Here is a 50,573-nt window from a genome sequence, read left to right as displayed (position 1 = left end):
TATTATATTCTGCCTGACCCGTTGATGCATGTGTCTGCCCAATTGCAGCAACCATGCATAAACTCATCCATAGACGTTTTTTCATGGCTCAATCATCCTCAAACTATAACCAAAAACTTAGAAAATCATTTCTCTTCATAGTATGCTTAGATGGTGAAAAAAAGTGCTTTTTTTGGTAACAATCAAACCCACTTTGGTCATGTTTTTGTGGTGTAAATTTTGTATTGCTCATTTGAATCCACACATGGATCACTATGATTTACCAATTTTATCAACGTCGCGTATTTCCGCATTTACTGAACCAAGTCATGCAAACTGCCAGTTTGATGGATCGACGGCGCGAACTCCTGCTGCCGATTGAAGGCGACGTACTCGAGATCGGCTTTGGGACAGGTCTGAATATTGCTTTTTATGGTAATGTTGATACGCTTTATGCGGTGGAACCTAATCCTGATATTTATCATCTGGCACTTGAACGGGTTCAACATGCCCCATTCTTCGTAAAGCATGTGCAAGCCAGTGCCGAGAAGCTTCCTTTTGCCGATGCCTCGCTCGATCATGTCGTTTCAACATGGACACTGTGTAGTATTGAACAACTGGATCAAGCGTTGGCTGAAATTTATCGGGTATTAAAGCCGACTGGCAGTTTTCATTTGGTTGAGCATGTCAAACATCCAAACTCAGCCAAAATACAATCTTTACAAACACTCTTGACGCCAATTCAAAAACGTATTGCCGACGGCTGCCACCTGAATCGGGATATGGAGCGCCATCTCCTACAGGCCAAATTCAGATTTATCGAAAAAGAATATTTTGATGCTGCAGGAATTCCAGTGCTGGCCCAAAAAATGTTACTGGCCCGAGTACAAAAATTACAACTTGTAGCTTAATCTTCAAAATCAATTCGAAGCGTTTCAAATCGAATACGTCCTTCATTAACGGCTTGGGCAATGGCCTGCTGCCCTTTGCTTAAGCGCGCGCCACCACTTTTAATATCCAGTAAAATCACTTCTATGTCTTCTGCGCTACCATCGCCATCGCGGAAGTCGGTATAACCATCAAAAACAACATAGTCGACGGGATCTCCCAAGAATTTGGCATCACTGGGTAAATACTGGAATTGAGGCAGGATTGGTGCAAACTGCTCCGCCATTTTACCTTTTAATACTGCGCGACTGGTATTGACGCTGCGCTTCTGGGCATCAAGCAAGGCTTGTTTATGCTCAAGTTCAAGTTCGGCGATATATTTTTCATATTCAGCCTGAATCCGCCCATTACGGGTGCTGGATAAAATAATTGTGGTGATCACGACACCTATACAACCACCAATCAGCATCGCCAACCAAACCGACATATCGACCTTCCTGTTCTTCCGTGCTGCTATTTAACTGCAACATTAAACTTTTGTCATGTGTAACACACTTGTTCTAAAAAGATGCTAAGGTATAGATGAATACGAGAGCCTGCTAAATAAATCTAAGTACATGAAGACAATATTAATCGCAAATCAAAAAGGTGGCTGTGGCAAGACTATGACCGCTATTACACTCGCTACCGCTTTATCCCAAAAAGGATATAAAGTTGCGCTGGCAGATGCTGACAACCAAAAATCATCTTTGCAATGGTTAAAGCAACGTCCTGAAACAGTTACAGGTATTCAGAGCCTGGATTGGCGACATGAAAAATCCATTGGTGAAGCACCCAAAAATTTAGATTATTTAATTATCGATGCGCCAGGTGCACTCTCAGGTGAACATGCCGAGCAATTGGTCAGTGAAGCGCACGCCATTGTGACACCACTACAACCCTCGTTTTTCGATATCGACAGTACTCGCCGCTTCCTGAAGCATTTACAAGACATCAAACGTATTCGTAAAGGTAAAGTACAAATTCTGTTGATTGCCAATCGGGTCAAGCCGAATAGTGCCAGTTCCAAAGACATTCAAGACTTCTTTAGCAAAATTGAGCAAGATCCTGTGGCGTGGATTTCCGAACGCAGTGCTTATGGCTCTTTAGCCATGCAAGGTCTCAGCATATTTGATAAAACCCAGAAAAACTTTGTCAGCATTCAGAGTCAATGGCAGCCCATTTTAAACCAGTTGGTTGATGATCCAAGCGAGTGGTTTTAGGCTTTGCAAAGAAACGTAATATTTTGATCACAAATCTTAAAATCGGGAAATGAAAATTTCCCTCAATTGCTTTTTCAGTTAAGATGGTTTCATTCAATTTCCAGCACTAGAGACATACTATGGTGCAACAATACGCTCCCATATTACAACGCGTTTTGCTGTTTGGACTATTCTTTGTCCTGCTCTTTTTGGGATTTAGTATTCTCAAATATTTTATTGTTCCCGTCCTTTGGGCTGCCATTATTGCCTATATGACCTGGCCCGCTTACTTATGGGTACAACGTCGTTTTTTTGGAGAAAACCGTCCAACACTGAATGCCAGCATCATGATCAGTCTGGTGATTTTAGTGATTGGAATTCCTTTTGTTTGTGCCATTTTCATGCTGCAACTAGAAGGTCGTAACTTATATCTTAATTTACAAAGACAATTATTTTCAGGGCACATTCAAGTACCTGAGTTTATCAAAAACCTGCCGATTATTGGTCAAGACATCAGTCGTACAGTCAATGAACTGAGTAATGATCCTAATAGTATTACTAAAAATATCGGCGAATGGATACAAAGCCATTTGAGTTATGGCCGTTTTGTACTGAGTGAAATTAGCCGTAATCTGGTCAAACTCACTTTTGCCATCATGACGCTGTTCTTTTTTTATCGTGACGGGCAAATGATTTTATCGCAGGTCAGTCGAGCGATGGAAATGGTGATTGGTCCGCGTGTACATCATTATCTAGATACCATTTCTGAAACAACCCGTGCCGTCGTTTATGGTGTTGGCTTAACTGCAGTTGCCCAAGCAATTTTGGCGGGCCTCAGCTACTTTGTCGCGGGTGTTCCGAATCCGATGCTCTTGACCATCGTGACCTTTATCTTAGCGCTGATTCCATTTGGAACCCCGGTATCCTATTTAGGAGTGGGCTTATGGCTATTTGCTCAAGGCCAAACCGTAGAAGCCATTGGTGTTATTGTATGGGGCATCTGTATTGTAAGTACCTCAGATAATGTGATTCGCCCATTGGTGATTTCTGGCGCAACTCAAATCCCGTTCCTACTGATTATGTTTGGCGTACTGGGTGGGATTGCCAGTTTTGGCTTGGTCGGTTTATTCGTTGGCCCTGTCATTCTAGCCATTTTATTGGCCATCTGGCGGGAATGGCTGCATGAAAATGTCGAGGAAGCTGTTGCCGTCTTGGAAGCACCACCAGACAGCAAGTAAGTTTATTTTGTTTAATCTTTTGTCATCAATTGATTAACTTGGCTTGTGGGATATCCTGGACTTTGTTTGAATCGTCCGATAAAGATAATTTATAAGGATATCTTCGCCATGACTTCAATGCTTCAAAAAATTTCTCTACTGGGCTGTCTCAGCTTAAGTGTCGCAGCCTGCTCGTCAGTTACTTTAGATGATAACGCAGCTAAAATTCAGACCAAAACGCATACGAGCGATCAGAAACAATTAATCCAAGTCTATCAAGTCGATGCCAATGGTGTAGGTGCTTCAATTGGAACGGTTGCATTTCAACAAACACCGAAAGGTTTATTGATCACCCCTGCACTTTGGAAACTTTCACCAGGCGAACACGGTTTTCACATCCATGAAAATCCATCCTGTGAAGCTGCGTTAAAAGATGGCAAAATGGGAGCCGCCTTGGCAGCAGGCAGCCACTTAAATCCTGAAAAAGTGGCGCATCATGGCACACCTGAAAATGGGCACTTAGGCGATTTACCTGTATTGGTCGTGAATGAAAAAGGCTTTGCAACCACACCTGTGATTGCACCCCGTTTAAAACTAGCGGATATTCAGAACCGTGCCATTATGATCCATGTCGGTGGAGATAATTATTCAGATACACCCAAACCTTTAGGTGGCGGCGGTGACCGCATTGCCTGCGGTGTGATTAAGTAATTTCAATACTGTGGGTATCTTCCGAGTTATCCACAGTTACTCTGTTTTTAGCCAGTTTTAGTTCTTTGCTCATCTCACAACAACAAAATATAACTGAGCATGAATTTTGCATCTTATCTCTTATTTGAAAGATCATGCCCATATTGATGCTAAAAATAGTGCCTGTTGCGGGGGAACAATGCTTTCCTTTGGGAAATTTATTCGTATGATGAAACCAGAACATTTCAAAGAATAACAATCGTGAAAAATTTTTCTGTCCTCTTCAATCGCTTTCGCTCCAATTCGATTCTGCTTTATTGCGTACAGATTTTTATAGTCCTGTCTGGTACAACACTCGGTTTACATCATTTCGGATTTGGGTCGTTAATTGTGCCTGTGACCTTAGGTGCAATTGCGGCCGCACTGACCGATTTTGATGATCGTCTCAGCATTCGTTTACGTAACCTGATCTATGTCTGCGTACTGTTTTTTACGGTCAGTACCATTTTAGAGTTTCTCGCCCCGTATAAATTCTGGTTTATTGTCTATCTCAGCCTCTCCAGTGCAGCCTTGATTTTGATGGGTGCACTAGGACAGCGCTATGCCACGATTTCCTTTGGCACAATTCTATTGTCGATCTATACCATGTTTGGCTTGGGGGAGTATCCACATTGGTATCAGCAACCGAGTTATTTTGTTTTGGGTGCTTTATGGTATGGATTCAGCTCCATTTTATTTTTTTTGATTCGTCCCACCTTGCCCCTGCAAGAGAAGATTGCAACGATTTTTCAGGAGCTTGCTGAATTACTACACACCAAAGCACGTTTATTCGACCCTGATAATCTTGATAATGTCGAAACGTTGCTGTTCGAGCTTTCGCAGAAAAATAGCCAAGTGGTCAGCAGCCTGAATCAAGCGAAAACCTCCTTACTGACCCGTTTAAAAGCCTCTCGGGTTAATAGCACCAGCATTTATTGGCTGAATTTATATTATTTTGCTCAAGACATGCATGAACAGGTCACCTCCAGCTATCTGCATTATGAAAAAATTCACCAGAACTTTAGCCGCAGTGATCTGATTTTTCGCATTCAAAAAAATATGCAGTTGCAAGCCTTGGCCTGCCACGATTTAAGCCAAGCAATTTTACAGCATCAGAGCTATCAGCCGCGTGAGTCTGCCCGTAAAGCGTTGCACCATTTAGAATTGTCGATGCGTGACTGGGTGCAACAACATCCCCACAATCTCGAAGTTAAAAATCTGGAACTGATCTTCAACAATTTAAACAGTGTGCATGAGCAGTTTGCCCAGCTACAACTTAATCAAAATATGGAACAACGCTCTCCACAGCAACATCACGACCATCTCAATTTACTTGATGATGATATTCAGGGTGCGCAGGATCTGCTTTTAAAAATCAAACAGCAACTCAGTCCGCAATCCGCCCTGTTCCGCCATGCGGTCCGTTTAGCAGTGATCTTTGCAATTGGTTATGCCATTTCCTTATTACCTTTTGCCCAGAATGGCTACTGGATTTTACTCACCAGCTTATTTGTCTGCCAGATTACCTACTTTGCCACCAAAAGCCGTCTTAAACTAAGAACTATCGGTACCTTACTCGGAGTACTATTGGGGATTCCAATTCTTTATTTTGTACCGAGTATTGAAGGTCAGTTAGTCCTGACCGTGCTGTGTGGGGTCTCCTTTTTCTATTTAAGACAGAAGAAATATGCACTCGCCACCGTCATGGCCACCTTGATGGTGTTATTGATTTTTAATTTAAAAGGGGCTGGTTTTAGTATTATCCTGCCACGTATTATCGATACCTTGATTGGCTGCGCCATTGCATGGCTCGCCGTTAATTTTATCTGGCCAGACTGGAATTTCCGCAATATCTCCAGCAACATCAAGAAAAATAATCAAACCACACTCGATTATCTGCATGTGGTAGTACAACAATATCACCAAGGACGCCAACTCGATCTGGAATACCGAAGCACGCGGCGTGCCGCACATAATGCGCAAATCGAACTCTCCAATATGATCTCCAGTCTAAGTACCGAACCTCAGCCCAATCAAGAACTCATTCAACATGCATTTCGCTATTTGGTCTATAGCCATAGCCAACTCAGCTATGTTTCTGCCTTGGGACATCAACGGGAAAAAATCGAAGATCAGAAACTGCTCCAATTGCTAGATAAAATTGAGGAACTACTCAAGCAAAGCTTGATCGAACAAGCGCCCGTTCCACAGCATCAGGTGGAACACTTGCTGAAAGAAATTGAAGTGTTGAATCTGCAAGAGCAGATCTCTAAACAGCACCCCTTGTTGTTAAAACAAATGAGCCTTTTACTCGAAACTCTGCCTGAATTCGTGCTATTAAAAAATAAACTGCTCAGCTTAGAAATTAAGTGAGCGTAGTGAGTGCAAGTAAAACTGAAATCAGCTAAAAATATGATACTCGGAAGTGTCATCTGCAATCTGCGGAATATCTATAATATACTGTTTTTTCAATACTATTCTTCAGGTGAAAGAAGTGAATAGGTTTTGCAGATGAGCAGCGCTAAAGCTGCGCAAGATGGTTACCCTTGCGCAGCTACGCTCCTCATCCCGAAAGAAAAGCAGGTCGAACCTGAACGAGGTTGAAATATATTTCAGCTGAAGAGCAAGACGCAGTGGTTTATCCTAAACTAAGGTGAGAGCTCGGGACGACACCGTTAGGATTACTCTCATCGCAAATGTTGGAAATGAATTTCATTAAACTCAAGCTAAATAAACCCTATAAATCTAAGCTTAATTCAGCCCGTCTTGCTGACGTGCCAGCATATGCTGTTTCAAGGCATGGCGTGGCGAGCTAAACCAGAATACGATCAAAACCAGACTGGCTAAAGCAAACGCCCAGATATGGAAATGGGTATACAGCACCCGAACCAATTCAATCACGACAAAATAACTGACCATCATCAACATCGAGACTGCCGCTGCGACTGTTCCTTTGGACACTTCAGAAGACATCAAGGCAAAGCGATACATCACCGAGAAACTAATCCCCTCGCCCAAGCTCACTAAAGTCATACCAATCAACAGACAAGGTACCAGATAAGCTTGCCAGATCACGCCCAACACCAAGAAGACCGTACCCAATAACATAATCGGCAAACCAAGCAGAATGGTTTTACCAAGAGGGAAACGATCAATGATCTTGATCAGGATGATATTGCCGGCAATCAGGCCAAAGAACACAGGGAACTGCGCCAAGCCATATTGCACGCTGCTGAGCTTTAGCTCATCGACCAAAATGATCGGTGATAAGGCAATCCATAACATCAATGGCATCCCCACCAAAGGTAAAGCAATACTTAAACCCAAGAAACGGCTATTGCTAAATACCTTTTTAAAGTCATCAAAAATATGACTAAAAGGCTGTTTGGGTTGCTTTCGGCTTTCCTGCATTGACGGCATAAATTTCTTTAAACCAAACCAACTGATAAAGGATACGGCAGCAATGGCAACAAAGCCCCAATGCCATGACACATAATCAATCAGAAATGCACCCAATACAGGGCCAAGTAAAGGTGCCAACAAGGAAATATTTGCCATCAGTGCCATAACCTTAATGGCATCACGTTCTTCAAAGCTTTCTTGAATTGCGGCATAACCCACCGCAGAAATAACGCTCAGCCCCATCCCTTGCAAGAAACGCAGTGTCAGGAACTGTTCAATATTATGGGTCAGTAAAATCAGTAGGCAGCAAAGGGTAAAAAATGCCACACCGGCCAAGAGTACTTTTTTACGCCCAAGACGATCTGAAAGCGGTCCAAGTAGCCATGCCACGCTGGCACCACCTAATAAATAAAATGACATTGACGAGGGTGCCCAGGTTGCACTTACAGAAAATTGTTCTGTAATCGACAACATCGCAGGCTGAATCAAGTCATTACCGATATAAACTGAAAATTCGAATAGCACCAAAGCTAAAGGAAACATGAGCGTTATACGGTTTAACGTCATGTTCTGATTATTCGTCATCATGTTTTATTCACAAAAATAACCAACTCAGGTTCGTCCCATGTTTCAACAAGAAAAATAGGCCCATCACCACAAGATGTTATGGTTTAGATTTAAATTAAATTTTGATTCCATGCTGTGAGCCAGCATGTGATAAATGTGAAAACACCGTATTCACTGGGTGTATATAAGGAAAAACAATTTATTTACGTGAGATTGGTAAATATTTTACCGTTTGGCTAAATTGCCACGCGCAACTGTAGCACTTTTTCAAAATGACTGCAATTTAAACAACCCATCACGCCAATTCAGCAATGTGTATAACCGAAAAGTTATCCACAATTTTGCTGAACTTTTATCCACTGTTTAATCATGCACAAAATTATGGGCATAACTCAAATTGGAAAGTTTGAGTATTCTGCCCTCTGGCACATTGATAACTCTGCTTCTTATTTACCACTTTCCAGCTATCTTGATCGCGTTTTAGCTGATATTCAGTCCGTATTGCTCTAACAGAATCGTCGAGCTGTGTTTGCTCAATCATAATTTGTGCATTGGTTGGATTTTCTGCACGATTAAACTGTTGATCAATTTTTAAATTGCTGTCTTGATGAAACAGATTGGGCTGATCCAATAACACGGCATGCATGGCTGTACTTTTTTGTAGCTCCGCTTGTTGCTGGGACTGTACCGCAGGTTGATTACATGCAGCCAAAAATAAGCTGCAACCTAAAACCATGCAAACTTTATACATTTTGTACCCATCCAATCCATTTAGCTCATTTATGCTACTATGCAAAACAGACTTGCCACGCAACAAAATGTATATGGCGTGCATTAAATTTGTTGTCATTATCAAAGATAATGATCATAACAAATGATTAGAAAAACACAGTTTATAACATCAAAATCACCTTAGTTTGGACATGCCGATATGTCAGATTTAGCAAAGAAATTAACGATTATTTTAATCCTCGGGAGCACCGCCTTAGGTTGCTCGAAAAAACCTGAAGGCCCTGCTAGTGAAGCCGCGATGACAACTGAAACTGCCGCGGCAGACAGTCAAGCCGTTCACGACAATGCCGTTCAAAATCCAGAGCAACTCGCCAGTAACCAACAAAGTGCTCTGGAACAGAACCGCCAATTGGTCAAAAGCGCACAATTGCAATTTGAAGTGAAGGATGTGCTAAAAACCACATCGGCACTGGAACAGCAGTTATTGCAATACAATGGTTATATCGAAGAGAAGCAGATTAATTATCAAGTCAGTGACCGATCTGAACGTGATCGTATTGATGGCAGTGTCGATATTTATGAAAAGATCACCCCCACCGTACAACTGACAGTCCGTATTCCCAATGCAGACGTAACAGCATTCTTAAATAACTTATTGCCACTCATGCTGAACTTTAATACCCAAAGCTATGAAGCCAAGCGTTATGAATTAAAATTGCTCGAAGAAAAACTTAATACCGCCAATCAAAGTAATAGCGGATCCAATGCGGTGAACAATCAGCTGCAGCAACTGACCAATTTAGAAGTCAAAGACCGTTTAGCCTATAGCACCATTCGACTGGAATTCTTCCAGCAATCACAAGTGCGTAAATCCCATGATCTAAATATCAATCGCATTGCCACCTTGGACAGTGATCCGTTATTCAGCCGAATTTGGGAAGCGATTAAAGTGGGTTTATATGGCTTCAGAGAAACCCTCATTTGGCTCGTGATGTTATGGCCACTGTATCTTGCGATTGCAATTTTATGGGGCATTCGTCGTTGGTATAAAGCTAAAAAATCCAAAGCTGAATAATTCAATTATTGATTTTTGATCAAGAGTCTTTTGCTCATTTATGCATTTTTACTCATGAATAGATTTCCTAAAATGCGTTCCAGTTTTTAGAGATTTATTTTTGAGTAATCGCATGAGCAATATTTTAATTATTAATGGTGCCAAACAGTTTGCACATTCGAATGGTGAATTGAATGACACCCTGACCGAGTTTTCTCAAGCCCATTTAACTGCCTTAGGCCATCAGGTACAAGTGACACGTACCGACAGTGACTATGACATCCAAGCCGAAATAGGCAAATACTTGTGGGCAGATGTGGTGATTTACCAAATGCCAGGTTGGTGGATGGGCGCACCATGGACCATGAAAAAATACATCGATGATATTTTCACCATTGGTCATGGTTCATTGTATGCCAGCGATGGCCGTAGTCGTTCAGATGCATCGAAAAAGTATGGTTCGGGTGGTTTAATCCAAGGTAAAAAATACATGTTGTCTTTAACTTGGAATGCACCGATGGAAGCCTTTACCGATCCAGACCAATTCTTCCACGGCGTTGGTGTGGATGGCGTTTATTTACCTTTCCATAAAGCTAATCAATTCTTGGGTATGGACTCACTGCCGACCTTTATCGTCAATGATGTGATCAAGGCGCCCAATGTGCCAAGTTATATCGAAGCGTACAAAGCACATTTAGATCAGTTGTTTGCCACAAGCCATTAAGTGAGAAAATATCATGCTAACCATTATTGCTGAAATTCATACCCATGCAGGTGCTGAACATCGCCAAGCCGTTTTAGATGCCTTTGAAAAGATTATTCCAACGGTGCTTGCAGAAGACGGCTGTCATGGCTATGAGCCATTGATTGATCATCTTCCTGCGATTGAGATGCAGACCACTGATGAGAATACGATTATCATGTTAGAGAAATGGCAGAGTACCGCTCATTTAGCCGCCCATATGCAAACAGCCCATATGCAGCAGCATTTTGAAGCAACCAAAGACCATGTTGCCGATGTGAAAATTCGTATTCTAAATAGCAGCATCTAAACCAAAGACGATCAGTAAAGGAATGCTTACTGATCGTACTTTATTCATAATATCATTGGCATAGAGAAATCTCTTAAACAATAGTTCATAGTAGCATTTGCTCAAATGTCCAATATATTAAAAAGCTATCATCCAAATGCAAGAGACAAATAGAAATAGATCAACCCCAACCAAAACATGATCAGGGTATGGGCTGTAGGATATAATTAGCTAATTTAAAACAATCTTTTTACTTTTTATATTATAGATAAAAGTAGTAGTAAATTTATTGGAGTCGATACCTACTCCTATATCACCATTATCCTTAATAAAAAAACTAGATATATCTGAATAAGTAACCCTTTTTTTATTCGCAATTAGACTTTGCAATGTCATATCGGCACAGTAATCAGGGAGATATTTTTTTACGGAAAGACAAGGTGAAATGAAACTATTTATACTCTTCAATACATCATACTTAGAAATTTTTTTATCTTTAAGATACTCTGAAAGACTTAGCTCCTTTTTATTGAAGAGACCCAGTGTGTAATATTTATTAAAGTATCTTTCTGTTGAGTTACTGATATTATAGTTAATTGAAAAACTTAATACCTCCTCATTCTGAAATATTTTTTCAAAACTAATTTCTGTAGGGTATTGCTCATCCTCTCTATCAAAACTGGTTGAAATAAATTTAAAAATAGAATTATTAATCTCTTTAAATTGATTTCCTTTTATTGATGGATATGAACCACTTAGCTGAAGATTATGGCTTGGTATAATATGATTGCTAATTAACTCATTATTTGTTTTTGCATGCCCTATAGTTATGTATGAAAAACACATAAATATTAAACTGAGTACTTTAAACTTCATGCTGCTTTCCAAAAGATAGTATGGCCTGCTGTTACTTTGGCAGTGAGTGATTTACTAACGTTGCTACCCGTGTTGTATTCAAAATTACCAGTCGTCCAGTTTATATTATCTTTAAAAACTTTTGCAGGAATTTCATAGAAAATACCACTATATTTAACTCGCCCTTTAGGATATTCCTTCAATGAGCCGACTAGGAATTCATCATATATTGCTTTAGGGATTGTGATTTTCTTATATTCTCTAAATTTAGCATGTGGCTTATTTGTATTATCTTTATATTTATACGGACTTTCTAGCCCCCATGCTAAGGAATCTGTTCCATCCCAATGTGTTGCACCATCTGTAGGATCTTCCTCTCCTAGACAAACTTTTAAAACACCCTTACGAGCAAGTCCATACTTAGGATCTTCTACTTTCCCATTGTTGGGTTTATCTGGTAAAGGGGTCTTTGTTCCAGCCGGCATCGTAGAATAGCCTGACATTAATAATGAATGTAAATCCTTTTTTACTTGTTTTGCGTAATTGTTAGCAGTGAAAGCAATAAATATACATTCTAAGGTCGCTGTTCCAGATTCATGTGAAACAACCCTTGAGCATTCTTGGAATTTTTTATGAGTAATGTTTGCATATTGAGGGGAGATAAAATCGCTATCTGATTTCTTTCCATTACAGGCATATACATTTTCAAGATTACCTTTTCCATTGGAAATTTTTCCTTCATATAACCCAGTATTTATATTGTAGTAATAACCATTCAAAAGCTCATTTTTGCTATCAGTTAAATTGTTATTGAAACTTTGTTGAGTGCTAGTAGGTTGAAAAAGAGGGGAAGCTGAACCTAAACTAGAACTGCCACTTTCCCCCACAACATGAGACTGTTTTGGTAAAATTCTTGCCCCACAAGTAAGCTGATCACCGACATAAGCAACGGCTTTATCATCAAAGAGAATATGATCATGACTTTTGATAATAGTCGACCAACATTGGCATCTCGGACAATAATGCCCATCACCCGCAACCAAGAATAAGTTACCCATTTGAGAAGAACGCATTTGAGTAGCGGGAATGATGCCACCATGATTTGTCATCGAGTTATGAATTGCAAAGCCTATAGCCATGATTGTCTCCTAAGAAATTTAGTCATGACAGAGAAAACCTTGAGGGATTTCTTGATCAGCATACAAACGATACTCAAATACAGATTGTAGACTTTCAATGATTTCATCACCATTTTCTAAACGGCTACCAACAAGTGCAATGTCATATCCTTCAATTGATCCTGCGTCGCCAGTACCCGAAATAATTTTAGAGGTTGTTCCATCCTCATAAATGGCTTCATCACCAACAACAGCAATAAGATGACCTTGTGCCTTAATTTTTTGGTTAATCGTCGCTCTGATTAATCCACCATTTTTTGTTTTAGAACCATCTGTCGCAGCAAAGAACTTTTTATGCTTCTGTTTATTCATAAACTCTTGTTCAGCAGCAATACGTTTGTGAATTTCCTCTACAGATAAATTGGACACTTCATCTTGGGATAAATTTTTTTTAGGATTCACTTCTACACCCTCATTCTTATTTAATTGAATAGTTAATATCAAATACATTATTTTTATTTATTTAGCTAACAAAAACTTATATAGACCTTTAATTGGCATATAATGTCAACAAATAATGATAAATAAGTTTATATATTTATATTTCGTATTATAAAAATAAATTTTCATTATTAACTTTGATTTATGAACAATAAAAAAGCGTATCTTACGATACGCTTTTAACAGAACTTCTTTTATTTAATCAAGTATTAAAGATCAAATAATTTTCCTGGGTTCATAATCCCATTCGGGTCAAATGCCAACTTCAATGCTTTCATATATTCAATTTCTTCAGGCGAGCGAGAGTAGCCTAAATACGGTTTTTTAGTCATGCCCACACCATGCTCGGCAGAGATCGAACCATCATATTTTTTCACGGTTTCAAACACATATTTATTCACCACCTGACACTTGGCAAAGAATTCATCTTTGGTCAGATTTTCAGGTTTGAGAATATTTAAGTGCAAGTTACCGTCACCAATATGACCAAACCAACAGATTTCAAAGTCAGGATAATTATCTTGAACAATGGCATCAATCTCACGGATAAATGCAGGCACATGGGTAATTAATACTGAAATGTCGTTTTTATATGGAATAAACGGCGCGATTGATTCAGAAATATCTTCGCGTAAACGCCATAAGCTTTCCACTTGATCAAGGCTCTGGCTCATGACACCATCAAGCACCCAACCTTGTTCCATACAATGCTCAAAAATCTGCATTGCCTTGTCGACAATCGGCTCATACGGTGCTTCAAACTCAAGCAACACATAGAATGGGCATTGCGTTTCGAATGGGCGTTGTACATGACCACGATCGAGTACTTTTTGCATTGCAAGCTCACCAAAGAACTCAAATGCAGTTAAGTCGATATCTTTCTGGAACGCATGCAGTACAGGCATCACCGCATCAAAATCAGGCACCCCTAGAACCAGAACCTGTAGGTTCTGCGGCTGACGCTCAAGCTTGATTTCAGCTTCAGTCACGAGACCCAATGTACCTTCACCACCAATAAACAAGTGCTGAAGCGAATAACCAGTCGCATTCTTGATCATGCCTTTGTTTAAACGCAGTACGTCACCTTTGCCTGTCACCACGGTTAAACCAAGTACCCAGTTACGGGTCATACCATACTTGATGACTTTAATCCCGCCCGCATTGGTACCGATGTTACCGCCAATCTGGCTTGAGCCTGCTGAAGCAAAATCGACTGGATAATACATGCCCTGTTGTTCGGCATAATTCTGTAATTGCTCAGTCACCACACCCGCTTGCACACGTACCATACGATCTGCGGGGAAGAACTCAAGAATCTGGTTCATCTTGTCAAAGCTAATTACGATCTCACCATTGGCGGCTACTGCACCCGCTGAAAGACCAGTACGACCGCCCGATGGGGTAATCGCGACATGAAATTGATTGGCAAGTTTAACAATGGCCTGCACTTGTTCAGTGCTTGAAGGGAAAACGATGACTGATGGGTTCGGATCAAAATGTTTAGTATGATCTCGTCCCCAATTTTCTAAACTATCGGCATCGGTTTTAATTCGGTTTTCACCCACAATTGCCGTTAATTGGGTCAATAACTCAGGTGTTAAAGCGACTGAAGCATTCATCGTTTACAGGCCTAGCAAGAAGTAAAGATAGAGCATTTGAATAACAACATAATATTTTTCAATATCTTAAAATGCTGTATTCAACATATAGAAACTCGGCAGAACAGCGCAAACCTGATGTTTTCAGATTTGACTATCAGATCTCTGCATTTTACATAGAAGCAGGCATGGGATAAAGCTTAGGATAAAGATACTGTAATAACAAAATGTGTTTAACCAGTAAAATTCAGTGCTCACTGAAAAATTCTCAGCAATTCTGCTGCGGGAATTTTAAACCAAATATTTATATCTCAAAGCTCTATGCTATAGTACTGCAACTAAATTTTGGCCTTTGTAGCGGAGCCGTAATGAGCCAACATCTATCACTACCTAAAGACAAAATCCGTTTCCTTCTGTTAGAAGGTGTGCATCAAAATGCCATCGATACCTTAAATGCAGCGGGTTATACCAACATCGACTACCACAAAACTGCGCTTGAAGGCGACGCTTTAAAAGAAGCGGTTAAAGACGCGCACTTCATCGGTATTCGTTCCCGTACTCAATTGACTGAAGAAATCTTTGCAGCTGCGAACAAATTGATCGCGGTTGGCTGTTTCTGTATTGGTACCAACCAAGTCGATTTAAAAGCGGCGATGTCTCGTGGTATCCCTGTTTTCAACGCACCGTATTCAAATACACGTTCGGTTGCAGAATTGGTTCTTGCTGAAACCATTTTGTTACTTCGTCGTGTGCCTGAAAAATCGAAAGATACTCATGCGGGCGGTTGGAATAAAGCTGCGGTGGGTTCGTTTGAAACTCGTGGTAAGACTTTAGGTATCGTCGGTTACGGCTCGATCGGTTCACAACTTTCTGTATTGGCAGAAAGCTTGGGTATGAAAGTCATCTATTTTGATGCTGTGACTAAATTGCCATTGGGTAATGCACGTCAAGTGGGCTCTTTAGATGAACTATTAGAAACTGCGGATGTGGTGACTCTACACGTTCCAGACGTACCATCTACGCGCAACTTCTTCAAGAAAGAACAATTCGCGAAAATGAAAAAAGGCTCAATCTTCTTGAACGCAGCACGTGGTACTTGTGTGGTGATCGAAGATTTAGCTGATGCGATCAAATCTGGTCACATCGCAGGTGCCGCAGTTGACGTATTCCCGAAAGAACCAAAAGCCAATGGTGAAGAATTCTTGTCTCCACTTCGTGGTTTAGACAACGTGATCTTAACCCCGCACGTGGGTGGTTCGACCATGGAAGCGCAAGCGAACATCGGTTTGGAAGTGGCTGAAAAATTCGTTGCGTATTCAGACAAAGGGATGACCCTTTCTGCGGTGAACTTCCCAGAAATCGCATTACCACTTTCTGATGGTCAGCATCGTTTACTTCACATCCACAAAAACGTGCCAGGTGTATTATCGAAAATCAACACCTTGTTCGCTGAACAAGGCATCAATATCTCTGGTCAGTCGTTAATGACTAAAGGTGATATCGGTTACTTGGTAATGGATGTTGACGCATCTGCTTCTCAAGAAGCGCTGGATACCTTGAACCACGTTGAAGGCACGATCCGCGTTCGCGTATTGTTCTAAACAACATTTAGAACAATGCTAAAAAAGCCACAGCATTCGCTGTGGCTTTTTTATAGGCGTTTGACTTATTATGTGAATATTATACTGAATGTTAAAAAAATAAGATGTCTAGCCCTGTACTAAAAACACCACTCCATGCTTTATTGCTGTTGATGATTGCCATGTTGTGTGTGCAAGGCAGTGGTTCTTTGGCCAAAATTCTGTTCCAAAGCTTTCCCGTCCTAACAGTCTCGGCCATGCGCCTGTTTTTTGGTGCACTGATTCTGGCTGTGATTTTTAAAATCTGGACCATCAACTTCAAAGTGGTACGCTGGAAAGCCATTCTGACTTATGGGGTTGCCCTTGCAGGGATGAATGCTCTGTTCTATTTATCACTTGAGCGTTTACCACTAGGCCTTGCCGTTGCCTTTGAATTTATCGGCCCTTTAAGTGTCGCGCTATATCATGCTCGGCAGAAATACGACTTTATTTGGGTCGGCTGTGCCATTTTAGGCTTAATCCTGCTGTTTCCTTTGCAACAGGCACAACAAGGCCTAGATTTAGTCGGTGTAATGTTTGCGGTGAGTGCAGGTGCATGTTGGGCGCTGTATATTATTGCAGGGCAAAAACCTTCGGGTATCTCTGGCAATCATACCGTTTGCTTAGGTATGTCAATTGGTATGCTCTGCTTGCTGCCTTTCGCACTCTTTTCAGGGGCGATTGATCGGGTCTTTGAACTACCTAATTTATATTATTTTATCGGTCTTGCGATATTAGCCAGCGCCTTACCCTTTACTCTAGAAATGATTGCGCTACGGAGTTTAACCCCACTGAGTTTTGGTACCTTGATGAGTCTAGAACCCGCAGTGGCGGCTCTCTCAGGCTTTATCTTTCTGGGAGAAATGTTACTTTGGAATCAGTGGCTTGCCTTAGGTACGATTATCATTGCTTCGATTGGTTGTACCTTTACCACGCAACAAGCGCGACAGCAAAAAGAGGCTGGATAATCAGAGTATTCATTAAATGCATATGGAAGAATATTTAGAACTCACGTTGATGACCTTAAACACCTTGTCTGAGCAAGCAGGTAAACCCATCAACCGATCAGCTTATCTGGCCTCTTTAATGCAGGCCTCAACTCAAGGCTATCTATTCGAATATCGAAACCATCAGCAATTACTGGGTTACTTCACTGTTGAACACATGCAACAGCAGAGATGGTTTATTCCAATTTTAGTGGTTCACCCAAAGCACCGAACACGGAAGGTATTTGCTTCATTACTTGCGCAATTTATTGAAGCTAAACAGGCTACAACGATCGTCAGCCACGCATTCAAAAGTAATACCTTATCTATAAAATTCCATAAACGGTTAGGTTTTAAAGTCATTCGAGAAAATCAAATTGCTTTTGAATTTCAACTCGATATCACTGAAGCCATCAAAAAGACCTGGTGTTGTTTTTATTCACAAGGAATACATTCTCATGGCTAAACACCTTATCGTCATTCTATGTATGGAGTGGCTATACACATGAAAAATATTCAGTTGGTCGCAGTACTGTACATGGTTTTATCCATGCTGTCTTATCAAATCAGTGCGTCCTTTGCCAAGCAGTTAATTGCGACACTGGATCCGCTCACTGTAACGATTTTAAGACTGTGTTTTGCTACCCTTCTGGTCGCAATCATGTTCCGCTCATGGAAAATCATTTCCAAATTGAAGGAACTAAAATGGCGAGATTTACTTTGCTATAGTGCTGCACTGGGCTGTATGAACATCTTGTTTTACACCTCTTTAGGCAAGTTACCTCAAGGCATTGCGGTGGGTTTAGAGTTTATTGGCCCACTGGGTTTGGCTCTACTCTCAATTAAACAGCGCAGCGACTATATTTGGGTGGCCTTTGCGATTTTGGGCATTGCCTTAATGGTGCCGTGGCACGATGCTCAAGCACAGCATTTTTCCTATATCGGTGCAGCATGCGCATTAGGTGCAGGGTTCTTTTGGGCCTTATATATCTATTACGGGCATCGCGTAGTGCAACAGAATATTGGCATGCATGCACTGACCATTGCCATCGGTTTATCCGCACTAACCTTATTTCCTTTTGGTCTATGGAATAATGCGCCTGTACTGCTAGATACTCAATATTGGGGCAAAGCGCTGGTGATTGCCCTACTCGCAACTGCGATTCCTTATGCCTTGGATTTAATGGCACTGAAACGCTTAAGTAAATTGAGTTATGGAACGCTGTCCAGTCTTGCGCCGGCATTAGCGGCATTAGCAGGTTTGGTGCTGCTACATGAGCGCATTAGCTTGATTCAATGGGTGGCATTGGCCTGTATTATGGTGGCTTCAATTGGTGTTACTTTACGCGGTGGAAAAGCTTAGTCCATGTCTAAGCTTCTAACCAGTAATGATTTGATAAGCCAATCGACAAATCAAGATACTGACCAAAATCAGGAATAAAATACGGATAAAGCCACTGCCGTATTTTAAAGCCAAACGCACACCCAATAATGAGCCCGCAATATTGGCAACCGCCATCATCAAGCCCAGTGCAAATAGCACATGTCCTGTCGGAATAAAGAAACTCAATGCCGCCAGATTGGTCATGAAATTGCCAATTTTCGACAAGGCTGAAGCATGTAGAAAATCCACCTGTAAAAAGCGGATAAAAAAGAAAATAAAGAAACTGCCTGTCCCTGGGCCAAAAATACCATCATAGAAACCAATCGCTAAGCTACCCATCGCAGCCAGTAGCAGTAACTTAGGTGTGACCTGTTGATCGACATGGACTTGCCCGAATTGCTTTTTCATAAAGGTATAAATCGCAATCACAATCAGCATGATCAAGACAATCGGTCTTAAAATATGCGTCGGCACCAATGATACACAGGCCGCCCCAATAAAAGCGCTAATAAAGGCGAATAGTGCAATCACACCTAGTAATGACCATTGCAATTTGACCCGACGTACAAATGAAAATGCAGCCGAACCTGTGCCGCAAATGGAGGCTAACTTATTGGTACCAAATAAGGTCGCAGGTGCAGTTTGTGGTAAAGCTCCCATCAATGCAGGAATCTGAATCAACCCGCCACCACCGACGGCCGCATCAATGGTTCCCGCACAAAACGCAAAGAACACCAGTGTTAGAATCAGTTCCCATTCCATTGAAGATACTCTTATAAATTTAACAAGCGTTTTGGCACCAAACGTTTTTTATCAGTAATTTCAGCCAGTCCTAGACAACGTTCGCCGTCAAACACCAGCACTTCCGCCGCAGCTTCATGCTCGATATTACTTTCCTGACCATTGCCGAAATATTTTTCACGCCCTTCAGGCAATTGCACACGTGGAAAATGCTCAATAGGTGCATAGACTGGCAGCAATAACGCATCGCGTTCTTCCAGTGAAAGATCCTCTAAATATTCAATGGTATAGCTTGGATTAATTTCAAAATGGCCTGTTTGAGTACGGTGTAATTTGGTTAAATGCCCACCACAGCCCAAAGCCTCGCCAATGTCTTCTCCTAAAACACGAATATAGGTCCCTTTTGAGCACGTCACATCCAGCGTTAAGCTATCTTCTGTAAAATCAACCAAGCTTAAATCATAGATGGTGACTGGACGTGCTTCGCGCTCAATCTCAATGCCTTTACGCGCCAATTCATAGAGTGGACGACCATCACGTTTTAACGCTGAATACATCGGCGGTACTTGCTGAATATCACCACGGAATTGCTCAAGTATTTGTTCAATCCGTTCTTGCGTCAATGCGGGCACTTCTCTCTGTTGCAGAATTTCACCTTCAACATCACCGGTTGCTGTGGTTTGTCCCAATTTCACCGTAGTTTGATAACGTTTGGTTGAATCCAGTAAATAATGTGAGAACTTGGTGGCTTCGCCCAAACAGATTGGCAATAACCCTGTTGCCAACGGATCCAAGGCACCCGTATGCCCTGCTTTTTGTGCATTAAACAGACGACGGACTTTTTGAAGTGCAGAATTAGAGCTCAAACCTAAAGGTTTATTTAATAGGAAAACACCGCTCAAATGGCGATAAGAACTTTTTTTCATAAAAGAAAAGTCAACGTATAAAGACCTATTTTAGCAAAATCAGGTCTGAGATGATTAAAAAGAAAGTGCTTGTCGACGCAAACAGGCATAAAAAAATGCGCCAAAGGCGCATTTTTTCGCTTTAAAACAAAGTTAAAATTAACCTTGTTTACGAGCTGGTAACTTTTCACGAATACGTGCAGCTTTACCAGACAACTCGCGTAGGTAGTAAAGTTTAGCACGACGAACGTCACCACGACGTTTCACTTCGATCTTAGCAACGATTGGAGAGTGAGTTTGGAAAACACGCTCAACACCAACACCGCTAGAGATTTTACGAACTGTGAAAGCAGAGTTTAAACCACGGTTTTTCTTCGCGATTACAACACCTTCAAATGCTTGAAGACGCTCACGGTCACCCTCTTTTACTTTAACTTGAACGATAACTGTATCGCCCGGTGCAAAAGCAGGGATGTCTGATTTTAACTGTGCATTTTCAACAGCTTGAACTAAAGGATGTTTACCACTCATGTGGAATCTCCAATATGTGCGGGAGAGAAGAGGTCTCTGACACCGCTGGGAATAGAGGCTAAAGCGCATATCTCCCGTTTAACTTTCCCCTTAAGACAAAGATCTTAAAGAGCCTATTTTTAACTTAAACCAGGTTTAAGTAGAACTCGAAGCAAAGCTTCTCGTTGGATACAAAAGAAAAACTGATAGCAGTTTAACCTTTAGAATTTTTTAACCATTTAATTTGCTGTTTGGTCAACTCTACTTTTTCCACCAGTTCTGGTCGACGCTCTAAAGTTCGTTGATAACGCTGCAAAAAACGCCATTTCTCAATATTGGCATGATGTCCTGATTTAAGTACCTCAGGCACATCCAGCCCTTCAAAATGATCAGGCTTGGTATATTGTGGACAGTCCAGTAAACCATCTACAAAAGAATCTTGTATCGCAGATTGCTCGTCAGACATGACATTTGGCAATCGACGAATAATACTATCCAGCAACACCATCGCTGGCAGTTCACCACCCGATAAGACGTAATCCCCAATTGACCATTCTTGATCAACATAATGCTGGATTAAACGCTCATCGACCCCTTCATAACGCCCACACAATACAATCAAACCATCATAATCAACGAATTGCTGTACTGCCTGTTCATTTAAGGTTTTGCCTTGCGGTGACATATACACCACTGGGGCATGAACACAGCCTGCTTGCATTGCAAGTTGTTTGGCATGGCCAATTGCTTGTGCCAAAGGCTCAGCCATCATCACCATACCAGGGCCACCACCGAAAGGACGTTCATCCACTCGTTTGTAATTGCCCTCAGCAAAATCTCGTGGGTTAATGCAAGTCACTTGCACGATGTCACGCTTTGCCGCACGTCCGCTAATCCCGTACGCTGTAATCGCTTCAAACATTTCAGGAAACAATGTGATGACTGCAAAAAACACCGCAGACTCCTCTATTTTCCTGCTGCGCTACTGTCCCCGAAAGGATTAGTAGTCTACGCCCCAATTGACGTAAATACGACCAGCTTCAAGATCAACACGCTGTACCACATCTTTATGCCAAGGAATCATTCGCTCTTCAGCATCAATACTGTCAGGCGTCGCTTTTACGACCATGACATCATTGGCACCTGTTTCAAACAGCTCGTAGATTTGACCAAGATTGACTTCCTGCTCATCCTCTCCAAGACCTAACACGGTCAAGCCTTTAAGATCAGACCAGTAATACTCGTCTACATCTGCTTTTGGAAGCTGTGATTTGGCAATCCAGATATTTGCGCCAACCAAGTTCTCTGCACCAGTGCGATCATTCACGCCTTTTAATGCAACAACCAAGCCTTTGCCATGTGGTTTCCAACGTTTCACATCAATTGTTTGCCAACCTGCCTTGGTCTCAATGTACCAAGGAAGGTAGTCAAACATATTGCTCATAGGTTCTGTATTAGAGTAAACCCAGAGCCACCCATTCAATCCATAAGCTGAACGTAACTGTCCAATCTGAATACGATCTTCTGGCACATTCTGTGTCGATGTCATGGGCTACCTACTACTATTACGCAGCAGTTGCAGCTTTCTTAGCTTGAGCAGCTAAAGAAGCAACACGTTCTGAAGGTTGAGCACCTTGAGCAACCCAGTGTGCAAAACGGTCAGCGTCTAAACGAACTTTTTCAGCTTTACCTTGTGCAGTTGGGTTAAAGAAACCAATACGCTCGATGAAACGACCGTCACGTGCGTTACGGCTATCAGTCACAACGATTTGATAGAATGGACGTTTTTTTGCACCACCGCGCGCTAAACGAATAACAACCATGAGAACAACCTTATAATTTTTACGGATTATCCCTGCGCCGACCATCGGCGACACTTCAAACCCCTTTCATAGAGGGCGATATTCTACGTTAAATTGACTTTGAAATAAAGATTATTTTTCGAGTTATCCACAGTTATGAATTTAATCTATAAAATCTGATAAGTTACCAGTCTTCAGCAGCATTGCCACAACTTGATGTTGTCATATTGGCTGCCGTTTTCGTCTTACATTTGAATCCTGTACTGGTCATCAGTAAGGAATAATTTCTCGGACTTTGACTGATTGCATTTAAAGACCATGCCTGAGCATTTGCTGTTAAGGTTAATGTAAATTTCTGATCACCTAGACTCGCACTCAAAGGTACAAGCAAGCTGGTGTTCGTTGCATTTGGAACAGTGTAATACGCCCCCTGATTCGCGGCCGTGCCTTTAAGCACAAAACCATCATAGCTAAAATTGCGAGCCCGATGTTTTTCCAATAGCGCCGCAATTTTAAGCATTTCTTGCTGTGCTGTGGCTAAATCTGCACGGCGAATATAGACGTCATAACTGGGAATCGCGATCGCTGCAATAATTGCCACGATCGCCATCGTAATCATCAGCTCAATCAAGGTGAAACCTGAACTACGCACAATAAAACAAACATTCATTCTGAGCGTAAATTGCCGGCTCAACTTATTGTTATTCATTACGTTCATACCATGTCAGTGGAACTAATTGACGACGCATGGTATTTACCGACAGTTTGCTATTGCCAATTTTGTCTTTTGCATTTGGATTGAGCAGTTGACGCGTCAAACCATTTTTATCACCTAGACCAATGCCCGCACCGACCATCGAATCAACGATACCATGTCCAGCACCAAAGCTCATGGTCACATCCTTAACGTCTTGCTCACAGACACCAAATGGCAAACAGAACCGCTGAACAGTGGTTGCCCCATTGGCCTGAATTTTACATCCATTTCCAGCACTGGTATTTGGATTATAAACACTGGCGTAAAGACTCTTATTCATGACCACCATTTCGTTCAACACTTTGCTGCCGACCTGATTCGTCAAGCTAATTTCATTGCCTTGTGCATCCAGCTCTTTTCCAACCACTGTATTTGCCAGCACATACCAGCCGTTTGGCATCATCGCTTTGGCTTGGACCAAATTTTTCCCTTTTACATCGCCCGCAGTCAGCATGGCTTTAAGATCTGTCACCAATAGTTTTGGTGTGCTGCTATTGACATTGCCTGTGGTGACAAAATTAGGACTGACCACCTCCTGATCAAACAGATTATAGATCGTACTGCTTGAATTTTTATCGCTATAAGGCAGGCTACGATTGCCTGAGGCAATGCTCAGCACAGCCAATGGTTGTTCATAGCCATAGACACTAAAATTAGGGGCTTCATAAAAACGGCTATTGCTGTCTTTAAATAGCATGCTATAACGACCACATCCTCCACCTTTTAAGCCAAGATCCTTACCTAAATCGATGCGCCAAACCTGCCCCCCTAAATCGCCAAAATATAGATGATCTGTGATGCCATCGCCATCACGGTCCACAGCATTGATACGACTCACCACGCTATATAAGTCTTTCATTCTTAAGCCGAGATTACTATCTCCCTGATCACATGAAGTGCTTGCACTATCTCCGCCGGCGTACCAGAGCAAATCTCCATTATCCGCATCAAACATATAAATCATGCGGCCTCTGGTGGTATTGCTAATGCTTGGCGTGACTTTTTCATATTCCATATCATAGCCTCCCCCTACTAGCATCACGCGTTTCGCAGCACCTTTATACATTACCGTCGTAATGGTTGGCTTAGACCAACTCTGCCCCATGCTAGCTAAAACCGTATTGGTGGTGGTTTTATAGCTCCCATCTGCTTGTAGACTAATAATGCGATTATTATCCGGATCGATATGGAACTTCAATTTTGGACGAGTCAGATCACTCAGATCCAAGGCATAATAACTACGCCCCCCCATACGCAAACCACCGTAGGCAATTTGCTTTCCTTTGGCGAGGACCTGATCACCTTGTTTAATTTCGCCAACGGTTGCAACCACTGCACTACTGCTACTGCCGCTGCTCAGCGCCTTCATTCCATAGACGTATTCGCTATAGATTGTCCATGCGCCATCAATCCCGTAAGCCATATTTGCTTTAACGCCTGTCGCTTTATCCAAGAATGCCTTGCTCTGTTGAGTATTTTCCAACATTTCATTGGGTACAAAAGCAAAACTTTCTTCACCCGTTTTGGCATCAACGACATGCAATAAACCTTGCGTTGTACCAAACAGCATATAATCTTTGCGCTCTTTGATACTATTATCCGCATTAAAAGTTGCTTCTTGGGTAAGTTTGACTGGAATTGAATGCAAGTTCATGCCTACCTGCCAGTTGGTTCGATTCGTTTCAGTCAGATCTGCCGTGCTAGCCGCATTTCCGACGTTATAACCCAACAAATTCATTAACAAATAGCCTTTAGCATCTGTAACAGCAGAAGTCCCTGAACCACATTTCACATCCAGATATTTATTATTCACGGTTTTTAATGCGCCAACCTCCGTAAATTGATAAGTAGAGGTATTGGCAATTTGCTGGCAATCCCTATTCGTCAGAACCAGACGTTCTGTAATGATCGGTTTGTTCGGATCAGAATTATCCGTTTTATTTTTTAAATTTTTAAGCTTGGCTAGTACGCCACCTTTATTCCAATCTTGCACATCGTAGCTTGTTGACGTTGCATCCCAGGCATCTTTCAGTTTATTAATCGAATTATCGGTTTCGACATAGTATTTTTTAAAGTTACCAAACCAACTGGCTTTTTCTGTTGGTTCAAACATACTTTTATACACTTCGTTGCTCATACGATATGGTGTTAACGGGTCTTCAGGTAGTGTTTGCAAACCAATAGGATCACCATCCGTCACCCCCAAATTATCGTGAAAATCCCGAATACTTTGTGCAATATTCTGGCTGTTGGCAGCGTTATACCAACCACCGCCACCAATGACCCCCCAACGTGCCATATTTTTGATGTCCTCTGGATTACGAGGTAATAATCGATCCAATAGACTGGTAATTCCTGTGGTTAAGCCACTCCCGATCAAGCTATTTGGCAACAGGCCATCCAGCAGTGAACCTGTTACGCCCAATAAGTCGCGAACAGCCTTCGGCACAATCCCGGTTAGCAATTGATCTTGCGCCACATTGGTACTTGAAATTTGAGTCAAGCCTTTAGTATCGGAACTACTTTCTTGTCCTGCAATATAATTGGGAAGCTGTAAAAACGACCGATCCAGTCCAATGACAGCGGTTTTAATCGGGTTGGCTTTTAATGCCCGAATATCTCGGGCATAGGCACCGATACACTGCCAGGTTGCAAAATCAGTATTATCATTTGAGTTTTTATTATTTCCCAAAGTGGTCGCTTTTAAATCGGTAGAATTACATCTAAATCCCCAATTATCATTCAAGCGCCCATCTTTATATTGAATATTGAGGGTTTGACTGTTATCCAATGAGCGGGCCATTAAACGCTCCATGGCAACTTTGGTCGCATCGGATTGGCTGCCTTGCGGTTGCAATAACGAGTCCGTCAATGTCGGTGCTATCGTTGGCACCCCACCCGCAATCACCATTAAACCATTGGCATCGCATTGTGGGGCTGTCGATGGTGCCTGATAGAAGCTGCCATTGCTTTTAATCAGCGGATTAATGGTGCTGTTATTTTTCTGGCTATCAGTAAAACCACTATATTTTGCATCAACATCGGCACGGTATTCATAAAAGATTTCCTGTTTTCCGACCTGTAGAATACCCAGTAAATTTAACAGGTTGCCATCGACTTTTTTATATCCATTAGTGTTTACACCAAATAGCCCAGCATATTTCCAGTCATCGCAGGTCATGCCATCTGCTTTCCATGCCTTACATTCATAATCTGTCCATAACAGGGATATGCCACCAAGTCCCAATAACGCATTGCGCTTGGCATATTGTCTGGCACCCGTTCCCTTGGTGGTGTTGCCTAACAAGTATGCACCTGTTTCCGCATAGGTACTGGCCATTGGGTTATTGCCGCCCAGACCTAACATGGTCAGCACATCATTCAGGGCATTATTGGTATTTTCCAGATTCAATAACTCACTCACGGCATCCAGCGGATTACTTAAAATTTTGCCCAGTGTTGCAACCACATCATTGAGTAATCCTCCCACCAGCTTAGGTACGATCATGAGTAAACTTTGCAGGCTAAACTCACCTTTGGAGTCCATATTGGCACTGGCAATATAGTCAATCATATGCTGACGATGGGTTTGAGTTTTACCGTTATAAAGATAGACATCACTGAGCAACTTAGGTTCAAAAACAATCGCACCAGCACGATCATTCAGCGTTTGGTTATAAGGTGAAATCGATAGCCCGACCATTGTACTATCTGGGATTTGATCGATATCCAGCAACCCCCCGCTACCTTTTTTCCCTTTTAAAACATCGGTCAATGCCATACGAACGCGTGAATTTTTATCATAACAACGGTAAATTCCTACCGTAGAAGAATTGGTAATGGACTTAAGCAGGCTAATATCAATTAATGGGTCACAGGTTTCACGGATATATTGTTCGGCAGATAATCCTGTTTTCACCCCCAACAACCCACTGAGCAAGTTATCCAATAAACGTACCGTTGCATCTGTAGTAACCACCGTACAGGATTGACGCGGAAATGGATAAGCCGCATTCGGCTGTTCTGTTTTAATTTCGGCAATCGAATCAAGTAGTCCCTGACCTTGGCCATTGCCGAGTAAGCCTTTTAAAATGGCTTTATTGATCAGATCAGAGGCTTCTTTGGTGACATTAATCAAATCGGTTTGACCCGCGATCTTGATTCCCAAATTCAAGCCATTTTTACCCAATACATCAGTAACCCCCTGATCAATACATAATGGATAATCTTTAACCAAATCTAAAAGACCAGCGCCCCCCATACTCCGAGATTGATCCACCATCAGCATCAGGCGTTTCTTATTCCCTGCCGCAGGTTGATAAATTTCAATATCGCTCGCAGATGCAACAGAAGAAAGTACAAGCAGGCTGGATAGGACGCTAGAGCCCAACCACAAACACTTCATTTTGTTTTTTTGTTGATTATCCTGCGTCAATTTTTTTATCTTATTATTATTCATGACATTTCTCCCTTATGAACTCGAAGGTTCAAAGTCAGACAAGAAACGATATTCTGCGACTTGTATGTTATATAACGGTTTTTCTATATTTTGTTTTAAGCAAGTAGCAACATCATTGGCACCGTTATTGTCGATACTTTTAGTTAAACAACCTTTGTTAATATCACGATCTGCTTTAAATAAAGCATCCGAAGTTAATAAGCCTTGCATCACGGACACCACATAGACCCTTAAGCGAATATTGTTTTCCGTTTTTGCCCCAAATACCTCCGTTCCACGAGATAAATCTGCAAAGGGTGCTGTAGGGTTGATTTCTCTTTTAATATAAACCTGTGTCACCACTTGTTTACGACCACTGGATTGAGAGGCTGTGTCATTGGCTGCGTTACTCGAATCAACTTTACACATCCCGGCATTGCTTGCCATCGGTTCAAAGTTGGCACTATTTAAGCGATATGCAGCTTTGGTTAGGGCAAATGGATCCGTTCCTGAAAAGCAGAAGACCAGTTCAGCATTTTTATTATTTTCATTTTTAAAGAAACCAACCACACCATTGGCAGAAGCTAAGTTTTGCTGGGTATTGGGATCCTGAAAATACATCAGTGCAGTATCCGCATTTTGTGCCAGTAGCGTCTGTATCTGATGATTACTGACCAATTTAAGCGAACTGATACTTTGCCGAATTGCCAGTGTGCCAACAATGGTAATCATCAGCACAATCATTAAGACAATAATCAGTGTTGAACCACGTTGTGCGTTTATCATGTTCCAGCCCCCCCATTTGTACAGCTTGAGCTTTTACCGCTATCACAGCCCTCTGAAACCCAACCCATTGCATTTCTCAATGAGATCGTTTGATCCACCACTTGTCTTAAATAAGTATCTTGTGATGCAGGGGTGAGATTGACCTTGGTACCGAGGACTTGGAATGGTTCTTTATTTCTTTGCTTAATGACCGACTGGTCTCCGGTCTTATCATCCGAACGTACTAACACACCGATTTGAATGGCATGTACATAAGGACGAACGGTCTGTGTAATGCCATCAATATTTTTTTTAGCTGCAGTTAAAGCCATATAATTTTTAACATCTGTATAGGCGATCATGCTATTCGCACTATTGAGCTCACCATCCATATACCCTAACCGAATCTGAAAAAGATCGACATTCGGTAAAATGACCTGACTCTCCCCCCAAACCAGTTTGAGTCGGTCTGTTGTGGTCTTTGCATCAAGCATCGCTTGTGTATATTGGGCAGCCTGACAACGTAAAGATTGACGCAAGTCCGTAGAAGTAGAACCAACAAAGTAACGCTGGATCACAAAAGTCCCATTTGCTACATTTTGACCAGAACAATCCAGCCCCCCTTGTGGTGCCTGATAACGAATCATTAACTGATCATTGGTCAATCCAGCCACATTGGCATTGCCAAAACTGGCAATCTGGTTATTCGAGAAACAATCTGTACAATTCAGGTCAATTTTCCCTCCGACATTATTCGAACTCAGTAGAATTCCAGCATAGCTGGTCTGATCATTAATTGCCAGGACGGGCGAGCTGAGATTGGCTTTACGAATATCGTCCACAATAAAGTTCAAGCCGAGACTGGCATTGTCTTGAATATGTGCCATGGCTTTTTGCAACTTATAACTGGTGATTCCTGTAATAAATAACTGGATAGCGGCAGCAACGATCAGCAACCCTAAAGTCAGGGAAATCATCAGCTCAATCAGGGTAAATCCAGCTTGAGCTTGACCAGATTTTGAATAGAAGAGGCCTGTTTCCATTTCAGTATGCCTCCAAAAACAAACAGTGCGATCCTGAAACATAACTACCATCTTTGATACATGCGGCGATACCTTGGTCACCTGCTAAATTGGTTCCATCCCAAGCCACATAAATACATTGCCGGTTATTGCCTGCCGGACATTGGTCGACCGCCAGATTCATCCCGTTGTTTTGGGCCTCAAGCGCAGCCTTCTGTAAGTCTTGTAATGCAACCTTTTCAGGTTTATCCGCGATGGTCGGGACTTCTGCTTTAGGAGTCTCCACCGCTTGCACTCTATATTTCCCTGCACGTGTTGCTTGTGGATTAGCTCGCATCCGTTCTGCCAAATCACGCGCAATGGTAAGTGCCAGCACCTGTTTATTGGCTTCGAAACTGGAATCAATCGCTTTTATTTGCAAAGCAGCAAAGCCCAGCACACTAATTGCCAAAAGAACAAGGGCTACCAAAACCTCTACTAGCCCGACACCTTTTTGTTTTTGAATATTCACGTGCAAGCTCCTTCTTTGATTGTGGTATCTCCAATCACCCCTACCCGAATACAATAAGAAAGATTTTGGTGCTGTAAAATAAAGTCCTTTTGCGCTGCAAGACTGCCATTTTTTCTAAAGCTGAGATTGGTTGATGAAAGACTTGCACTGCTTACGCCATTGTCTAAACGGACGACAAAAATACGTTGTGCCTCTGTCTTCGGAATGGCAATTGCAGTCGCACAATCATCTTCAGACAAAGAAGACAGGCAGAGCCCTGTAGTTTGACGGAGTAAAACGGCTTGACTCCGTGCTTCCGAAACTTTCATGATCAGTTCACGTGCAGAAGATTCTAATTTTTGGCGGCTATACATCGTTGCAAATGACGGCGCCGCCATCACAGCAATAATGGCTAAAACAGCGATCGTGACAATCAATTCAACCAAGGTAAATCCTGAGCGAAGATGCACTAAGCTCTGCTTTGTCTGAGTGCAAGACGGAGAGCTACGCTCGAAGTTGAACGGATGATGTTGGGCAACACTCGGCCCTATCGCAAGACCAGAAACTGCAGAGCGAGGCTGTAAGTCAGAATATGCTTGTTGCATACAGTCCTCCATATGCACAAATCTTTTTGTTTTAACGAGCATCTCAATTAATTTTTATTCAATTCACCTTACAAATTATTTCATCTTGACTTTATAAGTGAAAAAATTTTAAGGCTGTAAAATCAAATTGTTATATGAATGAAATGAACGTTATTTTTCGTGATTGTTTTCATGTTTCATATCAATTTCTATCGAAAATGCACTTAAATCCACCCTTAAGAGATAAAAGGTAGATAACAGCAGATAAATGTTAAATAGATCACATTCATTAATTATTGTTATTAAAAATGTTAAATAATACACATAAAAAAGCAAACCAGATGTAGGTTTGCTTTTGTAAAACATTTAAATGCTGTGAAACGTTAACGACCGTCCCACGTAGAAATATTTGATAACCTTGCAACACATGTTGCAGCATCAGTTGAAGCTTTGTTCCAGTCCTTTTGGCCTTGATCATTAAGGCAAATCACACCATTTCCAGCTTGTGGAGAACCTGTTTTAGGCGTTGCTGTGAGTACCCATGCCGAAGCTGTAAGCGTGCTAAACGAAAGATCGTATAATGGTGTTCCTTGCTTAGGACTAACCGATGAACCATAAATAGCGGTTATCGTATTTTTTGATGTATCTGCATTAAGATAACTATTATATGCCAACTTCCTTGCTTGCAAGATCTGAGCAATATTAATCATCTCTGTTTGTACATCAGCACGTTTAACTCTTTGCCCATATCGTGCATATGAAGGATAAGCAATAGCCGCGATAATACCAATAATTGCTACAACAATCATCAATTCAATTAACGTGAAACCTTGTGCAATTTTATTCATTACCAACTTTCCCCACCTGTTCCACATGTGGCATACGTAATATTTGCAATCGTTTTATTCTGACAACGTAACCCAGTACTCGTCATTAAAAATGAAAAGTTTTGTACATCTGCACTAATCGCCCGAATTGCCCAACTTTGGCCCGTAGCATCAGATGCAGACAGAAGTGGGTTTCCAGTCATTCCATCAACAATGGTTAATGTATACCTAACCGATGCACCTGTCGCATTTAAAGGGACTGTCAAAGTTTGGGTACTTCCATCAAACGGTGTTGTTCCAGTTGAATTATACAAATACTGCGCACTAAAACCTTTATAACTAAAATTTCTCGATTTATGCCGCTCAAGTTGTTCCGCCAACTTTTGCATTTCTTGTTGAGCTGCAGCAGCATTTGCACGACGTCCATAATTTTGATAACTCGGTAGCGCAATTGCCGTAAAAATAGCAACAATAATCAATACTAGCATAAGCTCAATCAAGGTAAATCCTTGATTGAGCTTAAATTGGAATTGGTAGTTTCGCATAGCTTATCTCTTATTGACGGTAACGCTCATACCAACGTGTTTGTATTAAGCGGCTAGTACATTGCCATTCACCTGTACCTTGTGTATTACCAGCCATTGTAAGTTTTCCACAGCTTCCATTACTCGTATCAGGTTTTGGTACAAACGTAATTCCTCGAATACCACCACCAATCACATTATCATTACACTCAGTTACCCCTGCAGGACAACCTGTTGTTTTTGTCTGAAAACCACTCTTGGCTTCTAGTGCAGTATTTAAAGTACCGTCTGTTTTTATACACGCTCCAAACGGTAAACAATATCTTTGCCAATCAGTCTCGCCAATCACACGTGGTTTACAGGGATCCTGCTGAGCAATACCCGTACCCTGTGGATCGTATACAGGAACCAATAAATTATTTGTAATCGCAACTGGCTCTTCTTCAAAGGCTTTTAATCCCCCTCTTATTCTAAAAGAGCCATCGGCTTTCTCTACACTGTCAATTGCTGTTGTTGTACTACTTTTACTTGACAGTGAACGATACCATCCGAATTTACCAGTTCCCGATGTAGGAAAGAAAAATGCAGCAACTGTTTCACCTGTAGCTAGAATCTGAGGATTTTTCTTCAAATCAATACGTGTTTTATTCTGAGTAACTAAAGTTGGTGTCCCAGTAATAAGATCTGCTTTAATAAAGTCATGATCCAAAATACCATAAACATTATTGACGGGTTGGCCTGATAATGCATTTGCTGGGCTCATCCCTTCTCTTCCTTGAATTGGATAAACATCCAACGGTGTACTGCGATCGCCAGAAGCAATCCCAACTACAATAAATGTATTTGCTCCTTGGTCATGAATCGTTACAGTCGGCTGAACATAAAAACGAGGTGCTTTGGCACCAGTATAATCATTACTAGCATCATTGGTCGTATCATTGGTTGCTAAATTAGCTAAGCGAACTACTCTTTTTCCAAAATTTGAGGTACTAGTACCCGCAATATTATTAAAGTCAGCACGGAAAACCTGCCCCCCTAAATCCCCAAAATACAAATGATCAACTAGTCCATCAGCATCACGATCCAGAGTACTAATTCGACTTACGATACTATGCTTCATATATCGCTGGTCATCGGTTGCATCAGCACTGTAAGTCGCTGACCAGATTAATGCGCCCGTTTTCGCATTAATCATATAAACAGCATTCCCTTTGGCCTTAGTCCGAGTTGAACAAGTGCTATCATCTCCAGTGGAAGCTAAACTGAAAGTTGGATTTTCATAACATTCATCATACCCACCACCAACAATCATCACTCGGGTAATTACATTATTGTAACGAACATTTGCTAATACAGGTTTAGACCAAGTTTGCCCTAAACGCTCAAAACCGGAGGTTGAATTATCAATTCTAAACAGTAATTTTGGATTTGTAGGCGTCAAAAGGTTTAAAGCATAATAGCTACTCCCACCCATTCGCATTCCACCATAAACATTCATTTGTCGCGCAGTTACACTTGAGGTTGTCGACGAGCCAGAAGTAGTCGAGGTGATGTTATACGTCGGATCTGCCACCCATGACCCATCCATACCATGTGTTGGTCCGTTTAAGTCGGTCTGACCTACAACTAACGCCTTGGATTTTGTACTGTCATTTAAAATTGCAGCAGGAACAAAGACCATTTGCTCTTCGCCGCTTGAAGCATCAACAAGACGTAAGCCCCCTTCCATCGAACCATATAAAATAGATTGACTACGCGCATTGGTTAAATTACCTTGACTATCTAAAGTACCAGAGTAGGTTAACTGGACTGGTATTGAGTGAATACTACCACCCATAGATAAATATGGTGCATCTGGTGCAGCGAGCGAAGTTGGCAAAGTGTCTGCTGTAATATCTGTGCTATAGCCTAGATAGTTTAATAATTTAAGTTTAATCGCCACAGGAAAATCTTTAAGGATATCTTGTCCTGTAGACGGATTAAATTTACTTAACACATGGGTACCTACAGCCGTAACATTCGCAAAAGGCGACGTTGCTGATTCAGGAATTTTTAATAATGCTGTACCTGTTGTGCTTCCAGTTGCTGCCGTTAATTTAGCTGTAGTAGTATCTACAGCAGAAACATCCGTAAATAAGTTGCGTAATTTCTGAGAAGCGCTATACGCATATCTTGAAATAATACCTCCTGAACTTACTTCCGTCTGCCCGTTATAAGGTAAAGGCGTTTTAGAATAGGCCCCACCTAAGAAAACTTTACCACCATCGGTATAACTTGAACTATTCCAATAATCCTTTGTTCCAGTATTAAACGCCCCTGCTGCATCGTAAACCAAACCACCAGAATTACCTCTAAATGCACCGATATTCGTACCCGTAAGCGTGGCACTATAACGCTTAAGGTTTCCGCGCCAAGTCAGATAGCTATGCGCAGGGTCTGGTTCTAATGCACGTAAATAGCCATACTGCGATAGATTATTGGGATTGAGTGCATCATAAGGTACCGAGATTTGTCCAGTAGTTAAGGGGTCTAAAGGGACATTACCCAAGTTATTAATAAAGGCAATGACACTTTGTGTAACACCATTAGCGTCAATCGTTGGGAAGAAACCACCATTTCCATAACCTGGTGCAGCGATTGCATTAGTCGTTTGGTTCGGAGAACAAGCATCATCGCCACTCCGATCACCTTGAGTTCGAGAACTCATTTTACAAGCATTTATGGCATCATTTGTACTTAATGCATTCAACGCCGCACCAAAACCAACAAAAGCGGTTTGAATAGAGACATTCGCTGGATTTGTTGCATTACTCGCGTTACTTTGAATCGTTCCCCCATTATATAAAGCTCGGGCAAAATTACTCATATAAGCCCAATCTGAAGCTCCACCACTTAAACCACCACTATTACTAAAAGAGTTTCGTCCTAAGGCAGCTGCCAAAACTCCCGAATCAGGATTGGATGAAGGTGCTCCATCAGATAAAATATAAACCCCTTGGCCATCACAGCTTTGGCGATTTTCTACAGCAGGTAAAGGCGAAATATATGCGGTTTCATCAGCATTTTTGGAAGCACGAATAGATTTATCAAAACCACTGTATGCATTTGCTCCAGCTTGCTGCACAACTCGATAATAGACTGTATGCACCGGATTCGTGACAACGTCAACGCTACCATCCAAAGCTAAATCGTCTGGTGCTGTTGAACCTAAATTTTGCCAGTAGCTAGAATTTGTACCTGTACGGCCATTACATTGTTGATATTGATTAGTAAAATCCGTAGTTGCCCAACTAGTACATTGATAATATTGATCTGTGCTGACAGGTCGAGTTATGGTCGTAGGGGTGACTGTGCCCCCACTATAGCCACTATTACTTTGATAACACGTATTATTTGCAGGATTTAAATAAGGGTAAGAACTTGATGTACAGCTATAAGTTGGATTATTCGTTGCATTAATACTTTTAGTACTGGTACTATTTCTATAACATTTACTGCCATTAAGATAAGGGTAAGAAGGGTCTGTACAACTATAATTATTTGTTACTGTCGCAGCCAGTGTACGACCAGAAAAACCTTGATATTGATAACATCTATTATCCATTGGATTTAAATTAGGATAAGCAGTATTTTGGCACTCATAATGATCAAACACTTGAGAAATCGTGGTTACTTTTTTATAAATATCCTTATTAATATCTACAAATGTTCGAGTACTTGTCCCCAATAAATAAGCAGCAGCTTCAGCAAAAGCATTGGATGTCGGAGTTCCCCCACTTGCCTCTAATCTCGCTACTGCTGTTTTTAAAGCTACTCTCTGAGATGAACCAACCGCTCCTAAATCTGCTGCGGTCACCAAAATTTCACCACTATTATTATCACCCGTCGTTGTACCAACATTATATCCAGAAAAATGCCCCAAACCGACACTGACACTATTAAGAACTGGATTAGTACTATTTAAAAAAGTAAACATACCATCTTTTAAACGTGTTAAGCGATCATAACAACGATAACTATTATCCGATTGCTTTTCACACCCTGTATCAGTATTTGTAACCCTAGCATTTGTAGTGTTTGAAGCTACAACACAATAATTACGGGAATAAGATGGTGTTGTAGAACTTGTTGTTGAGGTGACTGAACAGGTACGGCTTGTTAAACCATAATCATCATATAAACTATAGCCAGAACCTAAATTTGGCCCCATCGACCCAGAAGTATCCAGCATCATTACAATGGTTTTTTTCCCAGCGGTAGGGACAGCATAAATCTGCAAATCACTTGCTTCAACCACGGATGCCATCATTAACCAAGACATCGTTAAAGAGCTTGAACAAATAACATACCACAGTTTATTTCTTTGAAATTTTTCTAGTTTAGTCATGATATCCCCCTTAATTTCCTGGAGCAGTGACTTCAGTTAATTGGTTCACGTAGTTAAATTCTTGTACTTGGGTAGTAAATGGAACACCTTTATCAGTAAGACATTTTGCCAAGGTATATTCACTACCTGTACCTAAAGTCGCGTTAAGATCGTCACTAATTTTGGCATTGCTCGAGCTTAAACAATCTCTTTGTACAGAGGAGATATCACTGGTATATGCAGGTAACATCGCCGTTGTGGTTACACGAATTCGTTGGGCAGAAGTCATGCTTTTAGGTAACTGTGTCCCCTCAGAAACATTAATTCCTCGAGGTAAATTTGCGCCTGGCTTATTATTCAGTGCCTCAGTTGGAATGCTTACTGCAACTTGAGTGACAACAGCAGGACGATTACTGCCAAAATCTGAGGTTAAATTACAAAAACCAGCCACCCCTCCCGCTTCAACTGTTGCAATATTTCCAGAATCAGCTTTACGCATCAGACTCGAATTAATGGTCTGAGCAAAACTATTTGTCGTGGGTTTATAACAGAAAATATATTCCCCACCTGGGTTACTTTCATTTTCTTTTAGTGCAGCTCCAATCACATTACCAACGCTGGTTACCGTTGTTGGATCAAAATTATTGAACCATGCCAACGGAGCATCGGAGGATTGAAAATTTAATTGACCGACTTGACTATTTGTTGCTACTCCCAATGAAACAATAGCAACTCGAACAGCAAGTATTCCAACCACAATAATGATTAGTAATATGATCATGACTACAATTAAGGTCGCACCACGCTGATGTTTTAAATATGTGCGTTTTGGATGGTTCATAGTGAATCTCCCATTGCATTACGTAGTGCAACAGTGGTGCTATATACCCGACGTTGATAACGTGTCGTTGTATCTGATGGCGTAGCTGTTTGATCCAACATTAAGAGCGGCTGAGTTGGGTCAATGGCCTGATTTTGTGCATTATTTGCGGAACGTACTAATACTGAAATCTGCGTTGATAAAATTCGTGAGCTCACTGTTACTTTTATATTGGTTTCTACTTTACTTCCAGTACCTGTCGTGTTATCTGTCGCTGTAGTTTGAGCTAATGTACGATACTGTGGAATCGTATAGTAACCAAATTGATTTGAGACTGTTTTTGTCGTTGTAGAAGTTGCTGGCGTCACTGTTCTATTGGTAACGGTAGTTGTAGTTTCGGTTGTTACCATTGCCCCAAGTAAAACATGAAAATGATCAACACGAGGAATAATAATTTGTCCTGCATCACCTAAACCTGTAATTGGTAAAGGAGAAATTGTCTCTGTTGTTGCGTTCACAGTTGTTCGCGCTGTGGCAGCAGCCTTGACATCAGCAGTTGTTGCTGATGGGGTATTTGCATCACAAGCTAAAGCATAGTCTGTAGAAGCCCCATTATTATCTGGACGTACAAAATAACGTTGAACAACCAAATCTCCAGGCAAGACAGTCGCACCTTCACAGTTGGTCATCTGCGTTGGTGCAAAAAATTGAATCGTCAATTGATCACTTACAGGATTTGCAATCACAGCACCTGCTGAGTCTTTTAAAGTTACTCGAGTTAGTCCTTTCCAATAGTTTGATGTAGTTGAAACAGTATCATCCTGCCCACGGCTTAATAAAGCAGAATCAATGTAAGCCGAACTACTCACTTTCGGTACAAAGTTAACATTGGTTGAACTTGTTGCGGTTAACCCCGTTAAAACAATTCCACCATAAGGTGTTTTATCATCCAGTTTTAGATTAGCTAAATTGTCTTGATTCGCAAATCGAATGTCTCGAACAATATAATCTAAACCAAAAATGCCACTGTCCTGAATTTCAGCATTAGCTTGCTGCAAACGGCTTGAAAGAATTCCTCCCGTAAACAATTGCACTGCAGCTGCAACAACTATTAGGCCAAGAACCAGTGCAACCATTAACTCAATTAAAGTAAAACCTGACTGTGACTTCGCATTATTTTTTTTCATTCTAATAAACCTCCATCATTAAACAGGAGGCACCTGCAACATAAATACCATTACTTCCCATACAACTAGAGACATCTGCAGAACTGGTCGTTACACCTGAAGCCGTATCTTCTTGAACTGTAGGCGATGTTTTACCCCAAAATGCATATAAACACTGGCGACGTATCGTCATTGTAGAAGTTACCCCTGGGCAATTATCCATGGTCAATTGCATTCCTAGTTGATTAGCGTTAAGCGCTGCCTGATACGCATCAAACTGAGCGACCTGACTGGCTGTACATCCAGAATTAAAACAACTTGTAGGTGCTGTTGTCACCGATGTAAGACCAGTGTAACTACGAACAAATGCAGGGTAACTCCCCATTTGACTCTTATTAATGCGCATATTTTCGGCAAGGCCTCGCATAATCACTATTGCTTGGGACTTCTGCATTGCCTCAGCAGAAGCATCATATGCTCTTAACTGTAAAGCGACATAGCCCAACACCCCGATGGCTAACAATAATAATGCGACAAGCACTTCTATTAAGCCCACGCCTGCTTGTTTTTTAGGTCTAATAATCATGTGCAAGCACTCACTGCGATATCAGGCTTAATAATGTATGCCCCCAATCGGGTGATCACGACTGTTTTTTGCAGCAATAATTTAGAATTACATAAGGTAATTGTGGTATCACCTGTAATATTGGCGACCAGACCATTGCTATCAAACCTAAAGGCAGAAGTTGTTGTAGTTGTTGTAGACGGTAGAGTAGTAATGACACTAATTGAAGTTGGGGTCGGAGAAATCGTCACTGTTGTATTACTATTTACTACGGCCCAACTGAGGGTTCTTGAGTTATTCGTACTACTAGACGAAGCCACTAAATAAGCATCAACATTGGCTCGATTTAAAATTGCTTGGCTTTTTGCTTGAGATAAAGTACTCAATAAATCTCTTGTATTACGTTCATAGCGCCTTTTTTCCATCAAACTCGACATGGATGGCACTGCCATCGTCGCAATTACGCCTAGCACAGCTATAGCCACCATCAGCTCAATTAAGGTGAACCCCCGAGTTTTCCCCATTTCCCCAGCACCCAATTTTTAAAATTCACTACTCTATATTAAATTTTATTTTTACAGAACCAATACAAAGCAGATAAGCACCAAAAAAAAACGGATGGAGTGTCATCCATCCGTTTCCAGTTCACATTTTTCTAATAAAATTAGGCTTGTATCACCTGGATACGCAACTCTTTTGGTAGACTAAAAGTAATATTTTCTTCTCGTCCTTGCAGTTCTTTGGGTGGAGTTGCCCCCCAGTCTTGCAAGCGCTGAATCACCTGTTTAATCAAAATTTCAGGCGCAGAAGCACCTGCTGTCACACCAATTTTAGTGTCAGCTTTAAACCAGTCTTTTTCAAGCTGATCCGCATTGTCGACCAGATAGGCAGATTTCCCCATACGTTCAGCCAATTCTCGTAAACGATTGGAGTTCGACGAATTCGGTGAACCAACAACCAAGACCACATCGCACTGCTCGGCCAGATCACGCACCGCATCTTGACGGTTTTGAGTGGCGTAGCAGATATCATCTTTACGCGGGCCTTGAATGAGAGGGAATTTCGTACGTAATGCATCAATCACTTTGGCCGTATCATCAATCGAAAGCGTAGTCTGGGTAACAAACGCGACTTTTTCAGGATGTTTAACCATGAGCGCTTCGACATCTTGCTCATCTTCAACCAGATAAATCTCACCACCTCGAGACTTATCATATTGCCCCATAGTGCCTTCAACTTCTGGATGGCCTTCATGCCCGATCAAAATCGCTTCAGTCCCTTCACGCGCATATTTGGTGACCTCGATATGCACTTTGGTGACGAGAGGGCAAGTTGCATCAAAGACTTTTAAACCCCGACGATCGGCTTCTTGCTGTACAGCTTTGGATACGCCATGCGCACTAAAGATCACAATTGAATCATCAGGCACCTGATCCAGTTCATCGACAAAAACAGCACCACGCTGACGTAAATCATCGACCACAAACTTGTTATGTACCACTTCATGGCGTACATAAATTGGTGGATTAAAACATTCCAGTGCCCGATTGACGATTGCTATAGCACGGTCAACACCAGCACAAAAGCCTCGTGGATTGGCCAACACGATTTCCATAACATCCTCTCTCATCATCTGAATTTTTACACCAAACTATTTCGTTTAATGGCACGCTACACTACAATAGCCAAGATATTTTATCATATTCAGGAAAAATATCATGTCGGGTCTCTTGTTTGTCGTTTCTGCAGCTTCAGGAACAGGCAAAACATCTTTGGTCAAAGCCCTACTCGATCGAGTCAGCAACCTGCACGTTTCTGTCTCACATACTACACGTGGTCAACGTCCTGGTGAACTCGATGGCGTTCACTATCATTTTACCAGCAAAGAAAGCTTTTTAGCACAAGTCAATGAAGGTGGCTTTATCGAATACGCAGAAGTATTTGGCAATTACTATGGCACCTCCCAAGCCAAAGTGAAAGAGCAATTGCAACAAGGTCATGATGTTTTGCTTGAAATCGATTGGCAAGGTGCAGAACAAGTTCGTCGACTCTTTCCTGAATCTAAACAAATCTTTATTCTGCCACCAACACAATATGATTTAAGACAGCGTCTCTCGAACCGCGGTACAGACTCAGTCGACGTAATTGAGCATCGTCTCAGTTGTGCGGTTGAAGATATGCGTCATTTTGCAAGTTTTGACTATGTCATTATCAATGATGATTTCAATAAAGCCGTGCATGATCTGGAAGCTATTATTAGTGCAAACCGTTTAGTAACCTCACAACAAAGTGCACGTCATCAACAATTAATCGAAAACTTGATTACCCTTAATCGCGAATGACTTGAGTCTGGCAGAAAAGCCTTTTATACTACTCAGTCTTTCCAAATGTAATGTTCAAACGAGACAACTTATGGCACGTGTAACCGTTGAAGATTGTTTAGACCATGTAGATAACCGCTTCGAGTTGGTACTGGTAGCGAGTAAACGTGCACGTCAATTGGCACGTCAAGGCATGGAACCTACTGTAGAATGGGACAATGACAAACCAACAGTGGTTGCATTACGCGAAATTGCAGTCGGTCATGTCACCAAAGAAATTTTAAAACAACGCGATCAAGACTACCAGACATCAAACCTTGATATGGTACTGTCTACAAATTCATTAAACTTAGAAGGTTTCACTTTCTAAACCGAATTTGTTGTGCGAAAAGCCCATTGTGAATACTCTGGGCTTTTTTCTTTCTTGCAAAATTTGATACATATTGATAAAAGCAATATCCGTCATTGAAAAAATTTACGAGTTTTTCTAATGAACAAATTGACAAGTTTCACAATTTGCTTTTCATTAGAAGAAAGGCGTAATGTTTGCGAATACTTGCATCAAACGTACGTTTTCAATGGTATCCAATATGGTTGAGCACATGAAGACCGCACTAAGTCAAAAATTCATCCATGTAATACATCATTAAATTATCAACAGACAGATCATTACTGAATTCAAGTTATAAAGGTGTTATATGCCAGGCGAAGAAGTCAGCCAAGCGAAGCAGCAGCTCAAAGCAATTATTGAAGCCTATCTCAAAGATAGTGATGTTCAACGTGTGCTTGCTGCCTGCGATTTTGCTGATTTAGCGCATAGCGGTATTACCCGTAAAAGTGGTGAGCCCTATGTACTGCACCCAATAGCAGTAAGTTGCATTTTGGCACATATGCGTCTTGATGCAGAAACCTTAATGGCAGCACTTTTACATGATGTAATTGAAGATACTGAATTTACCAAAGATGAAATTGGGCAGAAATATGGAGTCGTCGTCGCAGAACTGGTCGATGGCGTCACCAAACTCAGCCATTCCAGCGACAAAGAATATAACAAAGCCGCATCATTCCGAAAAATTCTACAGGCGACTTTACAAGATCCTCGTGTCATTATTATTAAACTGGCTGACCGCTATCACAACATGACCACCTTGGGTGCGCTGCGTCCGGATAAGCGTGCGCGTATCGCACAAGAGACCCTCGATATTTTTGTACCCATGTCACGTCTGGTGGGTATGAATGAGATGGCGGATAACCTTGAACATCTCTGCTATCAAAATCTTGATTTAGACATGTTTAATGATGTGCAAACGGCCTTACTGGAAACCAAACCAAAACGCTGTGAGTACCAAGCCGTTTGGGAACAAAAGCTTTCTGAACTGTTAAAAGCCTATGACCTCAAGGGTCGAATTAAAAAGAAAAACAACAATATCGAATTACTGCGTCATTTTATTAAAAATGAAATTGATTTGAATGAACTCAGCCACAGCCATGCCTTTGAAATTATTTTACAAAGTATTGCTGACTGCGACCGTCTAGTTGATGCGCTGAAAGATAATTTTCAGGTATTACAATACCGAGATCATATTCGCCGTCCTTTACCAGGCGGCAACCAATCGCTCATGATCCAACTCAAAGGCGAAAAAACCACACTTTCATTGACCATTCAGACTGAACTGATGCGTAAAGCAGCTCGTTTTGGTGTGGTGCTGGGTGAAAATGCACCACAAGCCTGTCGTTCAGCGATTCAGGCTTCTATGCAAAACTTGAATACCCTGATTGACAGCGGCTGTGCGAAAACCACCTTTAGTGATTTACTCGACTATTTGCACCAAGAAAAAATCTGGGTCTACACCCCACATGGACAATTACATGAATTACCACAAGGTGCCACTGTGGTTGATTTCGCCTATTCAGCCAGTTTGTTCTTAGGCAACCACGCTGTAGGTGCCAAAGTCGATGGCGAAATTCGTCCATTGTCCACCCCGTTACACAGTGGGCAAGTGGTTGAGATTATTACGGATGTATTAGCAACTCCAAATCCAGACTGGCTCAGTTTCATCAATACCCAAAAAGCGCGTCGCGCATTACAGAATATTCTGAGAGAACAAGATATTGACGAACAACGCCTAGTCGGACAACAAGCCTTAAATCGTGCCTTAAAACTGTTCCAGCGTTCAATTAACGATCTCTCTCCAACCGACTGGATCAATGTACTTGAATGGCGACACTTAGGTAGTAAAGACACGCTATTTGAACAGATTGCGGTGGGTGATCTATTACCACAATTGGTCGCAAATCATCTGTTTGCGCAAGACTATCATTCACAGTATCAAGATGCATCTGACCGCTTGATCGTCGGCACAGAAGGCGTCGATGTCAAATATGCGCATTGCTGTAACCCAGTATTAGGTGATCCAATTCAAGGACATTTATCTCGACGCGGTCTTATTGTACACCGTTCCCGTTGTCGGAACTTATTACACGAACAGCATTTGCATCCAGAAAATATCATGCCGCTACACTGGCAATCTGAAGAAATCGACGATGTTCGCTTCAGTGCTTATCTTTGTATTCATATGGCCATGAATGATGAACAAATTTCCGATCTGATTTATCAATGCCGTAAAGCCAAAACGGGCGTAGAAATGGTTCATTCACAAGACCAGAAAACTTATGTCAATATGGTGGTCAGCAACCGGAATCAAATTGCTCAGATTATTCGCGATCTCCGTATGCACTTTGGCTTTCCACGTATTGAACGCTTAAATATGCCAATTGTTCAGCCTGAAGTCACAAAAGTAACCAGTGTTCCTTCAGCTTAAAAAATATATTGCCCTAAAGTAGGCACATGCTGCAAAGATAAAAATCTGGATAATCAGTTGGTTCAAGGCGACTATTCAGTACTCTGCCCTTTCGTCAATCTGGTTTTGTGTTAAAGTCGCATGGTTTAAGATAGAAAAAACGACATAGGAGAGCTTAATGTCACGTCAAGTTATTCATACTGAACACGCCCCTGCTGCGATCGGAACATATTCTCAAGCAATCCTAGTTGGCAACACACTCTACCTTTCTGGTCAAATTGGTTTAGATCCGTACAGTATGGAACTTGTGGAAGGCATTGAAGCCCAGATTCGTCGCGTATTTGATAACTTAAAAGCGGTCTGTACTGCTGCAGGCGGTAGTCTGGCGGATATCGCGAAATTGAATATTTTTCTGACTGATCTCTCTCACTTCCAATTGGTGAATCAGATTATGGGCGAATACTTTGCTCAGCCTTACCCAGCTCGTGCAGCCCTAGGTGTTGCAAGCCTGCCAAAAGGTGCATTAGTCGAAATGGATGGAATCGTAATCATTCCATAATTTTTAAAATTTAGATTTATCAAAAAGATATAAATCATTAAAAAATATCGCCGATCAGGCGGTATTTTTTTATTCAAATTCCCAATAAGAATATACTCATTGTTAGAATGAAATTCATTGACAAACGATAATAATTATCAATAATATCAATTATCGCATTTATATTTGTGGCTTACTCCCATGTATGTTTGTTTATGTCGTGGAATTACGGATCAGGATATTAAAGACGCTGTTGCAAACGGCGCTGAAAGCTATCGTGAAATCCGTGAGCTTCTCGATTTAGGCACATGTTGTGGTCGTTGTGCACCTGAAGCGCGTGCCATTATCAGTGACGAACTTGCAGAAATCGCCGCGCGTATTTCTATAGCTGCTTGATCTAGCTTCAAAACTATTCATCAGATTCAACTCGTGCTTTACGACTCCGCCGCTTCTTGCTGAACTTTAAATAGTACTCATATAAGCGGTTTTTTTATAAAAATCATAATCCTATCAGGATGTTTTTGATTGTGATTTTCATTTGCCGTTCTATAAATTACTCGCCAGAACATTATTTGTTGATTAAGATAAGATAAATTGCCTTAGCCACTAGGGCATCACTTGGTGTTTTGGAGTAAACGCAATGAAAGGCAATCGTGAAGTTATCAATCAGCTGAATCAGGTGCTTTACCACCATTTAACAGCAATTAATCAATACTTTTTACACTCTCGCATGTTTAATGACTGGGGAATTGAACAACTTGGTTCTGCCGAGTACAAAGAATCTATTCGCCAGATGAAACATGCAGATAAAGTCATCGAACGCATCTTATTTTTAGAAGGCTTACCCAACCTACAACATTTAGGCAAGCTCTATATTGGTCAGCATACGGAAGAAGTCCTGAACTGCGATATTCGCAAGGTTAAAGAGAATATTGCAGCACTCAAGCAAGCGGTTGAGCTTGCCGAGTCAGAACAGGACTATGTCACCCGAGATTTAGTCCAAGAAATTCTAGAGAAAGAAGAAGAATATTGGGACTGGCTAGATACGCAACTTGATTTGGTTGAAAATGTCGGTATTGAAAACTATATTCAAAGCCAAATTTAAGAAATTCACACAACGCTTGAGTTTCATCCAAAAATAAAGCCCTGATTAGGGCTTTATTTTTTTACATTGCTCGCTTATTCATTTCTACAACTTCAGGCAGGCTCAGTTGTTGCCCATACAACTGCTGTAAAATAAATAGCTGCTGTTCCGCTTGTTCAAGCTTTTGATTATAAGCAAGTAACTGTGCATACTTCTTCAAGTTATACGGCGTTGCTTTATTCTTAACCAGCTTTCCAAATTGCTCTAAATCAGCTTCAGCCATGATTGTTTGTGGTTTTAAACGAATCCAGTCCATACGTTGCTGAAATTGAGTCAATAACAGAATTTTCGAGCTGCCCAATATTTCAACTGTCGGTTGCTGCTTTTTAAAGATTAAACGGCTATTTTCTTGAAAAAGCTTATAATCACGCCAAATTAACAACATGACCACAATCGCGATCAGCCAAATACAGCGAATCACATTCTTATATAAATAAATCCCTTTTAACTCAGGGGTTTGTGCTTGAATCAGGCCAAGAAGAAAACCCATTGGAAGCAAGAAATAAGCATAACGCTGTGGAAACTCTAATAAGGCATGAATCAGAATCGCTGAGACCATCAAAATCCCAATAATCGAGGTTGTATCTTTAGCATTTTTATCCAGCCAAAAAAACCACAACACCATATACACAATTATATACAGACCAAGGGGTAATCCATTCCAGACCAAAATATCCAGCAATACATTATGGGCACTCACAACCCACTCATGGTTTGGATACAAATGAAAAACAGTTATTTGCGCAACACTGATCTGGTTCCATCCATAGCCAAACCAAGGCTGTTCCTTCAATGCCAATAACATTTGCGTCCATATCTCAAAACGTAAATATCCTGAGCTGGCACGCTCAGCCACACTACTGGTTTGGACCACTGCTGAGTTTGAGAAAGTATCGATGAGATGAGTAAGCAATGGCAGTCCCCATACTGCAATCACAAAAAAGCCAATACTCCAGACCCAAAGCTGGGCAAAGTTAAAACGTGGTTGCTGCTTGTACTGCTTATACATCCAATAAAACAGAATGAATAAACATACCACCCATGATGTTCGGGATTGAGTTAAGGCAACTGTAAATAAAATAATCACGCTTGGAGGAACCAAGCACCATGATGGCAGTGCTCTTTTCTCATAAAGATATAAGGCACCCATCAGCCCCATAATTAGAAAGGTGGCTAAATGATTAGGCTGCCCAAAATTAGCATAAGGTCGATCGCCTTTGAACTGCATAATGCCATTGATCACACCACCTAGACCACACCATTGCGCAATCGCGATTCCACTACAGACTATCGCAATACCGAACAGGAGTTTAGAGATCTCTTCCATCAAGGCGTCACGCTTCTTGGCCTGCACAGAAAGGTTGAAGCCAAGTAAAATCATCAACCAAAAGGCAAAGACATAGAGCGAACTTAACAGCGCTGTACTAAAGTCATATACCAGTCCAAAACTCCACTGAATGAGAGGGACCAGAATAATGGGTGCAATCAATAGTTGTGCTCGAGGCACAAGCATTTTTTTATTAAGGAACACTGCAAGTAGCGCCAATCCGGCACCAAAACTGGCTAATTCACCAGAGAAGGTGACCCATGGATAAGTATGAAATGGGGAGAGCCAGGCAAAACTAATGAGAACACTGGCAAGGAAAAAGCATATAAATTGCATAAGGTATTTTATGAAAGACACTAGACACTATGATACAACAAAGCACTTTAGACAGCTTAAACAAGTCAAATAAACTACATATCAAAATCGTTTTTTGATGATTCTAACCATATTTTTGTTTAAGGAAATTAAAGATATTTATAAGTTTTTAGTATTTTTATTCAGACATACATATTAGAATACACATTATTATCAATACTTTACCAAGATGAAAAACGAGTCTAAAAACAAAAATATGTCACATCTTTACGCTATGATTAACAACAAGATCACAACTAAGCAATTGACGATTGCTGTGGTTGGCTTGGGTTATGTCGGTTTACCCTTAGCCTTAGCCTTTAGCAAGCAATTTAAGGTCATTGGCTATGACACCAATCTCAAAAGAGTCAATGAGCTCTCACATCAACAAGACTCTACATTAGAAATTAGTCAAACTGAACTTGGTAATTTAGCCAACCTGCAAATCAGTTCAAATTCCGACCACCTTGCAGAAGGTGATTGTTATATCGTCACGGTACCGACACCGATCGATCATTTTAAACAACCCGACTTAAATCCATTAATTCAGGCATCAACCACAATTGCAAGACATTTAAAAGATGGCGATATTGTTATTTATGAATCTACAGTTTACCCTGGGGCAACCGAAGAAGTTTGTGTACCAATATTAGAAAAACATTCACAACTTAAATTGAATCAAGACTTCTTTATAGGCTATAGTCCTGAACGTATCAATCCTGGTGATAAAACTAAAAGCGTTACAACCATTCAAAAAATTACTTCAGGTTCAACACCAGAAATCGCTGACTTAATTGATCAAATTTATTTAAGTATTATTACCGCAGGTACACATAAAGCCTCTTCAATCAAAGTGGCCGAAGCAGCAAAAGTAATCGAAAACACACAACGTGATGTCAATATCGCCCTCATCAATGAGCTTGCCCTCATATTTAATAAGCTCGGCATCGATACTGAAGAAGTATTGAAAGCTGCAGCAACTAAATGGAACTTTTTACCTTTTCGTCCTGGACTTGTTGGTGGGCATTGTATCAGTGTAGATCCATATTATCTTACCCATAAGGCCCAATCTATTGGCCTACACCCAGAGATTATTTTAGCTGCACGTCGGTTAAATGACAGGATGGGTGAATATGTTGCGACACAACTCATAAAAGAAATGGTTAAACAAAAGATCCAAGTTGTCGGAGCAAATATTCTGGTGATGGGACTGTCATTTAAAGAGAACTGCCCAGATATTCGCAATACCAAAATCATTGATCTGATTCAATCACTCAAAGAGTACGATTTGAACCTTGATGTCTATGATCCTTGGGTTGATCCATCAGAAGTCATTAAAGAATATGGCTTGGAACCTGTTCAAGTGCTTCAACCAGCTCATTACGATGCGATTGTACTGGCTATTGGGCATCAACAATTCAAGAATATGGATTATGAAGAAATTCAGGCTTTGGGTAAGGAGAATTTTATTCTTTATGATTTAAAGTCTATTCTTCCCCCTCATCAGTCCAATCTCAGATTATGATTTAAATGCCTCTACATACCGATGGCAAAAACTTTTGAGAAATTTGCGAGGATGCGCATTCCCAACGTGCTGAACCATTACCAGCATAATTCATCATCGCAAAAACAAGCGTCTTTCCAGCCACCCCAGTATTCATGTTGGTAGTACTAAACGTAAATTCAAAAGCACATAACGCTCCTGTATATGTGGTATTAATCCCAACACTTTGTACATATTTAGTATTCATTGTTCCTGATGCATTCAGCCCTAAATCTGTTGGTGAAGTCGGGCAACTCCCACTTTCACCATATTTTGCCAATAATTCAGCTTTAATTGAGCTTGCCATATTAAGTGCTTCGGCAACCTGTGCCCGCGTGGTGTAGTTCTGATAGGCTGGAATAGCAATACTTGCTAAAATACCAATAATTGCTACTACAATCATAAGTTCAATGAGTGTAAATCCTTTCGCACCAATCATGACATTGCTCCCCAAAAATGCATTATATGACCTTAGTATCAAAAAACATGCCAAAAAATAAAATTAATAATTTCAAATATATATACAAAATTAAAAGAATAAGTGAATGACGCATTTTGTCACATGATGACTTATAAGATAATTTTATTTAATAAAAAATTTAACGAAAGAACCTCAAATCATATACACTTTAAAAGAGCTTATAATCTCTTAAAATCATGTCTAAGAAAAAAATATTGATCGTGACCCGCAATCTTCCTCCATTAATTGGAGGAATGGAACGCTTAAATTGGCATATCGCAGATGAACTATCTAAGGATCATGATGTTCTGCTTATTAGCCATACCAAAGCAAGAACAATCGCGCCATCAAAAGCCAAATTTTATGGTGTCACATTAGATCCTCTTCCTATTTTTCTTATATTGGCTTTTATCAAAACCTTTTGGATATGCTTAACCCAACGCCCAGATATTTTATTTGCAGGGAGCGGTTTAACAGCTCCCATTACAGTTTTTTGGGCAAAGCTTTTCAGAAAAAAAAGCTTAGTTTATATACATGGCTTAGATATCGGAACTAATAATATCGTCTATAATTTAGTTTGGATTCCAATAATTAGAATGGCTGATAAAATTATTGCAAATAGTACTTCTACATTTGATATTTGCGTTCAAAAAGGAGTCTATCAGAATAAAATAGAAATTATTCATCCAGGAGTCAGTTTCCCGGCTCCTGAAAAAAATCAATATCTCATAAGTAGTTTAAAAACACAGTTCAAACTAGAAAATAAAAAAGTTCTCATTTCCGTTGGACGTTTAACAGCACGTAAAGCTATACGTGAGTTTGTCGAGAACAGTCTCCCAACAATTATTCAATCCTGTCCAGATACCATATTAGTTATTATTGGTGATACGCCCTCCCAGTCA

48 protein-coding genes and 1 pseudogene are annotated in these 50,573 nt (G+C 41.0%); 20 read left to right on the top strand and 29 right to left on the bottom strand.

Going from position 1 to position 50,573, the window contains the following annotated elements:
* Nucleotides 1-254 precede the first annotated feature (254 nt).
* Complete coding sequence (locus Aba26S_RS14160; protein ID WP_043972876.1) at nt 255-890, top strand: class I SAM-dependent methyltransferase; 636 nt, start codon at nt 255-257, stop codon at nt 888-890.
* Here Aba26S_RS14160 and Aba26S_RS14155 read toward each other — a convergent pair.
* On the bottom strand, nt 887-1,354 hold the full coding sequence (locus Aba26S_RS14155; RefSeq protein WP_005238469.1) for a Holliday junction resolvase-like protein: 468 nt from the start codon (nt 1,352-1,354) through the stop codon (nt 887-889). The two genes, Aba26S_RS14160 and Aba26S_RS14155, sit on opposite strands and share 4 nt — an antisense overlap.
* A 130-nt stretch (nt 1,355-1,484) precedes the next feature.
* Here Aba26S_RS14155 and Aba26S_RS14150 point away from each other — a divergent pair, with 130 nt between their 5' ends.
* From Aba26S_RS14150 to yccS, 4 genes are all read left to right on the top strand, one after another.
* Nucleotides 1,485-2,129, top strand: coding sequence for a ParA family protein (locus Aba26S_RS14150; protein WP_043972874.1), 645 nt, complete (start codon nt 1,485-1,487; stop codon nt 2,127-2,129).
* A gap of 122 nt (nt 2,130-2,251) precedes the next feature.
* Nucleotides 2,252-3,346 (top strand): AI-2E family transporter, encoded by a 1,095-nt coding sequence (locus tag Aba26S_RS14145; protein WP_043972889.1) that lies wholly within the window; start codon nt 2,252-2,254, stop codon nt 3,344-3,346.
* A gap of 108 nt (nt 3,347-3,454) precedes the next feature.
* Complete coding sequence (gene sodC / locus Aba26S_RS14140; RefSeq protein WP_043972872.1) at nt 3,455-4,036, top strand: superoxide dismutase family protein; 582 nt, start codon at nt 3,455-3,457, stop codon at nt 4,034-4,036.
* Between the two features lie 240 nt (nt 4,037-4,276).
* Nucleotides 4,277-6,427 (top strand): YccS family putative transporter, encoded by a 2,151-nt coding sequence (gene yccS, locus Aba26S_RS14135; protein ID WP_043972870.1) that lies wholly within the window; start codon nt 4,277-4,279, stop codon nt 6,425-6,427.
* A gap of 378 nt (nt 6,428-6,805) precedes the next feature.
* On the opposite strand, the gene Aba26S_RS14130 is transcribed toward yccS, so the two are convergent.
* Both Aba26S_RS14130 and Aba26S_RS14125 read right to left on the bottom strand, forming a co-directional pair.
* Nucleotides 6,806-8,041, bottom strand: a complete 1,236-nt coding sequence (locus tag Aba26S_RS14130; RefSeq protein WP_370538962.1) for an MFS transporter — start codon at nt 8,039-8,041, stop codon at nt 6,806-6,808.
* Nucleotides 8,042-8,402: 361 nt separating this feature from the next.
* Entirely contained in the window at nt 8,403-8,774 is a 372-nt protein-coding gene (locus Aba26S_RS14125) for a hypothetical protein (RefSeq protein WP_005238457.1), read from the bottom strand.
* A 180-nt stretch (nt 8,775-8,954) separates the two neighbouring features.
* On the opposite strand from Aba26S_RS14125, the gene Aba26S_RS14120 reads away from it, so the two are divergent.
* The 3 genes from Aba26S_RS14120 to Aba26S_RS14110 all read left to right on the top strand — a co-directional run bounded on the left by Aba26S_RS14120 (nt 8,955) and on the right by Aba26S_RS14110 (nt 10,861).
* On the top strand, nt 8,955-9,830 hold the full coding sequence (locus tag Aba26S_RS14120; RefSeq protein ID WP_043972868.1) for a DUF4349 domain-containing protein: 876 nt from the start codon (nt 8,955-8,957) through the stop codon (nt 9,828-9,830).
* 112 nt (nt 9,831-9,942) lie between these two features.
* Nucleotides 9,943-10,533 carry an NAD(P)H-dependent oxidoreductase gene (locus Aba26S_RS14115; RefSeq protein WP_005238453.1) on the top strand — a complete coding sequence of 197 codons (591 nt, stop codon included), beginning with the start codon at nt 9,943-9,945 and terminating at the stop codon, nt 10,531-10,533.
* 13 nt (nt 10,534-10,546) lie between these two features.
* Nucleotides 10,547-10,861, top strand: coding sequence for a putative quinol monooxygenase (locus tag Aba26S_RS14110; RefSeq protein ID WP_043972867.1), 315 nt, complete (start codon nt 10,547-10,549; stop codon nt 10,859-10,861).
* A gap of 210 nt (nt 10,862-11,071) precedes the next feature.
* Here the strand turns inward: Aba26S_RS14110 and Aba26S_RS14105 are convergent, their stop codons facing one another.
* The 4 genes and pseudogenes from Aba26S_RS14105 to Aba26S_RS14090 form a co-directional block, all read right to left on the bottom strand.
* Nucleotides 11,072-11,716 carry a hypothetical protein gene (locus Aba26S_RS14105; protein WP_043972865.1) on the bottom strand — a complete coding sequence of 215 codons (645 nt, stop codon included), beginning with the start codon at nt 11,714-11,716 and terminating at the stop codon, nt 11,072-11,074.
* Nucleotides 11,717-12,557: 841 nt separating this feature from the next.
* Nucleotides 12,558-12,834 (bottom strand): annotated as a pseudogene (locus Aba26S_RS14100) (PAAR domain-containing protein); the annotation flags it as partial.
* 18 nt (nt 12,835-12,852) lie between these two features.
* Nucleotides 12,853-13,275 (bottom strand): PAAR domain-containing protein, encoded by a 423-nt coding sequence (locus tag Aba26S_RS14095; protein ID WP_043972863.1) that lies wholly within the window; start codon nt 13,273-13,275, stop codon nt 12,853-12,855.
* Nucleotides 13,276-13,523: 248 nt separating this feature from the next.
* Nucleotides 13,524-14,933: an FAD-binding oxidoreductase gene (locus Aba26S_RS14090; RefSeq protein ID WP_005238444.1), complete on the bottom strand. Its 1,410-nt coding sequence runs from the start codon at nt 14,931-14,933 to the stop codon at nt 13,524-13,526.
* A 347-nt stretch (nt 14,934-15,280) separates the two neighbouring features.
* On the opposite strand from Aba26S_RS14090, the gene serA reads away from it, so the two are divergent.
* From serA to Aba26S_RS14070, 4 genes are all read left to right on the top strand, one after another.
* Nucleotides 15,281-16,513, top strand: a complete 1,233-nt coding sequence (gene serA / locus Aba26S_RS14085) for a phosphoglycerate dehydrogenase (protein ID WP_005185444.1) — start codon at nt 15,281-15,283, stop codon at nt 16,511-16,513.
* A gap of 104 nt (nt 16,514-16,617) precedes the next feature.
* Nucleotides 16,618-17,499 (top strand): DMT family transporter, encoded by an 882-nt coding sequence (locus Aba26S_RS14080; RefSeq protein ID WP_005238443.1) that lies wholly within the window; start codon nt 16,618-16,620, stop codon nt 17,497-17,499.
* 16 nt (nt 17,500-17,515) lie between these two features.
* Nucleotides 17,516-17,983: a GNAT family N-acetyltransferase gene (locus Aba26S_RS14075; RefSeq protein WP_052500227.1), complete on the top strand. Its 468-nt coding sequence runs from the start codon at nt 17,516-17,518 to the stop codon at nt 17,981-17,983.
* A gap of 39 nt (nt 17,984-18,022) precedes the next feature.
* The gene (locus tag Aba26S_RS14070; protein WP_005238438.1) at nt 18,023-18,880 is read left to right on the top strand and encodes a DMT family transporter; all 858 of its coding nucleotides are present in this window, start codon (nt 18,023-18,025) and stop codon (nt 18,878-18,880) included.
* A 15-nt stretch (nt 18,881-18,895) separates the two neighbouring features.
* On the opposite strand, the gene Aba26S_RS14065 is transcribed toward Aba26S_RS14070, so the two are convergent.
* The 20 genes from Aba26S_RS14065 to ispH all read right to left on the bottom strand — a co-directional run bounded on the left by Aba26S_RS14065 (nt 18,896) and on the right by ispH (nt 40,798).
* Nucleotides 18,896-19,663, bottom strand: coding sequence for a TSUP family transporter (locus tag Aba26S_RS14065; protein WP_005238436.1), 768 nt, complete (start codon nt 19,661-19,663; stop codon nt 18,896-18,898).
* Nucleotides 19,664-19,674: 11 nt separating this feature from the next.
* Nucleotides 19,675-20,568 (bottom strand): tRNA pseudouridine(55) synthase TruB, encoded by an 894-nt coding sequence (gene truB, locus Aba26S_RS14060; protein ID WP_043972860.1) that lies wholly within the window; start codon nt 20,566-20,568, stop codon nt 19,675-19,677.
* A 138-nt stretch (nt 20,569-20,706) separates the two neighbouring features.
* Entirely contained in the window at nt 20,707-21,078 is a 372-nt protein-coding gene (gene rplS, locus Aba26S_RS14055) for a 50S ribosomal protein L19 (protein ID WP_004657502.1), read from the bottom strand.
* A gap of 193 nt (nt 21,079-21,271) precedes the next feature.
* Complete coding sequence (gene trmD, locus Aba26S_RS14050) at nt 21,272-22,012, bottom strand: tRNA (guanosine(37)-N1)-methyltransferase TrmD (RefSeq protein WP_043972858.1); 741 nt, start codon at nt 22,010-22,012, stop codon at nt 21,272-21,274.
* 45 nt (nt 22,013-22,057) lie between these two features.
* Entirely contained in the window at nt 22,058-22,606 is a 549-nt protein-coding gene (gene rimM / locus Aba26S_RS14045) for a ribosome maturation factor RimM (protein WP_005238430.1), read from the bottom strand.
* A 16-nt stretch (nt 22,607-22,622) separates the two neighbouring features.
* Nucleotides 22,623-22,880, bottom strand: coding sequence for a 30S ribosomal protein S16 (gene rpsP / locus Aba26S_RS14040; RefSeq protein ID WP_004776006.1), 258 nt, complete (start codon nt 22,878-22,880; stop codon nt 22,623-22,625).
* A gap of 163 nt (nt 22,881-23,043) precedes the next feature.
* Nucleotides 23,044-23,568 (bottom strand): type IV pilin protein, encoded by a 525-nt coding sequence (locus Aba26S_RS14035; RefSeq protein ID WP_010589700.1) that lies wholly within the window; start codon nt 23,566-23,568, stop codon nt 23,044-23,046.
* Nucleotides 23,561-28,075 carry a PilC/PilY family type IV pilus protein gene (locus tag Aba26S_RS14030; RefSeq protein ID WP_043972855.1) on the bottom strand — a complete coding sequence of 1,505 codons (4,515 nt, stop codon included), beginning with the start codon at nt 28,073-28,075 and terminating at the stop codon, nt 23,561-23,563. Before Aba26S_RS14030 ends, Aba26S_RS14035 begins: the two co-directional genes overlap by 8 nt.
* A 12-nt stretch (nt 28,076-28,087) precedes the next feature.
* Complete coding sequence (locus Aba26S_RS14025) at nt 28,088-28,840, bottom strand: PilX N-terminal domain-containing pilus assembly protein (protein WP_042876170.1); 753 nt, start codon at nt 28,838-28,840, stop codon at nt 28,088-28,090.
* On the bottom strand, nt 28,837-29,862 hold the full coding sequence (locus Aba26S_RS14020) for a PilW family protein (protein ID WP_043972850.1): 1,026 nt from the start codon (nt 29,860-29,862) through the stop codon (nt 28,837-28,839). Before Aba26S_RS14020 ends, Aba26S_RS14025 begins: the two co-directional genes overlap by 4 nt.
* Nucleotide 29,863: 1 nt before the next feature.
* On the bottom strand, nt 29,864-30,352 hold the full coding sequence (pilV, locus tag Aba26S_RS14015; RefSeq protein ID WP_005238423.1) for a type IV pilus modification protein PilV: 489 nt from the start codon (nt 30,350-30,352) through the stop codon (nt 29,864-29,866).
* Complete coding sequence (locus Aba26S_RS14010) at nt 30,349-30,936, bottom strand: Tfp pilus assembly protein FimT/FimU (protein WP_043972848.1); 588 nt, start codon at nt 30,934-30,936, stop codon at nt 30,349-30,351. Before Aba26S_RS14010 ends, pilV (Aba26S_RS14015) begins: the two co-directional genes overlap by 4 nt.
* A gap of 362 nt (nt 30,937-31,298) precedes the next feature.
* The gene (locus Aba26S_RS14005) at nt 31,299-31,763 is read right to left on the bottom strand and encodes a type IV pilin protein (protein WP_043972846.1); all 465 of its coding nucleotides are present in this window, start codon (nt 31,761-31,763) and stop codon (nt 31,299-31,301) included.
* Entirely contained in the window at nt 31,763-32,287 is a 525-nt protein-coding gene (locus tag Aba26S_RS14000) for a type IV pilin protein (RefSeq protein WP_043972843.1), read from the bottom strand. The genes Aba26S_RS14005 and Aba26S_RS14000 overlap by 1 nt, the downstream gene beginning before the upstream one ends.
* Before the next feature lie 10 nt (nt 32,288-32,297).
* Entirely contained in the window at nt 32,298-36,653 is a 4,356-nt protein-coding gene (locus tag Aba26S_RS13995) for a PilC/PilY family type IV pilus protein (protein WP_043972841.1), read from the bottom strand.
* Nucleotides 36,654-36,663: 10 nt separating this feature from the next.
* Complete coding sequence (locus tag Aba26S_RS13990) at nt 36,664-37,473, bottom strand: PilX N-terminal domain-containing pilus assembly protein (RefSeq protein ID WP_043972838.1); 810 nt, start codon at nt 37,471-37,473, stop codon at nt 36,664-36,666.
* Nucleotides 37,470-38,639 carry a PilW family protein gene (locus tag Aba26S_RS13985; protein WP_043972835.1) on the bottom strand — a complete coding sequence of 390 codons (1,170 nt, stop codon included), beginning with the start codon at nt 38,637-38,639 and terminating at the stop codon, nt 37,470-37,472. The genes Aba26S_RS13990 and Aba26S_RS13985 overlap by 4 nt, the downstream gene beginning before the upstream one ends.
* Before the next feature lies 1 nt (nt 38,640).
* The gene (pilV, locus tag Aba26S_RS13980; RefSeq protein ID WP_043972833.1) at nt 38,641-39,204 is read right to left on the bottom strand and encodes a type IV pilus modification protein PilV; all 564 of its coding nucleotides are present in this window, start codon (nt 39,202-39,204) and stop codon (nt 38,641-38,643) included.
* Entirely contained in the window at nt 39,201-39,707 is a 507-nt protein-coding gene (locus tag Aba26S_RS13975; RefSeq protein WP_043972830.1) for a Tfp pilus assembly protein FimT/FimU, read from the bottom strand. Before Aba26S_RS13975 ends, pilV (Aba26S_RS13980) begins: the two co-directional genes overlap by 4 nt.
* Before the next feature lie 140 nt (nt 39,708-39,847).
* On the bottom strand, nt 39,848-40,798 hold the full coding sequence (gene ispH / locus Aba26S_RS13970; RefSeq protein WP_005238404.1) for a 4-hydroxy-3-methylbut-2-enyl diphosphate reductase: 951 nt from the start codon (nt 40,796-40,798) through the stop codon (nt 39,848-39,850).
* Between the two features lie 103 nt (nt 40,799-40,901).
* Between ispH and gmk the strand changes: the two genes are divergently transcribed.
* The 6 genes from gmk to bfr all read left to right on the top strand — a co-directional run bounded on the left by gmk (nt 40,902) and on the right by bfr (nt 45,948).
* Complete coding sequence (gene gmk / locus Aba26S_RS13965) at nt 40,902-41,525, top strand: guanylate kinase (protein WP_005238402.1); 624 nt, start codon at nt 40,902-40,904, stop codon at nt 41,523-41,525.
* 70 nt (nt 41,526-41,595) lie between these two features.
* The gene (gene rpoZ, locus Aba26S_RS13960) at nt 41,596-41,874 is read left to right on the top strand and encodes a DNA-directed RNA polymerase subunit omega (RefSeq protein ID WP_004657467.1); all 279 of its coding nucleotides are present in this window, start codon (nt 41,596-41,598) and stop codon (nt 41,872-41,874) included.
* A gap of 328 nt (nt 41,875-42,202) precedes the next feature.
* Complete coding sequence (locus Aba26S_RS13955) at nt 42,203-44,326, top strand: bifunctional (p)ppGpp synthetase/guanosine-3',5'-bis(diphosphate) 3'-pyrophosphohydrolase (protein ID WP_043972827.1); 2,124 nt, start codon at nt 42,203-42,205, stop codon at nt 44,324-44,326.
* A 157-nt stretch (nt 44,327-44,483) separates the two neighbouring features.
* The gene (locus Aba26S_RS13950; protein ID WP_004657462.1) at nt 44,484-44,864 is read left to right on the top strand and encodes a RidA family protein; all 381 of its coding nucleotides are present in this window, start codon (nt 44,484-44,486) and stop codon (nt 44,862-44,864) included.
* 180 nt (nt 44,865-45,044) lie between these two features.
* A complete protein-coding gene (locus Aba26S_RS13945) occupies nt 45,045-45,239 on the top strand; it encodes a bacterioferritin-associated ferredoxin (RefSeq protein ID WP_004657461.1) in 195 nt (64 codons plus the stop codon).
* Nucleotides 45,240-45,483: 244 nt separating this feature from the next.
* Complete coding sequence (gene bfr, locus Aba26S_RS13940) at nt 45,484-45,948, top strand: bacterioferritin (protein WP_005238394.1); 465 nt, start codon at nt 45,484-45,486, stop codon at nt 45,946-45,948.
* A gap of 61 nt (nt 45,949-46,009) precedes the next feature.
* On the opposite strand, the gene Aba26S_RS13935 is transcribed toward bfr, so the two are convergent.
* Complete coding sequence (locus tag Aba26S_RS13935) at nt 46,010-47,650, bottom strand: PglL family O-oligosaccharyltransferase (RefSeq protein ID WP_043972825.1); 1,641 nt, start codon at nt 47,648-47,650, stop codon at nt 46,010-46,012.
* Between the two features lie 268 nt (nt 47,651-47,918).
* Here Aba26S_RS13935 and tviB point away from each other — a divergent pair, with 268 nt between their 5' ends.
* Complete coding sequence (gene tviB, locus Aba26S_RS13930; protein WP_370538961.1) at nt 47,919-49,193, top strand: Vi polysaccharide biosynthesis UDP-N-acetylglucosamine C-6 dehydrogenase TviB; 1,275 nt, start codon at nt 47,919-47,921, stop codon at nt 49,191-49,193.
* Nucleotide 49,194: 1 nt separating this feature from the next.
* Here the strand turns inward: tviB and Aba26S_RS13925 are convergent, their stop codons facing one another.
* Nucleotides 49,195-49,650, bottom strand: a complete 456-nt coding sequence (locus Aba26S_RS13925; protein ID WP_043972822.1) for a pilin — start codon at nt 49,648-49,650, stop codon at nt 49,195-49,197.
* Between the two features lie 218 nt (nt 49,651-49,868).
* Here Aba26S_RS13925 and Aba26S_RS13920 point away from each other — a divergent pair.
* Nucleotides 49,869-50,573: glycosyltransferase family 4 protein (locus tag Aba26S_RS13920; RefSeq protein ID WP_043972820.1), on the top strand; the 705-nt coding region annotated here is incomplete at its 3' end.

The sequence above is a fragment of the Acinetobacter sp. NBRC 110496 genome (genome assembly GCF_000876115.1).
Classification (GTDB): domain Bacteria; phylum Pseudomonadota; class Gammaproteobacteria; order Pseudomonadales; family Moraxellaceae; genus Acinetobacter.
The sequence above is the reverse complement of the archived record's forward strand: the minus strand, read 5'-3'. Positions and strand labels throughout refer to the sequence as shown.

Coding starts and splice junctions, on each gene's coding strand:
- Aba26S_RS14090 (WP_005238444.1), bottom strand. CDS start 14,933: ATGAATGCTTCAGTCGCTTTAACACCTGAGTTATTGACCCAATTAACG.
- Aba26S_RS14070 (WP_005238438.1), top strand. CDS start 18,023: ATGAAAAATATTCAGTTGGTCGCAGTACTGTACATGGTTTTATCCATG.
- bfr (WP_005238394.1), top strand. CDS start 45,484: ATGAAAGGCAATCGTGAAGTTATCAATCAGCTGAATCAGGTGCTTTAC.
- Aba26S_RS13975 (WP_043972830.1), bottom strand. CDS start 39,707: ATGGGGAAAACTCGGGGGTTCACCTTAATTGAGCTGATGGTGGCTATA.
- pilV (WP_043972833.1), bottom strand. CDS start 39,204: ATGATTATTAGACCTAAAAAACAAGCAGGCGTGGGCTTAATAGAAGTG.
- Aba26S_RS14120 (WP_043972868.1), top strand. CDS start 8,955: ATGTCAGATTTAGCAAAGAAATTAACGATTATTTTAATCCTCGGGAGC.
- rimM (WP_005238430.1), bottom strand. CDS start 22,606: ATGACATCGACACAGAATGTGCCAGAAGATCGTATTCAGATTGGACAG.
- Aba26S_RS14010 (WP_043972848.1), bottom strand. CDS start 30,936: ATGCAACAAGCATATTCTGACTTACAGCCTCGCTCTGCAGTTTCTGGT.
- sodC (WP_043972872.1), top strand. CDS start 3,455: ATGACTTCAATGCTTCAAAAAATTTCTCTACTGGGCTGTCTCAGCTTA.
- Aba26S_RS14005 (WP_043972846.1), bottom strand. CDS start 31,763: ATGAATAAAATTGCACAAGGTTTCACGTTAATTGAATTGATGATTGTT.
- Aba26S_RS14105 (WP_043972865.1), bottom strand. CDS start 11,716: ATGAAGTTTAAAGTACTCAGTTTAATATTTATGTGTTTTTCATACATA.
- Aba26S_RS14075 (WP_052500227.1), top strand. CDS start 17,516: ATGCATATGGAAGAATATTTAGAACTCACGTTGATGACCTTAAACACC.
- Aba26S_RS13995 (WP_043972841.1), bottom strand. CDS start 36,653: ATGACTAAACTAGAAAAATTTCAAAGAAATAAACTGTGGTATGTTATT.
- Aba26S_RS13925 (WP_043972822.1), bottom strand. CDS start 49,650: ATGATTGGTGCGAAAGGATTTACACTCATTGAACTTATGATTGTAGTA.
- Aba26S_RS14025 (WP_042876170.1), bottom strand. CDS start 28,840: ATGATAAACGCACAACGTGGTTCAACACTGATTATTGTCTTAATGATT.
- rpoZ (WP_004657467.1), top strand. CDS start 41,596: ATGGCACGTGTAACCGTTGAAGATTGTTTAGACCATGTAGATAACCGC.
- Aba26S_RS14110 (WP_043972867.1), top strand. CDS start 10,547: ATGCTAACCATTATTGCTGAAATTCATACCCATGCAGGTGCTGAACAT.
- Aba26S_RS13990 (WP_043972838.1), bottom strand. CDS start 37,473: ATGAACCATCCAAAACGCACATATTTAAAACATCAGCGTGGTGCGACC.
- Aba26S_RS14125 (WP_005238457.1), bottom strand. CDS start 8,774: ATGTATAAAGTTTGCATGGTTTTAGGTTGCAGCTTATTTTTGGCTGCA.
- Aba26S_RS14030 (WP_043972855.1), bottom strand. CDS start 28,075: ATGAATAATAATAAGATAAAAAAATTGACGCAGGATAATCAACAAAAA.
- rpsP (WP_004776006.1), bottom strand. CDS start 22,880: ATGGTTGTTATTCGTTTAGCGCGCGGTGGTGCAAAAAAACGTCCATTC.
- Aba26S_RS13935 (WP_043972825.1), bottom strand. CDS start 47,650: ATGCAATTTATATGCTTTTTCCTTGCCAGTGTTCTCATTAGTTTTGCC.
- Aba26S_RS14150 (WP_043972874.1), top strand. CDS start 1,485: ATGAAGACAATATTAATCGCAAATCAAAAAGGTGGCTGTGGCAAGACT.
- Aba26S_RS14080 (WP_005238443.1), top strand. CDS start 16,618: ATGTCTAGCCCTGTACTAAAAACACCACTCCATGCTTTATTGCTGTTG.
- Aba26S_RS13985 (WP_043972835.1), bottom strand. CDS start 38,639: ATGAAAAAAAATAATGCGAAGTCACAGTCAGGTTTTACTTTAATTGAG.
- serA (WP_005185444.1), top strand. CDS start 15,281: ATGAGCCAACATCTATCACTACCTAAAGACAAAATCCGTTTCCTTCTG.
- truB (WP_043972860.1), bottom strand. CDS start 20,568: ATGAAAAAAAGTTCTTATCGCCATTTGAGCGGTGTTTTCCTATTAAAT.
- gmk (WP_005238402.1), top strand. CDS start 40,902: ATGTCGGGTCTCTTGTTTGTCGTTTCTGCAGCTTCAGGAACAGGCAAA.
- Aba26S_RS14000 (WP_043972843.1), bottom strand. CDS start 32,287: ATGCGAAACTACCAATTCCAATTTAAGCTCAATCAAGGATTTACCTTG.
- Aba26S_RS13945 (WP_004657461.1), top strand. CDS start 45,045: ATGTATGTTTGTTTATGTCGTGGAATTACGGATCAGGATATTAAAGAC.
- Aba26S_RS14035 (WP_010589700.1), bottom strand. CDS start 23,568: ATGAATAACAATAAGTTGAGCCGGCAATTTACGCTCAGAATGAATGTT.
- Aba26S_RS14130 (WP_370538962.1), bottom strand. CDS start 8,041: ATGACGAATAATCAGAACATGACGTTAAACCGTATAACGCTCATGTTT.
- Aba26S_RS14160 (WP_043972876.1), top strand. CDS start 255: ATGATTTACCAATTTTATCAACGTCGCGTATTTCCGCATTTACTGAAC.
- Aba26S_RS14115 (WP_005238453.1), top strand. CDS start 9,943: ATGAGCAATATTTTAATTATTAATGGTGCCAAACAGTTTGCACATTCG.
- Aba26S_RS13955 (WP_043972827.1), top strand. CDS start 42,203: ATGCCAGGCGAAGAAGTCAGCCAAGCGAAGCAGCAGCTCAAAGCAATT.
- Aba26S_RS14065 (WP_005238436.1), bottom strand. CDS start 19,663: ATGGAATGGGAACTGATTCTAACACTGGTGTTCTTTGCGTTTTGTGCG.
- Aba26S_RS14155 (WP_005238469.1), bottom strand. CDS start 1,354: ATGTCGGTTTGGTTGGCGATGCTGATTGGTGGTTGTATAGGTGTCGTG.
- ispH (WP_005238404.1), bottom strand. CDS start 40,798: ATGGAAATCGTGTTGGCCAATCCACGAGGCTTTTGTGCTGGTGTTGAC.
- Aba26S_RS13950 (WP_004657462.1), top strand. CDS start 44,484: ATGTCACGTCAAGTTATTCATACTGAACACGCCCCTGCTGCGATCGGA.
- Aba26S_RS14020 (WP_043972850.1), bottom strand. CDS start 29,862: ATGGAAACAGGCCTCTTCTATTCAAAATCTGGTCAAGCTCAAGCTGGA.
- rplS (WP_004657502.1), bottom strand. CDS start 21,078: ATGAGTGGTAAACATCCTTTAGTTCAAGCTGTTGAAAATGCACAGTTA.